A 55,754-nucleotide genomic window follows, 5' to 3' on the forward strand; every position below is an offset into this window, starting at 1 on the left:
TCCGGCGTTTTTCCGGGGCGAGGGTGAAACCGGCGCTGGAGATGGTCTCGCCCGCCAACTGGATCTCACCCTCGTGCACCGGTTCGAAACCGGCAATGGCCCGCAGAGTGGTGGTTTTGCCGCAGCCCGAAGAGCCCAGCAGGCAACCGATATCGCCGGCATTCAAATGCAGGTTGAGGTTCTGCACAACCCGCTGGTTTTGATAACCACAGGCCAGATTGCGCAGGTTCAGCAGTAATGGCTGGCTCATGCGTGATGGTACGAAGGTGGGACGAGAAACTCGAGCAGGGCCTTTTGTGCATGCAGACGGTTTTCGGCTTGATCCCAGGCCACCGAGCGCGGGTCGTCGAGCAGGTCGAGGCTGATTTCCTCGCCACGGTGGGCCGGCAGGCAATGCATGAACAGCACGTCCGGTGCGGCCAGGTCGAGCAGGGCACGGTTGACCTGGAACGGTGCGAACAGCTTCAGGCGCTTGGCGGTTTCCTCTTCCTGGCCCATGGAGGTCCAGACGTCGGTGCTCACCAGATGCGCGCCGCGCACGGCTTCCTGAGGATCGCGGACGATGCTTACCCGATCGCCGGCCTTGGCCACGAATTCAGGGTTGGGTTCGTAACCCTCCGGGCAGGCGATGCGCAGCTGGAAGTCGAACTGGATCGCCGCTTCTATATAGCTGTTGCACATGTTGTTGCCGTCGCCGATCCAGGCCACGGTCTTGCCTTGGATCGAACCGCGGTGTTCGAGGAAGGTTTGCATGTCGGCCAGCAACTGGCACGGGTGCAGATCATCGGACAGGCCGTTGATCAGCGGGACTCGCGAATTGGCGGCGAATTCGGTCAGGGTGCTGTGCGAAAACGTACGGATCATCACTGCATCGAGCATGCTCGACATGACAATGGCGGCGTCGCCGATCGGTTCGCCACGGCCCAGCTGAGTGTCGCGCGGCGACAGGAAGATCGCCTGGCCACCGAGCTGAATCATGCCGGCTTCGAACGAAATACGGGTACGGGTCGAGGACTTCTCGAAAATCATCCCCAGGACGCGGTTTTTCAAAGGCTCGAACAGTACGCCGCGGTTACGCAGGTCCTTGAGCTCAACGCCTCGACGGATCACGCTGACCAGCTCTTCGGGCGTGCAATCCATCAGGGAGAGAAAGTGCCTTGCGCTCATCATTGACTACCTTTTTGCAACAGACCGCAGATACTCAAAGCCTTGTTTAACTGAAAAACGGGCGAGACCTGCGGCGTAAGCCGCACGGGGCGACGAAATAGGGGAAGGCGCGATATTGACATTAAATGTCGCGTTTTTCCAATAGGCTACGGTGTTTAGAGGATTTCAGAGAGGCTACGGGGTGACTGAGGTAGCGCTTTTGAAGCCTGTTTCCTGACAGCAGCTGAGCATTTGTACACTGGGCTCGCCGGGCTTGGCAATCAGACAGGGCGCGGGCGACATATTGGCAGTCGGTTTTTGACCTGTCATTCGAGCCTTTGGCGGGCAATGTGTCTGCTCTGAAACATTTGCTAATGCAAAGTGCTGGGTTATAACTAAAGCACGAGCGACGCAGGAAGCCTCAGGAATGGAATCGAAAGAACAGTTATTGATGGAGCTACTCGGCCTCACGGCTCGCTCTCTGACCCACCTCACTGCTTCCATGACCTCGATGTCTTTCGAGTTGTTACGCAGTGAAGACGAAGTTACCAAGGCGGCTGGCCGTCGCATGATCGACCGCATGGCCACCATCAGTGCCGGGCTCGACGAGCATTGGCGGCTGATCGGCGAGCTCACCGGCGTGCATGTCGCCCACGAGCAGATCGAAACCATCGAGGAAATCCAGCTGCAGGCGCCGCCGAGTCAGCCGCCGAACTGATCCCCTTGCTACCATCGGCCGGCCTGATGGTCGTCGATTCACAAGACGAACGTCGCTGGCGCGGTGGCAAGTCACGCGCCATAGTTTTGTTCCCGCGGCCGACATTGCCCGCCCAGAACAAAACAGAGACTGGCCATGACCAAGACTCTCCATCACCGTGCGTGCCACCTGTGTGAAGCCATCTGCGGCCTGACCATCGAAACCACCGAGGTCGAAGGCAGCGGCGTGCAGATCACCTCGATCAAGGGCGACCCTCAGGACAGCTTCAGCCGTGGGCATATCTGCCCCAAGGCGGTGGCTCTGCAAGACATTCAGAACGACCCGGATCGCCTGCGTCAGCCGATGCAGCGAGTGGGTAGCGAGTGGCAGCCTATCGAGTGGGAAGATGCGTTCGGTCTTGTAGCCGAACGCCTGGCGGCGATTCAGGAGCGTCATGGGCAGAACGCGGTGGCGGTCTATCAGGGCAACCCCAGCGTGCACAACTACGGGTTGATGACCCACAGCAATTACTTCCTCGGTCTGTTGAAAACCCGTAACCGGTTTTCCGCGACGTCGGTCGATCAGTTGCCCCATCACCTGACCAGTCATTTGATGTACGGCCACGGCTTGCTGTTGCCGATCCCGGACATCGATCACACCGATTTCATGTTGATCCTGGGCGGTAATCCGCTGGCCTCCAACGGCAGCATCATGACCGTGCCGGATGTGGAGAAGCGCCTCAAGGCGATCCAGGCCCGGGGTGGCAAAGTGGTAGTGGTGGATCCGCGCCGCAGCGAAACGGCGGCGATTGCCGACCAGCATCTGTTCGTGCGCCCTGGTGGCGATGCGGCGCTGCTGTTCGGGTTGCTCAACACGTTATTCGCTGAAGGCCTGACCCGCGACAGTCATTTGCCGGTCGATGGTCTGGATGAAGTGCGTAAGGCGATCGCAGGTTTCACTGCCGAGGCCATGAGCCCGCTGTGCGCAGTACCCGCCGAACAGATCCGTCAACTGGCGCGGGACTTCGCGGCAGCCCCGACGGCGGTCTGCTATGGCCGCATGGGCGTCTCGACCCAGGCCTTCGGCACCTTGTGCCATTGGCTGGTGCAATTGATCAATCTGGTGACCGGCAACCTTGATCGTGTCGGCGGTGCGTTGTGCACCGAACCGGCGGTGGACCTGGTGGCGTCCACGTCGGGCGGCCATTTCAATCTGTGGCAAAGCCGCGTGTCCGGGCGTCCTGAATACGGCGGCGAGTTGCCGGTGTCGGCGCTGGCCGAGGAGATGCTCACCGAAGGGGAAGGGCAGGTCCGTGCGCTGATTACCGTGGCGGGTAATCCGGTGCTGTCCACGCCCAATGGCCGACAGCTGGAGCAGGCGCTGGACGGACTGGAGTTCATGGTCAGCGTCGACCTGTACATCAATGAAACCACGCGTTATGCCGACCTGATCCTGCCGTCGACTTCGGCGCTGGAAAACGATCATTACGACACCACGTTCAATATGTTCGCGGTGCGCAACGTCACCCGTTTCAACCGGGCGATTCTCGCCAAACCGCAAGGCGCGCTGCATGACTGGGAGATCTTCGTGGGGCTGGCCAAGGCCTTTGCGGTGAAGACCGGCAAGGAGCTGAAACCGACCATTGCGCCGGCGCAGATGATCGACCGAGGGCTGCGGATGGGCCTGTATGGCGATGCTTCAGAGCACAAACTGTCGCTGGCAACCTTGTTCGATCACCCTCACGGTGTCGATCTCGGCGCGCTCAAGCCCAATTTGACGCCTCGTCTGAAGACGGCCAATCAGCGCGTCCAGGCGGCGCCTGTGGAGATCCTCGCCGATCTGGCGCGCTTTGCGGCGTTGCAAGCACCAGCCGCCGATGAGTTGCTGATGATCGGTCGCCGCCATGTGCGCAGCAACAACTCGTGGATGCACAACTATCACCGCCTGGTGAAGGGCAAGCCGCGCCATCAACTGCTGATGCACCCGGACGACCTGGCCAGCCGCGGGCTCAGCGATGGGCAGCGGGTGCGCGTCAGTTCGCGGGTCGGCGTGATCGAGGTTGAAGTGGTCGCCAGCCTCGATATGATGAAAGGAGTGGTCAGCCTGCCCCACGGTTGGGGCCATGCGCGACCGGGCGTGCAGATGACGATTGCCAGTGGCCAGCCAGGTTCCAGCGCCAATGACCTGACTGACGAATGTCAGCTCGATGAGTTGTCGGGCAATGCGGCATTGAACGGCGTGCCGGTGACCGTGGCGGCGGCGTGAACATGTCTGTCGGGGAGGCCGAGCATGGCGCTCGGGTTTCCGTTACAATGCGCCACCGTGCCGACCACTGAGTCGGAAAGTTCAGCCGAGGTGCTCCATGGATATCATCGAAACGATTAAAGAGCAGATTGCCAACAACACCATTCTGCTTTACATGAAAGGCTCGCCGAATGCCCCGCAGTGTGGGTTCTCCGCGAAAGCCGCCCAAGCCGTCATGGCCTGTGGTGAAAAGTTTGCCTATGTGGATATCCTGCAGAACCCGGAAATCCGCGCCAACCTGCCAAAGTACGCCAACTGGCCAACCTTCCCACAACTGTGGGTTGCCGGTGAGCTGGTTGGTGGTAGCGACATCATGACTGAAATGTCTGCCGACGGTTCGTTGCAGGCACTGATCAAAGACGCCGCCGCCAAAGCCGCCGCTGCCAAGACCGAAGCCTGATTCGGTTCCCGCAGGAGCTGCCGCAGGCTGCGATCTTTTGATCTTCAGCATGTAAAAAGCCCCGCCTCTATAAAGAGAGCGGGGCTTTTTATTGCGTCGGGGTTAGCGGCGTAGAGCTTACTCTTCGCCCATCTGCGATTGCAGATAGTTCTCAAGACCGACTTTATCGATCAGGCCCAGTTGGGTTTCCAGCCAGTCGATATGTTCTTCTTCGGATTCAAGAATGTCTTCGAGCAGTTCACGGCTGCCGAAGTCGCCGACAGTTTCGCAATGAGCGATAGCGACTTTCAGGTCGGCATGGCCGTCGCGCTCAATCTTCAAGTCACACTCAAGCATTTCCTTGGTGTGTTCGCCGATGTGCAGCTTGCCCAGGTCCTGGACGTTCGGCAGGCCTTCAAGAAACAGGATGCGCTTGATCAGCTTGTCAGCGTGCTTCATCTCATCGATGGATTCGTGGTACTCGTGCTTGCCGAGCTTGTTCAGGCCCCAATCTTCATACATGCGCGCATGCAGGAAGTACTGATTGATCGCGACCAGTTCATTGGCAAGGATTTTGTTGAGATGCTGGATGACTGTAACGTCGCCTTTCATGGTGGGAGTCCTGCCCTGTATTAGCTGTATATAAGGCAGAGTTTGAGCCGCGTAATTAACAGTGTCAAACCTAAGTTATTGAAACTTAAATGAAAATTAATCGGAATAAGAATGTTTGTGTTCCGCGTCTAGGCCCTAAGCGATTGATTTTCAGACATAAAAAAACCGGACATCAAGTCCGGTTCTTCGAAATTCGGTAGTTACGCGGCTGTAAATTCTACAGGGTAGGGGATCGCCGCCTGGGCCGTTTGCAGTTTGCCCAGTGTTTCACGCACTACTTCCTTGGCCAGGCAAGCGCATTTACCGCATTGGCTGGCTACGCCGGTAGCTTGACGGACTTCTTTGTAGCTGCAGCAACCTTCATAGATTGCATCGCGGATTTGACCGTCGGTGACGCCAGTGCAGAGGCAGACATACATAAGTGAGAACCGTCGCTGGTTGTGACTCAATTGCGATGGATCTTAATGTTAACGAGAATGATTGTCAAAGTGGTTTCTGAAGGCTTTTCGTCATAAGGGCCAGTGACTGACGAACGGTTTCCTCTCACGTCGTGTGAAAAAATCTGGCAACGGCCATTTTGCCCGTCAGAAAAAAACCGCTAAGGACAGGCGAAAAACGCGGTGTATGATGGTCGGCCTTTTGCGAAGGAGGTTCGTGTCACAGGGCTGTCGCCTGAGGGTGACAGGCTGGCATGAGCCCTGTTCTTCAACGTTATTACACCAGGAGATATCCAATGAGCGTACTCGTAGGCAAACAAGCCCCTGACTTCACCGTACCGGCCGTACTCGGCAATGGCGAAATCGTAGACAGCTTCACCCTGTCCTCGGCCATCAAAGGCAAATACGGCCTGGTGTTCTTCTACCCACTGGACTTCACCTTCGTTTGCCCGTCCGAGCTGATCGCTCTGGACAACCGCATGGCTGACTTCAAGGCACGCAACGTTGAAGTGGTCGCCGTTTCGATCGACTCGCACTTCACCCACAACGCGTGGCGCAACACCCCGGTGAACAATGGCGGTATCGGCCAGGTTCGTTACACCATGGCTGCTGACATCAAGCAGGAAATCATGAAGGCTTACGACGTTCAGTCCGCTGACGGCGTGGCTTTCCGTGGTGCGTTCCTGATCGACGACAAAGGCGTTGTCCGCTCGCAGATCATCAACGACCTGCCGCTGGGCCGTAACATGGAAGAGCTGATCCGTCTGGTTGACGCTCTGCAATTCCACGAAGAGCACGGCGAAGTTTGCCCTGCCAACTGGAAAAAAGGCGACAAAGGCATGAACGCTTCGCCAGAAGGCGTTGCGGCTTACCTGACCGAGCACGCTGCTGCGCTGTAAGCCAGGCGTCCGGCAATAAAAAACCGGCCTCACTGAGGCCGGTTTTTTTATGGGCGGGATAAGCCGGCGACCAGCATCAGTCGTTGTAGTCTTCCCAGCCGCCCATCTGTTTCCAGCGATTGACGATGCCGCAGAACAGCTCAGCGGTCTTCTCGGTGTCGTAGCGAGCCGAATGAGCCTCGCGACCGTCGAAGTCGATGTCCGCTGCCTGACAGGCCTTGGCCAGTACGGTTTGGCCATAGGCCAGACCGGCAAGGGTCGCGGTGTCGAAGCTGGAGAACGGATGAAACGGGTTACGTTTCATGTCCAGGCGCGCGACTGCCGCGTTGAGGAAACCCAGGTCGAAGCTGCTGTTGTGGCCGACCAGAATCGCCCGTTTGCAACCGTTGGCCTTCAGGGCCTTGCGAATGCCACGGAAGATATCGGTCAGCGCCGCTTCTTCACTCACTGCCATGCGCAACGGGTGATCGAGCTTGATCCCGGTGAACTCCAGGGCTGCTGCTTCGATGTTGGCGCCTTCGAATGGCTCGACCCGGAAGAAGTAGGTGTGATCGGGGTACACAAACCCTTTTTCATCCATGGCGATGGTGGTTGCAGCAATTTCCAGCAGGGCGTCGGTGGCCGAGTTGAAGCCACCGGTTTCTACGTCGACGACAACCGGCAGGTAACCACGGAATCTGGCAGCCATTGGATGACGAGGACCACCTCCACCGCCTTGACCGTCCTGTTCGTCGTCGAAATGGTCTTCACTCACGCGTGTTCCTCCAGCAGGCGCCAGCGCAGTTTTTCACCGGCGCGCAGCGGGATAACGGTCAGCTCGCCAAATGGCAGGCTGGTTGGAGCGGTCCACTCTTCGCGGACCAGGGTGATGCGATCGGTGTTCGCCGGCAGACCGTAGAAACGCGGGCCATTGAGGCTGGCGAAGGCTTCGAGCTTGTCCTGCGCATTACGCTGTTCGAAGGCTTCGGCATACATCTCGATCGCGGCATAAGCGGTGTAGCAACCGGCACAACCGCAAGCCGCTTCTTTGGCGTGCTGGGCATGGGGAGCCGAGTCGGTGCCGAGGAAGAACTTGTCGCTGCCGCTGGTGGCGGCGTCGAGCAGGGCTTCCTGGTGGGTATTGCGCTTGAGGATCGGCAGGCAGTAGAAGTGCGGCCGAATCCCGCCCACCAGCATGTGGTTGCGGTTGTACAGCAGGTGATGCGCGGTGATGGTGGCGCCAACGTTGGCCGAAGCCGCGTTGACGAACTGCACGGCATCGGCGGTAGTGATGTGTTCGAACACCACTTTGAGCGTCGGGAAACGCTCGACCACGCGACGCATGTGCTCATCGATGAAGATTTTTTCCCGATCGAAAACGTCGACATCGCCACGGGTGACTTCACCGTGAACCAGCAAGGGCATCCCGACTTCGGCCATGGCCTCCAGAGCAGGGAAAATCTTGTCGATGCTGGTGACGCCAGAGTCCGAGTTGGTGGTCGCGCCGGCCGGGTACAGCTTGGCGGCGTGAATGAAACCGCTGGCCTTGGCCTCACGAATTTCTTCGGGCTGGGTGCGGTCGGTCAGGTACAGAACCATCAGCGGTTCGAAACGGCTGCCGGCCGGACGTGCGGCGAGAATCCGCTGGCGATAGCCATCGGCTTCAACAGCGTTGCGCACCGGAGGTACCAGGTTGGGCATGATGATGGCGCGACCAAAGGTGCGCGCGACATCCGCGACGGTATTGGTCAACACGGCACCATCGCGAAGATGAATGTGCCAGTCGTCGGGACGCAGCAGGGTCAGGCGGTCGGACATGAGGGAATTCCAGGCGGGTCAAACTCAGGGGAATGCTACCGGAAAAGACTCTTCCAGGCACTCGCTATCAAGTTTTACGACAAGCTTCCGATACCCAACAGGCAGGCCGTGAATATGTGTGTCGGTCTTTTTGTCGTAGAAGCCAGTGGAGCCTCCCGTGCGCCAGCGTTATTTAGCCTTGCTCAGTGTGTTTGCCAGCCTTCCCGCGATGGCGCTCACTTTCCAGACTCGCCTGGAGAGCATCGAGTGGACGGTCGAAGGTGACAAATTCGAATGCCGCCTGACTCAACCGATCACCGATTTCGGTTCGGGTGAGTTTGTGCGGCGCGCCGGAGAGCAGGCGACATTTCGTCTGAAGGCCTACAACTCAATGATTGGTGGGGGTTCTGCGACATTGCTGGCGGCAGCCGCGCCATGGCAGCCGGGGCGTGGCGACATAAACCTGGGGTCGGTGAGAATCGGTAGTGGCAACGTGCTGTTCAACAGCTCGCAAGTGCAGGCCGGGCGCCTGATCAGCGGGTTGATGGAGGGGCGCAGCCCGGTCGTTCGACACTCATCGGGCGACGGTCGGGTGTCTGAAGTGCGTCTGCTACCGGTCAAGTTCAGCAAGGCCTACGGTGACTATCAGGGCTGCGTGGCCAAGTTGTTGCCACAGAATTTCGAGCAAGTGAAGCAATCCGAGGTCGGCTTTCCGGGGGAGGGTATCGATCTCGATGCCAGGGCCAAGGCCCAGTTGCAGGTCATGCTGGAGTTCATGAAGGCCGATCCGACGGTCAACCACATTGAACTCGACGGCCATTCCGACAACAGTGGCAACCGCCTGACCAACCGTGAACTGTCACGACGCCGGGCGCTGGCGGTGATGGATTTCTTCAAGGCCAATGGTGTGCAGGAATCGCAGATCACCCTGCGTTTTCACGGTGAGCGCTATCCGCTGGCGCCCAACAACAATGCCGCCAACCGGGCTAAGAATCGCCGGGTTGCCGTACGCCTCGAACGGGTCGCACCGACCGAGAAACCGGCGCCTCAAGCCACCGCCGCCGCGAGCAGCGCGACGACCTCCTGAACCTGCTGAATTCGTCGCTCGCTCGACATAATCTGTCGCTTCGTCGTCATAAGCTGTCGCGCCTCTGTAAATTATCCTGCATGAGCGGTAGACTTGACAGCTTTCCGTAGAACCCCGTGGAGTGATGGCATGGCGGACGTAAACAAGGTCGTTCTGGCGTATTCCGGCGGCCTGGACACTTCGGTGATCCTCAAGTGGCTGCAGGATACATATAACTGTGAAGTAGTGACCTTCACCGCTGACCTGGGTCAGGGCGAAGAGGTCGAACCGGCCCGCGCCAAGGCACAGGCCATGGGCGTAAAAGAAATCTATATCGACGATCTGCGCGAAGAATTCGTGCGTGATTTCGTATTCCCGATGTTCCGCGCCAACACCGTTTACGAAGGCGAGTACCTGCTGGGTACTTCCATCGCTCGTCCGTTGATCGCCAAACGCCTGATCGAAATCGCCAACGAAACCGGTGCTGACGCCATTTCCCACGGCGCGACCGGCAAGGGCAACGACCAGGTTCGTTTCGAACTGGGCGCCTACGCCTTGAAGCCAGGTGTGAAAGTGATCGCTCCATGGCGCGAATGGGACCTGCTGTCCCGTGAGAAGCTGATGGACTACGCCGAGAAGCACGCGATTCCGATCGAGCGTCACGGCAAGAAAAAATCCCCGTACTCGATGGATGCCAACCTGCTGCACATCTCCTATGAAGGCGGCGTGCTGGAAGACACCTGGACCGAGCACGAAGAAGACATGTGGCGCTGGACCGTCTCCCCGGAGAACGCTCCCGACAAACCGCAGTACCTGGAACTGACCTACCGCAACGGCGACATCGTTGCACTGGACGGCGTCGAAATGACCCCGGCCACCGTGCTGGCGACCTTGAACCGTATCGGTGGCGAACACGGTATCGGCCGTCTGGACATCGTCGAAAACCGCTATGTGGGCATGAAGTCCCGTGGCTGCTACGAGACGCCTGGCGGCACCATCATGCTGCGCGCTCACCGTGCGATCGAATCGATCACCCTGGACCGCGAAGTGGCTCACCTCAAAGACGAGCTGATGCCTAAATACGCCAGCCTGATCTACACCGGTTACTGGTGGAGCCCAGAGCGTCTGATGCTGCAACAGATGATCGATGCTTCCCAGGCCCACGTGAACGGCGTAGTGCGCCTGAAACTGTACAAGGGCAACGTGATCGTCACCGGACGCAAGTCCGACGAGTCGTTGTTCGACGCCAACATCGCGACCTTCGAGGAAGATGGCGGCGCCTACAACCAGGCCGATGCGGCGGGCTTCATCAAGCTCAATGCCTTGCGCATGCGTATCGCGGCGAACAAAGGCCGCAAGCTGTTCTGAGACCTTTGATGCGGTAATGGAGCTGTGGCCTTGTCGATGACAAGGCCACAGTTCTGAAAAAGGGCTGCTGCATATTACGTTTCGCTTTCTGCTTGTTTCTTCCAACCGTTCCTTCTGCTGCCTGCCTTTGATCTCACTTCAAGGGCTGCCTTGCTCTGTGCGACGGGTCAAAACCTAGCCCATGATCGTCACGTCATGTGAGCTCAAATTGTAAGAAATACAGAACGTTGCGTTGCTGCGTTTCTTTAGTTGTTTCCAGTGTTTGGGGGCGCTGTCCTTCAGCACTACCTCCGAATCGGTGCATGTGAGAAATACGATCACTTGTGCAGGATTATCCGGAGCGTGCTGGATACTCTCCATCAGGGCGCTGAACGCCATATTTTTGGTTATCCAGCGTGCATCAATGATGTGCAGATCCTTTAGCGGTGCGGGCAGCTGCACATGGTGTTGGGCCGAGCGTTCAGGCGATACTCTGGAAGTGCTGTTTCCCGACTGATCAGCGTTGTCCAGGACTTTTATAAAATGCTTTCCCTTCTCGAAATCGGAGGGCGCGTAAAGCGACCGATAATTGAAGTTAAGTGTGGCGAAGAAAAGAAAAAGCAAATAAAAGGGAAAGCTGATTAGAAACCAGACATAGAGCTCTCTCTCCTTGTTGTCAAGAAAGGGTAGTGATACAGCGGCTGATGTTTCGGACAGTGCTGCAAATATTGCAATTATTGTCATGGGGTTGGTGATTCTTTTTTTGAGTTTTATCATGTTTTTTACTCATTGGATATTATCTTTTTCTCTGTTGGTTTATAGAGCGTGTTTTGCTGGTGTATGTATGAGTGTTTTTTTTGTTTTTATTATTTTAAGTTTCTTTCTGTTGTGTGGTTGAGATTGATATAGTAACTGCATTGTTCTGGGGCTGTGTATGGCTGTTTATTTGTTTTTAAGTTGTGTGGGTTTGTTTTGCTTGTGAAGTGTTGCTGTGTGTAAGGATTTTTCCAATAGTTTGGATCGGGCTATGTAAGACTCTGCAAGATACTCGTTACCTTTAAGGGTAGCTTAATAGTCGCGGTCTGTCGGGCCAAGGGCGTTGAACCCTGTTTTTTTGGGTGTGAATTGTTACAAAGAAACTGTCGAAGCGTTTAGCAGTGTTCGGCCAATAAAGTCTCTGGCTCATCGTGTGCAATGATTTCTTGTAGGAATAATCCGTGTTGTTTGTAGGTGATGTCTCTCGGTGCGAGTGGTCGAGGGGGACGGCATGCCATGGGTGAAACGACTAGGCTATGGTGCGGGCTCTAAAAATTCGAACAGCGAAAATTGGACTTGCCCATGAATAAAGTGCTGATCGTGGATGATCACCCCGTCATTCGTCTTGCGGTACGTATGCTAATGGAGCGTCATGGCTACGAAGTCATTGCAGAAACAGATAATGGCGTGGATGCGTTACAAATTGCCCGTGAACTTATGCCGGATATTGTCATCCTGGATATTGGAATACCAAAACTGGATGGGCTGGAAGTTATCGCACGCCTGACCTCGGCGGCGATGCCTCTTAAAGTGCTGATATTGACGTCCCAGGCTCCAGGGCATTTTTCCATGCGTTGTATGCAATCGGGTGCCGCCGGATATGTCTGTAAACAACAGGACCTTACTGAGTTGCTCAGTGCAATAAAGGCCGTACTGTCAGGTTATAGCTACTTTCCTAATCAGGCGCTGCATACTGTGCGCTCCAGTCTTGGGAATGCCAGTGAAGCCGACATGGTAGATCGGTTGTCCGGGCGGGAAATGATGGTCCTGCAGCAGTTGGCCCGAGGAAAGACAAACAAGGAAATCGCCGATGGAATGTTCCTCAGCAATAAAACCGTCAGTACTTACAAGACTCGCCTGTTGCTGAAGCTCAATGCTCGCTCACTGGTCGATCTTATTGAATTGGCTCAACGTAATGGCCTGGTATGAGTACGCCAGCGTTTGACGAGGGGCGATGAGCGGGCGTTTGTCGGGGATGGGCACTTAGTAAAAAGCCTCCGTTTCGGGAGGCTTTTAGGTGTCATAGGTCAAAATCGTAATCGGCCAATTGCTTTTGCAGTCGGCGCTCCTCCAGCAGATTGTCGATGGTGCGGCGTTTGCTCAGGTTGGTCTTCGCTACTTCCACCACCGGTTCTGCGTCATCGGCCTCAACGGGGGTGAAGTCGTCTTCTACGTCCAATTGCTCTTTGCCAGTGCTCATAAGGTTAACTCCAGGCTAAGACTGCCTTTGGCGCTCCTTATATCGACAATTTCCCGGCGGGTAAAAAAGATTTTTTCAATCGGCTAATCAAGAAAACTAATAGAGCCTCAATCGTCCGAGGTCTTTTGCTTGTATTCGCATAAGTCCTCGATCCGGCAGCTGCCACAACGTGGCTTGCGGGACAGGCAAACGTAGCGTCCATGGAGAATCAGCCAGTGATGGGCGTCGAGCAGATACTCCTTCGGCACGAATTTCATCAGTTTCTGCTCCACCTCGACCACATTCTTGCCCGGAGCAATGCCGGTACGGTTGCTGACCCGGAAAATGTGGGTGTCCACGGCCATGGTCAACTGACGAAAGGCGGTATTGAGCACCACATTGGCGGTCTTGCGGCCGACGCCGGGCAACGCTTCCAGCGCTTCGCGGGTCTGCGGTACTTCACCGCCATGGCGCTCTACCAGCAAGCGACAGGTTTCGATCACGTTTTTTGCTTTGCTGTTATACAGGCCGATGGTCTTGATGTACTCCGATAATCCTTCGACGCCCAAGGCATGAATCGCCGCCGGCGTATTGGCCACCGGAAACAGTTTAGCGGTGGCCTTGTTGACGCCGACATCGGTCGATTGCGCCGAGAGAATCACGGCAATCAGCAGTTCGAACGGCGAGGAATAGGCCAGCTCGGTCTTCGGTTCAGGATTGTCTTCGTGAAACCTGCGGAAAATTTCCAGACGTTTTGCGGCATTCATGGGCGATGCGTTTCCTCGAAGGAGGTCAATGTGGGGGAGGGGCGGGTCCAGGCCTGACGTGCGGCGATCAGCAGCCCCAGCAGAATAAACCCGCCGGGGGCCAGCGTGGCCAAGCGCAAGCCACCGTCAGCGGTGAGCACCCAACCTTGCCAGTCCGGTTGCATGGCACCGGTCAGCCAAGGCAGATGGCTACCCAGTGTCCCGTTGCCGATGAGCTCGCGCAGCAGGCCCAGGCCAATCATCAAGGCGCCGAACAGGCCGCACAGGCGCAGGCGGTCACGCCTTGTGCCCTGGAAAAAACCGTTATGTTCCAGCACCACGCATTGCAAGGCGATCAATCCGGTATAGAACCCCAGATGCTGGTGCCATTGAAGCGACCAGGCTTGCGTGGCGAGTTCTACACAACTGGTCAGTGTGGCAGCCAGCAGGAGGCAGGCCAGTAAATGGGTTGCCGGAATCAGTCGTGAGCGCAAGATACCCATGCTCACGTCATAAACACTGAGCACCAGAGCGAACGTCAGCCACAGGCCCAGGGCCGTTACCAACGAATCAGTGACGCCGATCAGAGGAGCAAGCATCAGCGAGTTCTGCAGGGTCGATGACTTATTCATGGGCGCTGCTCCCGATCAGCGGTTGCCGGTGTTCATCGAAGTAGCGCAATGCATCGTGAGTGGCATTGATCACCGCTCTTGAGGTGATGGTCGCGCCGGCGATCTGATCGAATTGCCCTTGGTCCTTTTTCAAGGCCCAGCCCGTGTCGCCTGGTTCGCCTGGAGACTTGCCGGTAAACACTTGCAGCCAGGCATTGGGCCAGTCGGCGAGCTTGCCGCCCAGCCCCGGGGTTTCCGATTGCTTGAGGGTTTTGACCCCCAGCAACGTGCCATGGGGGTCGATGGCGATCAGCAAATCGATGGCGCCGGCGTAGCCCAGTGTCTGGCTGCGCAGCAACACGGCGCTCGGTTGGCCGGCCTTGGACGCCAGATAGCCATTCAGCAGCGTGCTATTGGGCAGGCGAGTGTTTTCGACGCTGAGGGGGTGTTCCAGTGGCTGATTGTCGTAGCTGTCGGGCGCTAGCAGGTCCAGCAAATTGCGACTGTCGATCAGGCGTTGTTCGGCGGCAATGCGTGCGGCGCTGGTGTGCTGCACGAAGTAAGTCGCGCCTGTCCCCAGGCCTGCCAGTAATACCAGGACCACAACGCTTGTCGCTCGGTTCATGGGCTAACCTGCGCTTGCCTGGAGGCGGCAAACCGCTCCAGCGCCGGTACACAGAGGTTCATCAGCAGGACGGCAAAGGCCACCCCGTCGGGATAGCCGCCCCACGTGCGGATCAGGTAAGTCAGCAGCCCCACTCCGGCGCCGAACAGCAACCGGGCCGTGGGGTTTTTCGCGCCGGATACCGGTTCCGTCACGATGAAGAAGGCACCCAGCATGCTCGCGCCGGTGAGCAGATGGAAGAGTGGCGAGCCATGGGAATCGGAGCCCGAACCGTTCCAGCACAGCAGGCTGATGACGAATAGGCTGGCGAGCATGCCGACCGGCGCATGCCAGCTGAACACCCGCCGTTGCAGCAGAAACGCGCCGCCGGCCAGGAAGGCCAGGTTGACCCATTCCACGCCCCGGCCGCCGAAATGGCCGAATGCCGGGTTGCCGGCAAACAGTTCGTCCATGGTCAGGCTTTTGTTGATTCGCAGGCTGTCCAGCGCGGTGGCCTGGGCCCACGCGTCTGGCGTCTGGCCGAGGCTGAAGCCGAACACTTGTTGCAGGCCTGCGAGCAAATCCATGCCATGGGACGACGGCCAATGGGTCATTTGCTGGGGAAATGTCACTAAAGCCAGGGCGAAACCGAGCATCGCCGGGTTGAACGGATTCCTGCCGACGCCGCCGTACAGGTGCTTACCGAAAAAAAGTCCGAATGCCGCCGCGCTGACGGTCAGCCACCACGGGCAATAAGGCGGCAAGGCCAGGGCCAACAGGGTCGCGCTGACCAGCGCACTGCCATCGCTCACTGTCGGTTTTACAGGTTGCTTGCGCAGCTGCAACACCGCTGCTTCAACGGCCAGTGCGGTAGCTGCCGTCAGAATCAGGTTGATCAACACGCCCCAACCGTACAGCCAGAACAACATCAGCATTCCCGGCAGGGTGGCCAGCAACACCAGCTTCATGGCCTGCTGAAGGCGTTCGTCCACCGATTCAAGGGGCGGCATAGGCATCCACCTGCCGCTCGGCTTCGCTGAGCGCATGTTGCAACGCTGCGATCTGTTCGGCCGACGCTTCGCTTGTTTGAGCCTTCTTCAGTTCGGCGCGGCGCATGGCCAACTGGATTTTCGCCCGTTTCAGCTCGGCATCGTTCGCCGGAGCCGGTGGTGCCGCGACTTGCGGCGCACCGCGTTCCAACTGCGCCAGCGCCTGTTCAGCAGCTTCGAATTGCTGTTGCAGCACGATCAGTTGCGACTGCTGTTCGAAGGTCGGTGGATGCCCGAAGGCCTTGAGCGATTTGTTCAACTGCGCCCGACTCATCGCCAGGTCGACCTTGGCCTTTTTCAGTGCCGCATCGGCATTGGCGGCCTTCTGTGCGCGCACGCGTTCCAGCGCGGCCTGAACCGGGTCGAGGGTCACTTCACTGTGCTGCACGGCGCGTTGGGCGCGGGCCTGGCGTTCGGCGAGTTTCTGTTGCTCTTCGCGGTGTAAGCGGGCATTGCGCTGTTCGAACCGACGTCGCGCGCGGTTGCGCTTGGCGGCCCGGGCCTGTTGCTCCTCCAGGCTGAACGCCAGGCCACCGACAATCGGCAGCGTGGCCAGCGGTAGCGGATGCATCTCGATGCAATCCACCGGGCAGGGCGCCACGCAGAGGTCGCAACCGGTGCATTCGTCGACGATGACCGTGTGCATGAATTTCGCCGCGCCGACAATCGCGTCGACCGGGCAGGCCTGAATGCATTTGGTGCAGCCGATGCATTCGGCTTCGCGGATGTACGCGATTTGCGCCGGTGCCGAACCGCGACTGACGTCCAGTTCCAGCACCGGCACTTTCAGCAGCTCGGCGAGGGCCGCGATGGTTTCGCTGCCGCCCGGTGGGCACTTATTGATCGGCTCGCCGCTGGCGATGCCTTCGGCGTACGGTTTGCATCCGGGGTGGCCACACTTGCCGCATTGAGTCTGCGGCAGGAGGGCATCGATGCGTTGAATCAGACTCATGTTTTGATCAGTCCGCTGAATCCGAGAAAAACCACTGCGATCAATCCGGCGCCGATCAATTCGATCGGCAGGCCGCGAAAGGGCAGGGGGATATCGTTATCGAGTGTGCGTTGGCGCAAGTCGCTGAACAGGCTCAGCACCAGCCAGAAACCCAGCCCGGCACCGAGGCTCAAGGCTATGGCGTGGAAAAGTCCCTTGTCATCCTGGGCGTTGAGCAAGGTCAGCCCAAGCACGCCGGCATTGCCCAGCAGCAGGGGCCAGAGCCCCTCGAATGAAAGCTTGGCGAATAACCGTGGAAGCAGCTTCAGCAGTGGGCCGATCAGCAGAACGCTCAGCGGCAGGAATGCGAACAGTCGCAGCGACGTCAGCCCCAGCGGCACCAGCAGCCAGTAGTAGAGCGCATGGCCGAGCGTGCCGACGATCAGCATCAGGCACGTCGTCGCGATGCCCAATGCATGCACCTGTCGCCGCTCGCTGTCCAGCACCGGATCGACGCCCAGCGGCCAGTGCAACACGAGGTTGTTGATCAGGGCAGCGCTGATAAGCGTAAGAAGCAGTTCGGTCATGATCGTGCCGGCAAGAACAGGGCTTTCTTAAGGGACTCTCTAGAAAGGGCTCTCTAAAAAGAACTCTCTAAAAAGAGATTAGGCATTATCCGGCAAGGAAGGAGGGTGGGCCAGATATGAAAATCCCACAGTCGCGCCGGGCACGACTGTGGGATCGGTTTAGCGCAGGACCTTACTTGATGCGCTGACCTGGCTTGGCGCCGCTGTCGGGGCTCAGCAGGTAGATTTCTTCACCGCCAGGGCCGGCTGCCATCACCATGCCTTCGGAGATCCCGAATTTCATTTTGCGCGGCTTGAGGTTGGCAATCATCATGGTCAGGCGACCTTCAAGCTTGGCCGGGTCCGGGTAGGCGCTCTTGATGCCGGAGAGCACGTTGCGTTGCTCGTCACCGATGTCCAGGGTCAGGCGCAGCAGTTTGTCGGCCCCTTCGACGGCTTCGGCCTTGAGGATCAGGGCGACGCGCAGGTCGACCGCGGCAAAGGTATCGAATTCGATCTCCGGCGACAGCGGATCCTTGGCCAGTTCGCCGTTACCTTGAGGTGCGGCAGCTTCGCCGGTGTCGGTCTGGCTGGCGGTCAGGTCTTCTTTCGAGGCGTCGGTCATGGCTTGCACTTTTACCGGGTCGATGCGGGTCATCAACGGTTTGAACTCGTTCAGCTGATGGTTGCTGAGCAAGGTGGCGTGGTCGTTCCAGGTCAGCGGTGCGACGTTCAGGAACGCCTCGGCATCGGCGGCCAGCAGTGGCAGCACCGGCTTGAGGAAAATCACCAGTTGGCGGAACAGGTTGATGCCCAGGGCGCAAATGGCCTGGACTTCATCCTGCTTGCCTTCCTGTTTGTTCAGCGACCACGGTGCCTTGTCGGCGATCCAGGCGTTGGCACGGTCGGCCAGGCCCATGATTTCGCGCATGGCCCGGGCGAAGTCACGCGCCTCGTAGGCTTCGGCGATGCTCGGTGCTGCGGCCAGGAACGCTTCGGTCAGCTCCGGTGCGGCGTTGCCGGCCACCAGCACGCCAGCGTTGCCTTTGTTGATGAAACCGGCGCAACGGCTGGCGATGTTGACGACTTTGCCGACCAGGTCGGAGTTGACCTTCTGCACGAAGTCTTCGAGGTTCAGGTCCAGGTCATCGACGCCACGGCTCAGCTTGGCCGCATAGTAGTAGCGCAGGTATTCCGGCGACAGGTGATCCAGATAGGTTCGGGCCTTGATGAAGGTGCCACGGGACTTGGACATCTTCTGGCCGTTGACGGTCAGGTAGCCGTGCACGTTGATGCCGGTCGGTTTACGGAAACCGGCACCTTCGAGCATCGCTGGCCAGAACAGGGCGTGGAAGTTGACGATGTCCTTGCCGATGAAGTGGTACAGCTCGGCGGTGGAGTCCTTGCCCCAGAACGCGTCGAAATCAAGTGCAGGCGTACGGTTGCACAGGTTCTTGAAGCTGGCCATGTAGCCGATCGGCGCGTCCAGCCACACGTAGAAGTACTTGCCCGGCTCATCGGGAATTTCGAAGCCGAAGTACGGCGCATCGCGGGAGATGTCCCACTGTTGCAGGCCGGCGTCCAGCCATTCGGCGATCTTGTTGGCCACGGCATCTTGCAAGGTGCCGCTGCGGGTCCAGGCTTGCAGCATTTCCTGGAAGTCCGGCAGCTTGAAGAAGAAGTGCTGGGAATCCTTGAGCACCGGCGTGGCGCCGGAGATTGCCGACTTCGGATCCTTGAGGTCGGTCGGCGCGTAGGTTGCACCGCATTTTTCGCAGTTGTCGCCGTACTGGTCTTCGGTGCCGCATTTCGGGCAGGTGCCCTTGATGAAGCGGTCGGCCAGGAACATTTTCTTTTCCGGGTCGAAGTACTGCGTGATCGAGCGCGTGGCGATGTGCCCGGCGTCGCGCAGCTTCAGGTAGATCTGGCTCGACAGCTCACGGTTTTCTTCGGCGTGAGTGGAGTGGAAGTTGTCGAAGTCCACCAGGAACTCGGCAAAGTCGGCGCTGTGTTCAGCCTGGACGTTGGCGATCAGTTGTTCCGGGGTGATGCCTTCCTTTTCTGCGCGCAGCATGATGGCCGAACCGTGGGCGTCGTCGGCGCAGACATAAATGCAGTGGTTACCGCGATGCTTCTGGAAGCGCACCCACATATCGGTCTGGATGTATTCCAGCATATGGCCGAGGTGGATCGAACCATTGGCATAGGGCAGGGCGCTGGTGACGAGGATCTTGCGTGGCTCGGACATGGGGCTCGGCTACTTGATGAAACGGAGGTCGGCCACTATAAAGCGCCGGCGCATATTTTTCACCCTTCGGGCCTGTTTCCGGATGCATCGACTGCCATAACCTGTGGCGAGGGGGCTTGCCCCCGTTCGGCGGCGCAGCCGTCGTAAAGCAAGTCAGCATGGTATTCCAGGCAAAAAACACTTAGGGCCGCTTCGCGCCCCAACGGGGGCAAGCCCCCTCGCCACAGGTAAGCTATCTCGCTGCGGTATTCTGTTCGCCACAAATGTGTGTCCGGCGTAGGATACCCGCCTGATTTTCCAGTCTTGCTATCGGAGTTGCCCATGAGCGCCGTCAATCGCGCAGCGGTGGAAGCCGTCCTTCGCCAATATACCGACCCTTACCTGAACCAGGACCCGGTCAGCGCCGGGTGCGTGCGCAGCATCGATATTCAGGGCGATCGCGTCAGCGTCCAGCTGGAGCTGGGTTACGCCGCCGGTCTGTTCAAGAGTGGCTGGGCGCAGTTGTTGCAGATGGCCATCGAGGGCCTGGATGGCGTGGTCACTGCCCGTGTCGAGATCACCAGCGTGATTGCCGCGCACAAGGCCCAGGCACAGATTCCGGGGTTGGCCAACGTCAAAAACGTGGTGGCCGTGGCGTCTGGAAAGGGAGGCGTGGGCAAATCCACCACGGCCGCCAACCTGGCGCTGGCGTTGGCTCGTGAAGGTGCCAAAGTGGGGATTCTCGACGCGGACATCTACGGTCCGAGCCAGGGCATCATGTTCGGCATCCCTGAAGGCACCCGTCCTCAGGTCAAGGATCAGAAATGGTTCATTCCGATCGAGTCCCATGGCGTCGAAGTGATGTCCATGGCCTTCCTGACCGACGACAACACGCCGATGGTCTGGCGTGGGCCGATGGTGTCCGGCGCCTTGTTGCAACTGGTCACGCAAACGGCCTGGGGCGACCTGGATTACCTGGTCATCGACATGCCGCCAGGCACCGGCGACATCCAGTTGACCCTGGCGCAAAAAGTCCCGGTGGCCGGTGCGGTGATCGTGACCACCCCGCAGGATCTGGCATTGCTGGATGCGCGCAAGGGCGTGGAAATGTTCCGCAAGGTCAACATCCCGGTGCTGGGCGTGGTCGAAAACATGGCCGTGCACATCTGCTCCAACTGCGGGCATGCCGAGCATTTGTTCGGTGAGGGCGGGGGTGTGAAGCTGGCCAACCAGTACGGCGTCGAACTGTTGGCTTCGTTGCCGCTGTCGATGCTGATCCGCGAACAGGCCGATGGCGGCAAGCCAACGGTGATCGCCGAGCCTGACAGCCAGATTGCGATGGTTTACCAGGAACTGGCCCGCCATGTCGGCGCGCGGATTGTGTTGCAGGAAGCTGCGACGCCGGCGATGCCGAACATTACCGTCAGCGACGATTAAATCGCTGAAAAGAGATCGCAGCCTCGCTTCGCTCGACAGCTCCTACAGGTGTAAGCCAATCCATTTGTAGGAGCTGTCGAGCGAAGCGAGGCTGCGATCTTTTGATCTTGCTTTAGATACGCAACCCGCCATCCAGCTCCAGAATCCGACCGGTGTAGTAGTCATTCTCGAAAATGTAGGCCGCCGACTGGGCGATCTCTTCGGGTTTGCCCATGCGCTTGAGCGGAATCCCGGAAGTCATTTTTTCCAGCGCTTCAGGTTTCATGCTCAGGGTCATTTCAGTTTCGATGAAGCCCGGCGCAATGCCCGCCACGCGAATCCCGTAGCGCGCCAGTTCCTTGGCCCAGGTCACGGTCGCCGCAGCGACACCGGCCTTGGCGGCGGAGTAGTTGGTCTGGCCGATATTGCCGGCGCGTGAGATCGACGAGATATTGATGATCGCGCCGCTGTTGTTCAGCTCGACCATTTTTGCCGCGACTTCACGGGTGCACAGGAACACGCCGGTCAGGTTGACGTCGATTACCGCCTGCCATTGGGCCAGGCTCATCTTGGTCATTTCGCCGTCCTTGACCTTCAGCAACAGGCCGTCGCGCAAAATGCCGGCGTTGTTGATCAGGCCATGGATCGCGCCGAAATCGTCGGCCACCTGGCTGACCATGTGGGTCACTTGCTCTTCATCGGCGACGTTGCACAAGTAGGCACGGGCCTCGACACCCTTGGCCTTGCAAGCGGCGACGGCGGCGTCGAGTTTTTCCTGGTTCAGGTCCACCAGGGCCAGCTTCGCGCCACGACCTGCAAGATACTCGGCCATGGAACGGCCTAAACCCTGGCAACCGCCGGTGATAATGATTACTTTGTCAGTGAGTTGCATTCGCATGCCCCCGTTAGCTGGTCAGAGTGGATTTCTTGTAGGCCTCTCTTGCGCGGGCCGGCCGCACATGAGAACTGCCCGATGGCGTCCTGGGAACTTTAGCCCAGTTGTCCGTCCGTTTTCGACGGATTCTACATAAGGAGTCATAAATTGAGCATTAAAGTTGCTAAGAACGCCCGAGAGTTGCTTCTCAAGGAATACCGTGGAGTGCTCTCTACGCACTCCAAAGCGATGCCCGGTTTCCCGTTTGGCTCCGTGGTTCCGTACTGTCTGGACGAACAGGGCCGGCCGCTGATCCTTATCAGCCGCATCGCTCAGCACACTCACAACCTGCTGAAGGATCCGAAATGTTCGCTGCTGGTGGGTGAACGCGAGGCCGAAGACGTGCAAGCCGTTGGTCGGCTGACCTACCTGGCCGAAGGGGAAAAACTCGAGGACACCGCAGCCATCGAAGCGGCAGCCGAGCGTTACTACCGCTATTTCCCGGAATCGCAGAACTATCACAAGGCCCACGATTTCGATTTCTGGGTGCTCAAACCGGTACGCCACCGTTACATCGGCGGCTTCGGCGCGATTCACTGGGTCGACCAACTGACCCTCGCCAACCCGTTCGCCGGCAAGGCCGAAGTGAGCATGGTCGAGCACATGAATGCCGATCACGCCAAAGCCATCGCCCACTATGTCGACTTGGCGGGCCTGCCGAAAACCGTGCCGGCGCAATTGGTCGGCATCGACAGCGAAGGCATGCACTTGCGCATCGGCCAGGGGCTCCACTGGCTGCCGTTTCAAGCGCCTTGTAATACGCCGACACAAGTCCGGGAAGCCTTGGTTTTCCTGGCTCACGCCGAGCATTGGCCGAAAAATCAAGTGGTCGATGCTTGAATTCACGAAACGGCGACGTCATCTAAGGAACACTGGCAAGGCTTACTTGCGTTGAGGAACCATTTGATGCGCCCTTTTTTGTTGCTCTTTGTACTGTTTCCGGTGTTGGAGCTGTTCGTATTCGTCAAGGTCAGCGGGGCGATCGGGTTTTTCCCGGCCCTGCTACTGATCATTCTCGGCTCGATGCTCGGCGTATTCGTGCTGCGTATCGCCGGTCTGGCTACTGCGCTGCGCGCTCGTGAAAGCCTGAGCCGCGGCGAGTTGCCGGCCCAGACCATGCTCGAAGGCCTGATGCTGGCCCTGGCGGGTGGTCTGTTGATTCTGCCGGGCTTCGTCACCGACGTGCTGGGTCTGATTATGTTGCTGCCGATCTCTCGTCGACTGCTGGCCAATAAAATGCGCCAGCGCGCCGAGGAACAAGCGATGCGCCAGCGTGCGTTTGCCGATGACCTTCAGCCGCGGGGCGGTCCTGCCCCACGTCAGCCGTTGGGCCGTGAGCCTAACGTGATCGAAGGCGAGTTCGAACACCGCGACTCCAAGTAACATGTCCATCGACACGGCACCTTTGGGTGCCGTGTTCATTTTCAGGGTATCGACGTAAAAATTTCGCTCACGGCCCTTGAAATAGGCTCGCGCGCCCTTATGTAACGGTCACCGCAAGGTTTCTGGCAATTGCGCCAGACAGACTTCCGCGGTTCGCTCGACGAACCGCACCCGGCGCCGCCGGATTTGTTAAACCCGCCGGGACTACACCGGCCGATGAAAACCACAATTAGGAGAGATCGACAATGAAGCTTCGTCCTCTGCATGACCGCGTCGTTATCCGTCGCAGCGAAGAAGAAAAGAAAACCGCTGGCGGTATCGTCCTGCCAGGTTCGGCTGCTGAGAAGCCAAACCAGGGTGAAGTCCTAGCTGTAGGCCCAGGCAAAGTGCTGGACAACGGCGAAGTGCGTGCACTGTCCGTGAAAGTGGGTGACAAGGTGGTGTTCGGCCCGTACTCCGGCAGCAACACAGTGAAAGTCGATGGCGAAGACCTGGTGATCATGGCTGAGAACGAGATTCTCGCTGTTGTCGAAGGCTGATTCCCCGCTCATTTTCCCGCTACTACAAAGTATTTAAGGAATATCGATCATGGCTGCTAAAGAAGTTAAATTCGGCGACTCCGCCCGCAAGAAGATGCTCACCGGTGTCAACGTTCTGGCTGACGCAGTAAAAGCGACCCTGGGCCCGAAAGGCCGTAACGTGATCATCGAGAAGAGCTTCGGCGCTCCGACCATCACCAAGGACGGCGTTTCCGTAGCCAAAGAAATCGAACTCGAAGACCGCTTCGAAAACATGGGCGCGCAGCTGGTCAAAGACGTTGCCTCCCGTGCCAACGATGACGCAGGCGATGGCACCACCACCGCTACCGTTCTGGCTCAGTCGATCGTCAACGAAGGCCTGAAAGCCGTCGCTGCCGGCATGAACCCGATGGACCTGAAGCGCGGTATCGACAAAGCGACCATCGCTATCGTCAAAGAGCTGAAGAACCTGTCCAAGCCTTGCGCTGACACCAAGGCAATCGCTCAGGTAGGTACCATCTCGGCCAACTCCGACAACTCCATCGGCGACATCATTGCCGAAGCCATGGAAAAAGTCGGTAAAGAAGGCGTGATCACCGTTGAAGAAGGCTCGGGCCTGGAAAACGAACTGTCGGTTGTTGAAGGCATGCAGTTCGACCGTGGCTACCTGTCCCCGTACTTCGTCAACAAGCCAGAGACCATGACTGCCGAGCTGGACGGTCCGCTGATCCTGCTGGTCGACAAAAAGATCTCGAACATCCGCGAAATGCTGCCAGTACTGGAAGCCGTTGCCAAAGCCGGCCGTCCACTGCTGATCGTGGCCGAAGACGTTGAAGGCGAAGCCTTGGCGACTCTGGTTGTGAACAACATGCGTGGCATCGTTAAAGTCGCAGCCGTCAAGGCTCCAGGCTTCGGCGACCGTCGCAAGGCCATGCTGCAGGACATCGCTGTTCTGACCGGCGGTACCGTGATCTCCGAAGAGATCGGTCTGAGCCTGGAAAGCACTACCCTGGAACACCTGGGTAATGCCAAGCGCGTGATCCTGTCCAAAGAAAACACCACCGTGATCGACGGCGCCGGCGTTGAGGCTGACATCCAGGCTCGCGTGACCCAGATCCGTCAACAAGTGGCCGACACTTCGTCCGACTACGACCGTGAAAAACTGCAAGAGCGCCTGGCCAAACTGTCCGGCGGCGTTGCAGTGATCAAGGTTGGCGCTGGCTCCGAAGTTGAAATGAAAGAGAAGAAAGCCCGCGTTGAAGACGCCCTGCACGCTACCCGTGCAGCCGTTGAAGAAGGCGTGGTACCTGGCGGCGGCGTGGCACTGATCCGTGCCCTGCAAGCCATCAGCGAACTGAAAGGCGACAACGCCGATCAGGACGTCGGTATCGCAGTTCTGCGTCGTGCGGTCGAAGCGCCACTGCGTCAGATCGTTGCCAACTCCGGCGACGAGCCAAGCGTGGTTGTCGACAAGGTCAAGCAGGGTGCAGGTAACTTCGGTTACAACGCTGCCACCAGCGAATACGGCGACATGATCGAAATGGGCATCCTGGACCCAACCAAGGTAACCCGTTCGGCTCTGCAAGCTGCATCCTCGATTGGCGGTCTGATCCTGACCACCGAGGCCGCTGTTGCCGAAGCACCGAAGAAAGACGGCGCAGCTGGCGGCGGTATGCCAGACATGGGCGGTATGGGCGGCATGGGCGGCATGATGTAAGCCAGCCTTACCCCTATAAAAAAGCCCCGCCTGCGTTGAGCAGGCGGGGCTTTTTATTGCCTTCATTTTGGTAGGTCCGCAGATCGCGTCGCGGCCATCCATCGCGGGCAAGCCACGATCCCACAGTGGATTGCGTAAACCTGTGGGCGCGGGGCTTGCCCGCGATGGCGTCGGTTCAGGCGCTGACCGGTTTTGCCTCGTTTGCCTGTTCAATCTTGGAGGCTGGCCGGTACAGGATGTAGTAGTACGCCCCCAGGCAAAACAGCCAGCAGAAAACCGCCGTCCACACGTTGTGCGAGAAGAAGTGCGCGCCCTGCATCATCCGGCCGATGGAAAACACCGAGCCCAACGTGAAAGCGAAGATAAACGCATAGCGTGCCAGCCGTGGGCGTCGGTCACGCAACACAAAGAACAACGCAAACAGGGTGAAACCGGTCGCCGCATGACCACCTGGCCAGCAGCGGCCTGGCTTGTCGGTATGCGGGCGAGGGCTCAGCAGTTCGCTGTAGGTTTCGTGCCCGCCGAATTGTTCCAGGCTCCATGGGCATTGCACCGCCGTTGCCGCTTTGAGCGGAGTGACAAAGGAGGTTGACAGCGCCAGAGACAACACCAGGCAACCCATTTCACGTTTGAACGGTTTGAGCCTTTCAATGAAAAAGGAGCCGACAAAGCCCAGGATCGAGAACACCGAAAAGGCAATGACCACTTGCTTTGCCCGGTCATGCAGGATGTCTTCCAGGAAATAACTGTGGCGCCCGATGAATGCACCGGCGACCGGATCATAGAACAGCTTGGCAAGGTCCATGTCCAGGGACGTCAATTCGAGCAGCAGCAGGGTGATCGCCGCAATGGCGGGCACTCCCAGATACAGCCAGAAGTTGAGCGGGCGGGAGATGGGACGGACAGCGGTTGATGACATGGTGGATCCTGATGAATGGAAAAACCCCGGGGCATCAGCCCGGGGCCATTCGGTTAACGGTCGCTGACTTGGCGGCTGCCCTCCGTGGGCGCTTTCCAGCCGAGCAGCTGTTGCTTGAAGCCATGACTGGCAGTTTGGTAATAAGTGATTGCGCGGGTGATCAACGGATCAACGGTGGTGGCCCGTGATTCGCGACTGTCGGTCAGTGCATCGTCGTGGCGACGCAGACCCTCACGCGGGCTCAGGATCGCTAAATCCTTGCCGTCGAACAAGCCCAGATGTTGATAGTTGCCAACCACCACTCGCGGCGGCAGTGGATTGTCCTGCAACAGGTTGCGACCGAAGAACGTCGACTGGTAATCCAGGTTCAGCAGCCCGAGCAACGTTGGCGCAAGGTCGATCTGACTGGCCAGCTGTGCGGTTTCCCGAGCGTCGATCAGCTTCGGTGCATAGATGAACAGCGGAATCTGATAGTTGCTGATCGGCAAGTCTTCTTTGCCAGCGCTGCCAGCCGTGTGATCGGCAACGAAGACGAAGATTGTATTATCGAACCAGGGTTTTTTGCGCGCCTGATCAAGGAACTGACCAATGGCGAAGTCGGTGTACTTCACCGCACCGTCGCGTCCGTTACCGGATTTGATATCGATCCGGTTATCCGGGTAGGTATAGGGGCGATGGTTGGAGGTGGTCATCAGCTGCAGCAGAAACGGCTGTTGTTTGGCATAGTCGGCGTCGGCCAGTTTCAGGGTCTGGTTATAGAGGTCTTCGTCAGCCATTCCCCAGGCGTTCTTGAAGTGAATCTCTGATTCATCGACGCTGCTCTGGTCGACGACGCGATAGCCGTTGCCGCTGAAGAACGCGTTCATGTTGTCGAAGTAACCGCGCCCGCCATACACGAATACGCTGTCGTAACCCACGGCGCTGAGTTGCTGGCCGAGGCTGGCGAAACCGCTTTCACGACCCACGCGCTTGACGATCGAGCGCCCCGGCGTCGGTGGAATGGCCAGGGTGATGGCCTCCAGGCCGCGATCGGTGCGGGTGCCGGTGGCGTAGAAATTACTGAAGTACAGGCTTTGTTTGCGCAAGGCATCGAGGTTTGGTGTCAGGTTGCGATCGTCGCCATTGCTGCCCATGTACTTGGCACTGAAGCTTTCGATGGTGACCAGCACAATGTTGGGTTTTCGTTCGGTGCCGGGATTATCGATCATCCGGCGGATGTCCTGTGGATCCTCGCCGATGAAGCGAGCATTGGGCTCGGTCAGTTCAGCGCGAATCTGTTGCGCGACGACGGAGGTCGGCAGGGTGCTGTAGAACTGCGGGTAATCCAGTTCGTTATTGCGAAAGGCGGCGAAGAACTGGTACGGGCCATTGCTCGCCAGTTCGTTCTGATAGGCATTGCCGCCCTGAGCGCGTGGCGCATCCTGGCTGAGCAGTTGCGCGCTCAGGCCCGCGACGATCAGCAGGCCGAGCGCATTCAGCAGACGCCCGCGCATGGCAGGCAATGGTGCATCCAGCGCAGCGTTGAAGGATTTGCGCAGCGCAAAGCTCAGGACTACGGCCAGCACCGCGAGCAGGCTCAGCAGCTTGCCGATCGGGTACGACTCCAGCAGGTTATTCAGCACCTCATCGGAGTAGACCAGGTAATCGACGGCGATGAAGTTGAAACGCACACCGAACTCATCCCAGAACAGCCATTCGGCCGCCGACGTGAACAGCATGGCGAACAGGCTGACGGTCAGCAGGCCCTGAAGGAACCAGCGATGGCCACGGCGGCGCCACAAGGCCGGCGGGCATAGCAGCAGATAGAGGCCCATGGGCAGCGCCGCGTAGGCAATGAAACCCAGGTCATAAAGCAGGCCGATGCCAAACACGGACAGGAGCCCGCTGCCTGCCTCATCCAGGTGAGTGAGGAGGAGAACGCTTCGGGTCAGGAGAAAAATGACCAGCCAGGAACCGGTTACCAGTAGCAGAAAGCGCATTGGCGCCGTCTTCAAACAATCCATTATCTACATTCCCTATATCAATCGCGCGAAAGTTTCTCTTGAACGCTGTAGTCGGGTTGTGAACCGACAGTGAAAAACTTGTTAGCACCATTATTTGGTTGAGCGCATCGATTCTACGACCGGCCGCCCTAGCCCTGAGTCACACTTGGCCTTAAGCTGCGCGGGCCAAGACGGCCGTTACTGTATACGGAGGAGGTGCCGATGCGAATTCTATTGGTTGAAGACAACCGCGATATCCTGGCCAACCTGGCCGATTATCTGGGGCTCAAAGGTTACACCGTGGATTGCGCGCAGGACGGTTTATCTGGCTTGCACCTGGCGGCCACCGAGCATTACGACTTGATCGTACTCGATATCATGCTGCCCGGTATCGATGGCTACACCCTGTGCAAACGCCTGCGCGAAGACGCCCGCCGTGATACGCCGGTGATCATGCTCACTGCGCGCGATCAACTGGACGACCGTCTGCAAGGCTTCAAATCCGGCGCCGACGATTACTTGATCAAACCCTTTGCCCTGTCAGAACTGGCGGCGCGCATCGAGGCGGTCATGCGCCGTGCCCAGGGTGGCGGTCGCCGTGCCTTGCAGGTCGGCGATCTGAGCTACGACCTCGATACCCTGGAGGTGACGCGCGAAGGCCGTCTGTTGAAACTCAACCCGGTGGGCCTGAAGCTGCTGGCGGTATTGATGCAGAAAAGCCCGCACGTGCTGCGTCGGGAAATTCTCGAAGAGGCCCTGTGGGGCGACGACTGCCCGGACAGCGACAGCCTGCGCAGCCACGTCCATCAATTGCGCCAGGTGATCGACAAGCCGTTCGCCAAACCCTTGCTGCACACGGTGCACGGCGTCGGTTATCGCTTGGCCGAGGGCCGTGATGGAGTTTAAGCAGAGCCTTTCGCAACGGATCATCATCGCCTTTGCATTGATGAGCGCATTGGTCGCGGGAGCCTTCGCGATAGGCATCATCGCGACCGTGCACCTGGTGGAGGAGAAACTGATTTCGTCAGGCCTGGGTGGCGATTTGCAACGCCTGTTGCTGATGGACAGCGTGACAGACTGGAGCCACCGCCCCGAGCCGGATCAGTTGTTCTATTTCAGCGGCGGGCCGGGCGACTTTGAGTTACCCAAGGATTTGCGGCACCTGGACTCGGGTTTTCATGAAGTCTTTCGCGACCATCTGTCGTATCACGCCATGGTCGAAATCGTCGACGGACGGCGCTACGTGCTGTTGCAGGACCAGAGCGATTTCGAAGAGCGTGAACGGGTGCTGTTTGCCGTAGTGCTGGTGGGGTTCGTGCTGAGCCTGGCGCTGGCGGTATTTCTGGGCTGGGTGCTGGCGCGCAAGGTGATGGCGCCGGTGGTACGACTGGCCCGCCAGGTGCGCCATCGCGATCAGCTGTTGGGCCTGGCACCGCCACTGGCGCCGGATTATGCCGCCGATGAAGTGGGCGAGCTGGCCGTGGCCTTCGACGCCACCCTCGGGCGCTTGCGTCAGGCGTTGACCCGTGAGCGATTGTTCACCAGTGACGTCAGCCACGAACTGCGCACGCCATTGATGGTGTTGGCCAGTTCCTGTGAATTGTTGCTGGAAAACCCCGGCATCGATCAGCGCGGGCGTGCCCAGGTCGAGCGGATCGCCCGGGCTTGCGCAGAGATGCGCGAGTTGGTGCAGACCTTCCTCATGCTGGCCCGCGCTCAGCATGAAGACGCCAGCATGGGCCCCCAGCAAAGCCTCAGTCAGGTGGCCGACGGGCTGCTTTGCCAATGGCGCGAACCGATCGAAGCCAAGGGCCTGACGTTGAATGTCGAGTTGGGCAACCCGCCGGACACTCGCTATAACGCGACGCTTCTGCACGCGGTGATGGGCAACCTGTTGCGCAATGCGCTGCATTACACCGAGCATGGGTTTATCCGCCTGGCCCTGACGGATACGGGGTTCGTGGTCGAGGACAGTGGTGTAGGCATTCCCGAAGAAAAACGCGAGGCGATGTTCGAGCCTTTCGTGCGCGGCAGCGAAAAGCGTGGCGAGGGCTTGGGGCTGGGGCTGTCGCTGGTGCAACGGATCTGCGAGAACCAGGGCTGGAGTGTCAGCCTGACGAACATGGAGCCCAACGGTTGTCGCTTCCAGGTGGAGTTGAGTCAGAGAAAGCGATGAATGGGTTGAAAAATAAATCGGCTCCGTAAAACCCTGAAATGATTCCGGGTTTTACCTGACGAAATTTTCACCAAGGCATGACCTGACGCTGACACCCCGCAACTTAAGGTGGTTGTCATCAGAAGCTCAGGAGATTGCAGTCATGGCTGGCCCGATAAAGCTCGGCTTCTCCGAAAAATACGACGATCAACCCGCACAGAAAAATGTGCGCAAGCACCAGGTGGGGCTCGGTCGCCGGCTGTCCCAATGGCGCGATGAACACCTGGCGCGAAAGGCCCTGGCGTTGGCCGGTGAACCTGGCCTGGTCCTCGATTTGCCCTGCGGTGCCGGGCGTTTCTGGCCGTTGCTCGCGGAAAAGCACAACCGTGTCATCATCGGGGCCGACAACTCGGTGTCCATGCTCAAGACTGCCATGCGCACGCAACCCGCCGATGTGGTCAAAAGGGTACAACCCTTGCACACGTCTGCATTCGACATTGCTTTGCCCGATAACGCGGTCGACAGCATTTTCTGCATGCGTCTGCTCCATCACATCGGTGAAGCCGAGCAACGACTGACCATCCTGCGTGAATTCGAGCGTGTCACCCGCGACAGCGTGATTGTTTCGTTGTGGGTAGACGGCAATTTCAAGGCCTGGAAACGCAAGCGCGCCGAGAGGCTGCGTGGGCAGGAAGGTTACCAGACTCGATTTGTGTTACCGGCTGCTACGATTGAAAAGGAGTTCGAGCAGGCGGGTTTCCATATTCAGGGGCAAATGGATTTTTTACCGCTCTATGCCATGTGGCGGGTCTATGTATTACGCAAGAGGTAACAGAATGACAGTGCACTATGCAGCTGCGCCCCATGACCTGAAGCAAGGGCGTCGCCACTCGTCGTTCAGCGATACAGACTGGAAAAAACTCGTCTACTTTTATAACAAGGCGTTTGGCAGCGCTATCAAAGGCTTATTGCAATGAAACTCGAAATTGCACGAGGTTTGTTTTTAGCCGGAGCCTTGGCAGTTGCTTCTTTGGCGGTGGCTGCCTGGGAGCAGCCCCGCACGCAGGTCCTCAGTTCCGTGCACGGCGACGCACATTGTCCGTTGCCCCGGGTAGCCAAAGCACCCGTGGCCACTCAACCCGATCATGACTTGTTACTGTTCATGTTCGGACTTTCTCAGGGACTGAGGCCACAGAGTTGAACAGATTGAAGCCCAAATAAAAGGCCTCGCAGTTGCGAGGCCTTTTGCTTTTTGACGTTAAGGTTTATCGGGTTTGGCCAGCAATGTGTAAATACACGGCAGCACAAACAAGGTGAACAGCGTCCCGATCGACATCCCCGTTGCGATCACCGTGCCGATGTCGAACCGGCTGACGGCCCCCGCGCCCGTGGCGATGATCAACGGCACCATGCCGAACACCATTGCCGCCGTGGTCATCAATACCGGGCGCAGGCGAATGGCCGCCGCTTCCTCCACCGCTTCGCGAGGTGTCAGGCCTTTCTCCTTGCGTAACTGGTTGGCGAACTCGACGATCAGGATCCCATGCTTGCTGATCAGTCCGATCAACGTCACCAGCCCCACCTGGGTATAGATGTTCATGCTCGACCAGCCGAGGAACAACGGGATCAATGCGCCACAGATCGACAGCGGCACAGTCACCAGGATCACCAGCGGATCGCGGAAGCTTTCGAACTGGGCCGCCAGCACCAGGAAGATGATAGCCAAGGCCAGGGCGAAGGTGACCCACAGCGCGCTGCCTTCTTGAACGTATTGCCGTGAGACACCGGCATAGTCGACGGCGTAACCCGTCGGTGCCTCTTCCCGGGCGATTTGGCGCACGGTGTCGATGGCTTCCCCCATGCTGACCAGCGGAACCCCGGAAAGAATCGCCGAGTTGAGTTGCTGGAACTGGTTCAACTGACGCGGCCGCGCGCGGTCGGTCACGGTGATCAGGGTCGACAGGGGCAGCAGTTCGCCCTTGGTGTTCCTGACGTAATAATGGTTCAGCCAGTCAGGGTTATCGCGGTAGGGCCGTTCCACCTGAGCGATGACTTTGTAGCTGCGACCTTCGATGGTGAACCGGTTGATTTCCGCCTCACCCAGCAACGTCGCCAGCGTCCCGCCCAGGTCCTGCATGGACACACCCATCTGCGCGGCCTTGGCGCGATCGATATCCACCACCACTTCGGGTTTGTCGAAAGCCAGGTCGACGTCGACGAAAGCGAATTTGCCGGATTCCATCGCCCTTTTTTTCACCCGGTCCGTCACCTCCAACAACGATTCGTAGGTATTGGCCGAGTTGATCACGAATTGAAACGGCAAGCCTTCGCCGGTGCCCGGCAGGGACGGCAGGTTGAAGCCGAAGATTTGCAGCCCGGGAATGCTTTCCAGCTTGCTCTGGACCTCGGGCAGGATCTGCATCTGGGTCCGGTGGCGTTCGTTCCAGGGTTTGAGCAGGAAGCCGCCGATCCCTGATTGCACGCCGTTGAAGCCGTTGATCTGGAACGAGGAGTAGTACTCGGGGAACGCCTTGAATATCGCGACGAACTCGTCTGTGTAGGCGTTCAGGTAGTCGAGGTTGGCCGTCTGCGGGGAGTTGGCCATCATGAAGATCACGCCCTGGTCTTCGTCCGGCGCCAGTTCCGACTTGGTGAACTTGAGCAACACCGGAATCAGGCACAGCACGATCACCGCAAACACCAGCACTACCGGCCGGGTGTTGAGGGTGCCGTGAAGCACGCTCTGGTAGCGGCGCTTGAGGCCTTCGAAGATCACGTCCAGGCGATGGGCCAGGCCGCTGGGGTTTTCATCGTGGCGCAGCAACAAGGCGCACATCATCGGCGACAGGGTCAGGGCGACAATGCCGGAGATCACTACCGCCCCGGCCAGGGTCAGGGCGAACTCCTTGAACAGCGCCCCCGTCAGGCCGGTCAGGAAACCGATCGGCGCATAAACCGCCGCCAGAGTAATGGTCATCGACACCACCGGCATGGCGATTTCCCGGGCACCCTCGATGGCCGCATCTAGTGGCGTCTTGCCTTCTTCGATGTGGCGGTGGATGTTTTCCACCACCACAATGGCGTCGTCCACCACCAGCCCGATGGCCAATACCATCGCCAGCAAGGTCAGCAGGTTGATCGAGTAGCCCATCATCTGCATGAAGAACATCACGCCGATCATCGACAGCGGAATGGTGACCACCGGGATCACCACCGAACGCAGGGCGCCGAGGAACAGGAACACCACCACGATCACGATCAGCACTGCTTCAAACAGGGTTTTCAACACTTCATCGATGGAGGCCTGGATGAACAGCGTGGCGTCGTAGGCGATTTCGCCTTTGAGGTTCGGCGGCAGCTGGGCCTCCAGGTCCGGCATGATCTTGCGCACTTCCTTGATCACGTCCAGCGGGTTGGCGCCAGGTGTGGCCTTGATGCCGATGTACACCGAGGGCGTGCCGCCGAAGGAACTGACGGAGTTGTAGTTTTCCGCGCCCATCTCGACCCGTGCCACGTCCCGCAGCAGCACACGACTGTCGCCGCTGACCTTGAGCGGGATCGCGCCAAAGGCCTCGGCGGATTTGAGTTCGGTGTTGGCGTTGATGCTGGTGACCACGTACTCGCCTTTCACTTCGCCGGCGGCGGAGAGGAAGTTGTACTGGCGCACGGCGTTGGTCACATCGCTGGCGCTCAGGCCGAAACCGGCGAGCTTCACCGGGTCCAGCCACAGGCGCATGGCGAACACCTGGTTGCCGAGAATCTCGGCTTCGGCCATGCCCGGCAGGGTCGCCAGTTTCGGCTGGATAACCCGGGACAGGTAGTCGGTGATCTGCGGGTTACTCAGCTCGTTGCTGAAGAAACTGATGTACATCAGCGCCGAGGCGCCGGCGGCTTCCTTGCTCAGCACCGGGTCCTCGGCGTCCTGGGGCAGCTGGTTCTTGACCTCGTTGGCCTTGGCCAGCAGTTCGGTGAACAGGCGGTCGGTGTTGGAGCCAATGCGCGCGTAGATCGAGATCACCGAGAAGTTCTGGCGACTGACCGAGGTCATGTAGTCGATGCCCTCGGCGCTGGCCAGGCTCTGCTGCATCGGTTGGGTGATGTAACCCTGAATGGTTTCGGCGTTGGCCCCGGGATAAGCGGTGGTCACCGTGATCAGAGCGTTTTCCATTTGCGGGTATTGGCGCAGCGGCAACTTGCTCCAGGCCTGGAAGCCCAGCAGTACAATCAACAGGCTGACCACGGTGGCGAGCACCGGACGGCGGATGAACGGATCGGTAAAAGCCATGGGGATTCCTTGATCAGTCAGCGCGCGGCTGACTGCTCTTCTCGGCTAGGGTCTTGTCGTCGCTGATGGCGATGTGCGCGCCGTGGTCCAGTTTCATCTGGCCGCCGGTGACCACTTTTTCGCCGTTCTGCAAGCCTTTGATGATCATGACCATCCCGTCGCGGCGCTCGCCGGTTTCGACAAAGCGTCGTTCGGCGATCAGAACCGGCTCGCCCTTGTCGTCTTTTTCGAGGCTGCCGTCTTCGGCCTTTTTCTGCGCGACGACGTACAGCGAGTTGCCATAAAGGGTGTAGGTGATCGCGCTCTCAGGCACGACGATGTGCGGCTGCGGGTCGGGCAACATTACTTGCAGGCTGGCGAACATCCCCGGCAGGAGTTTGCCATCGGGGTTGGCCAGGGTCGCGCGCACCAGCACGTTGCGGGTGCTGCTTTCTACCTTCGGGTTGATGGCGCTGACGGTGCCGGGGAAAGTCTCCGTCGGGTAGGCCGAGACAATGACCTGTACCGATTGGCCGAGGGTGATCTTCGGCACGTCCTGCTCGGGTACAAAGAAGTCAACGTAGAGGCTGCTGAGGTCTTGCAGGGTGGCGATCATCGTGCCGCTGGCCACGTAGTCGCCGACGTCTACCCGACGAATACCGATGGTCCCGCTGAACGGTGCGAGGATTCGTTTTTTCTCCAGCGCCGCCTTGAGCTGATTGACCGTGGCCCGGCTCTTTTGCAATACCGCCGAGAGTCGGTCGAACTCGCCTTTGGAAATAGCCCGGCTGCCCACCAGTTGGCTACCGCGACCGTAATCCAGTTGCGCCAGTCCCAGGTCGGCCTGGGCGGTTGCCAACAGGGCGGTTTCCACGGCGCTGTCGAGTTGCAGCAGCGGCTGACCGACCTTGACCTTCTGTCCCGACTCGAACTGAACTTCCTTGACGGTGCCGTCGACCTCCAGGCTCAGATCGACCCCTTGCAGCGCCGTAACGGTGCCGACCGTTGGCAAACGGCTTTGCCACGGACGTTCGGTGGCGGTGGCCACGGCGACACTGATCGGTGGTTTCGGCACAGAGAAGCCCTTCATCATCGTATAGATGGAGAAGGCTTTGTAACCGGCCAAGACCAGCACGATTAGCAGGACAACACCCAACATGATCAGCATGCGGCGGCGCAGCATATTTCCATTTCCTTGGAGAAAATCAGGTGAGACAGGCGCAAACATTACTCCCACTGCGAAGGGGATTCCAACTGTAGCAGCTGCCGAAGGCTGCGTTCGGCTGCGCAGCAGTCGTAATCCAGACACCGCGGTTTGTCTGATACAACTCGGTGTCTGATTTCACGACTGCTGCGCAGTCGAACGCAGGCTGCGCCAGCTGCTACAGGTTGCGTGTTCAGATCAGGTGAAGGTGGTTGTCCCAGAGCCCCGCAGGCAATTCCAGAGGTTTTGCAACAAGGTTTGTCTGGCGGCAATCGTAGAACCGGCAACGGCCTTGACCCGAGGTCACGACAAAACCGTCGGCCACGGCCCCGACACCGGCGCAATCGGGAAGCGGTGCATCCAGGCGTACTTCACCGCTGTCCAGGTCCCAGATAAAAAAGCGGTTGCCCCGCGGCGCGGTCAGGGCGACGAGGCGCAGTTCGCTGTGCACGGCCACGCTGGCGGTGTAATGCCCCATAGCCTGCAACTGATGCTCGGGCACCGGGAACGCCACGAACGGTTGGCCGGGACGCTTGATCGCCAGTAGCTCCGAGGACTCGTGAGCATCGCCCATGAACTGCTGACCGGCGACGATGGTGCCGTCACTGGCGATACCCAAATGCCGCACGCTGTTCATCTGTTGAGCCAGTGTTTCCTTGCTCAACAGTGTGCCGTCGCGCTTCATCAGCACCAGGCTCGGTTCCATGGCATTGAGGTTCATCTCGACCCGGCTTTCGGCCTCGGTACGAATGCCGCCGTTGGCCACCACCAGCGTCTCGCCATCGGGCATCCACGACACCTGATGCGGGCCGACGCCGTGGGTGGAAATTTCGCCGCTGTGCACCAGTCGCTCACCTTCGAATTTATACACACCGAGCAGACCTCGGCCCGGATCGGAGGTGTCGTTTTCGGTGGCGTACAACCAGTCGCCGCTCCGGTGAATCACTGCGTGACCGTAGAAGTGCCGATTCGGCTGCGACACCACGGTTTGCAATAGCGTGCCGTCGCGCAGGTCGATCAGGTAGCTCTCGGTGCCCGGACGCCGAGCGACGAATAGCGCAATCGGCAATGTCGGGTGGTTGATGATGTCATGGCAGCGCTGACCGACCTGGGTCGCAAACACCCGAGTGCCGTCCAGCCGATAACCGACGGCATAGTGCTTGCCGTCACCATCGTCCCGCGCCGAGAGCAGCAGCGGGCTTTTGTCCTTTTGCTTGAACAGCGTCCAGCCGCCCAGTGTCACCGCACCCAGCAGCAAACTCCCTAACGTCAGAGCCTGGCGTCGCAGCATGGCACTTGCCCTCATCAGTCGCCGTCGTTGGCGTTGAAGCCCAATTGGATGCCCAGCGCCTTGGCCAGTTCGCCTTCGTGCAAGCGGTGGACAACGTTGAGGCTGTCATAGATGTCGTTGAGCTGCTGGCGACCGGCATCGTCGGTGAGCATGTCGGTCAGCGAGCGCTGGTTGCCGGCAAGCAGTTTCAGAGATGCTGCGTAGGCCGCGTCGATCTTGTCGGCCAACGGTTTTTGCTCGCTCGGCAACAGACCGCGCAGGCCTTTGTTGTCGACACCCACCCAGACGGTTTGCGCAGCAGTCAGGCTTGCTTCCATGCCTTTGAGCGACGATTGGCTGCGCCAGGCATCGGCCTGGAATGGCTGTGGCGTACCCTTGCTCTGACGGCCCATCGGCGTGCCGAGTTTTTTCTTCAGGGTGTCCAGCGCAGTCACTTGCACACGCAGCAGATCGGCGATCGCTTCGTGGGAGTCGGCGTAGCGCTGGTTGGGGAATTTGCTCATCTGCGCGAGCATGCCGTCGTTGGTGTTCCAGCGCGACAGGATCTCTTCGGCCAGTTGCTTCTGACGCTCGCCAATGGCGGTCAGCAGCGGGCAGTATTTGGCTTTCTGAGCGCTGTCAGCCATGTCGATCTTGCTGTCGAACAGGATGTATTCATAGGCCGACAGCCCTTGCACCACGACACTGGACTTGGCCAGGGCGGCGGCATCGATCTGCGGCTGCGCAGTGACCAGTTGCTCGACCTGACGACCCACGAGGTTTTTCTTGTCCGGCCAGAACTGCACCTGCCACGAACGGTTGCCCTCGGCCAGCGGCCCGATCAACAGCGGTTGCAACTCGGCCCAGGCTTTCTGCGCGTGCAGGAAGTCGGAGCGGGCGGTGTCCAGGGTTTCCTTGCCTTGGCAGAACGCCAGGGCGCTGACCGCCAATTGCCGGTCGGCTTCCACCCAACGACTGTAGCTCGGCAGGATCACTTGCTTGGCGATGGCCGCCGAGGTGACCGCTTGCGGATCCTGGGGCGAACAGGCGCCCAGGGCGAGGGCGGCAAGGCTGGTGAACAACAATTTGGGACGGAACATGTCGGGCTCCCGCTGAAGGAATACGTATTAAAGGGAATTCAAAAACGCCAGCAACGCCGCGCGCTGCTCGGCGTTGAAAGACAAAACCTGTTGCTGCGCCGCTTTTGCCTCGCCGCCATGCCAGAGCACGGCTTCGAGCAGGTTGCGGGCGCGGCCGTCATGCAAGAACTGGGTGTGGCCGCTGACCGTCTGCGTCAGGCCGATGCCCCACAACGGCGGCGTCCGCCAGTCGCGGCCACTGGCCTGGAACTCGGTACGGTTGTCGGCCAGACCGTCGCCCATGTCGTGCAGCAGCAGATCGCTGTAAGGGCGAATCACTTGATTGGCCAATTCAGGTTCCGCGGCGTTGGCGGCGGTGGTGTATTGAGGGGTGTGACAGGACTGGCATCCGGCCTGGAAAAACAGATTCTTGCCGGCCAGCACCTCAGGTGCGCCAACATCGCGACGGGCCGGCACGGCGAGGTTACGGCTGTAGAACAGCACCAGGCGCAAAATGTTGTCGCTGACTTCCGGCTCGCCATCGGGGCCATTGCCGTTGGGTGCCTGCTTGCAAGCGATTTGTGCGTCAGTGCAGTCATCAACGGGTTTCAGGCTGGTCGTGAGGCCCATGTCACCAGAGAACGCGTGAGCATTCTGTTGATTGAGGTTCGGTTGCCCGGCTTTCCAGCCAAATCGTCCGAGAACAGTCTTCTGCTGCGCGTCGTCCCAGACCCGGTTCGGTCGCCCGGCGATGCCGTTTTTCTCCCGGGCCTGGGCCTCGGCATTGGCCAGGATAGCTTCGTCGGGAATCGCTTCAAGCAAGCCCAGGCCAATCATCGGCGGTGCAATGCGTGCCGAGAAACGCGTGTCGGGGTGCATCGGGCCGTAGCCGAGTTGGGTCATCTGCAAGGTCGGCTTGCGCAACTCGATTTCGCTGCCGTCCTTGAAGCGTACCGGGACCGGCGTGTAATCGACGCGCACTTTGCCTTCCGGGGCAACGCCGGGCACCGACATGTCCTGGAACTGGCCGCCGTAGACCGGCTCTGGCACCACGCCCATTTGCTCGATGACTTTGGCGTAGGCCGGCGCATTGGGAATCGACAGGCGTACCAGCATCGACACCGCATTCGGCGCATCGGGCGTCGGTGGGTGACCGCGCCCGTCCTTGATGTGGCAGTTCTGGCAGCCGTTGGTGTTGAACAGCGGGCCGAGGCCATCGCGGGCGGTGGTGGTTGACGGCGCGATCACCCAGGGGCTGCGAAAGAAGCTATTACCGACGCTGAAGTCGACGCGCCGTGACGGCGGCAGATTGGCGGAGGGCAGGGAGAATGCGTTCTGATCGGTCTTGCGTACTGTCGCGCTGCCACCGGACCGGGCTTCACCGGGTTCGGCCTGGGTAAAACGCGGGGCGTCATCGCAGGCACTCAGGCCCAGGGCCAGCAACAGTGCAGACAAGCGAAGAGGCAGCGAGGGCATCGGACATCCTGCAAGACGAGCAAAACAAGGGCGCAAAGTCTAACAGGGCAGGGGAGTTTGAATAAGAGGAATTATCGTTTGCTTGATGTGAGGCAGGGTTTGACGTCAGACCGCGTCGCCCCCATCGCGGGCAAGCCACGCTCCCACAGGGTTTTGCGCTGACCCCGTGGGAGCGTGGCTTGCCCGCGATGAGGCCATCAGCATCACCCAAAAGACAGGCATGAAAAAGGCGACCCGAAAGTCGCCTTTGTATTCGCTCAGCCAGCGTTGATCAGAACTCGTGATCAGCGTTGTCCGGGTTCAGGTCGCTGATGCCCAGTTTGCCGGCAGCGGCTTCGATCGAACCGGTCTGCTTGACCAGCGAGGCGATGGCGTCGCGCACGATCTGATTGCCAGCGGTGTTGCCGGCAGCGATCAGTTGGTCGTAGTGCTCACCCTTGTTGGCGTGATCGACCATGATCTGGATCTTGGCTTCGGTCGCAGCCAGGTCGGCTTTCAGCGCGGCATCGGCAGCCGGGTCGGCCTTGGCCACCAGGGACGACAGGCTGGCGCCGGTCATTTTGGTGCCGTCGACACGGGTGTATTCGCCCAGGTACACGTTACGAATGCCTTTGGCATCGTAGAAGTGCGAGTTGTGGGTGTTGTCGCTGAAGCAATCCTGTTCGTCTTCCGGGGAGTTGGCTTCCAGGGAAACCTTCATGCGCTCGCCCGCCAGTTCGCCCAAGGACAGGCTGCCCATGCCGAACAGCATTTTGCGCAGGCCGGATTCAGCCGGTTCCGCTTCCAGGGTGGCGCGGTAGTTGTCGGCCACGTTCGGCTTCCAGTTACCGACCATTTCTTCCAGGTCGTTGACCAGCAGCTGAGTCACGGATTTCAGGTAAGCGCGACGACGATCGTTGTGACCGCCGGTAGCGCCTTTGCCTTCCAGGTAGTCGGAGGCTGGACGGTTGCCGGCGCCAGGGCCGGTGCCGTTCAGGTCCTGGCCCCAGAGCAGGAATTCGATGGCGTGGTAACCGGTGGCGACGTTGGCCTCGGAACCGCCCAGCTCGTTCAGGCTGGCGAGTTTTTCCGGGGTGATGTCTTTCACGTCGACCTTGTCTTCGCCAATCTGAATCTGGGTGTTGGCGATGATGTTGGCGGTGGCGCCCGGGTTACCCAGTGCGTGTTCGTAGGATTTGTCGACGTAGTCGATCAGGCCTTCGTCCAGTGGCCAGGAGTTCACCTGGCCTTCCCAGTCGTCGATGATGGTGTTGCCGAAGCGGAACACTTCGCTCTGCAGGTAAGGCACGCGGGCCGCGACCCAGGCAGCCCTGGCGGCTTTGAGGGTGTCGGCGTCCGGCTTGGCGAGGAACGCGTCGACGGCGGTTTGCAGGGTTTTCGCGGTGGATTCGGCATCGCTGTAAACGGCAAAGACCATGTCGGCGTAGTGCGCGACCACAGCCTTGGCGGCGGCTTCGTCGACTTTAGCTGTGGCAGCAGGTGCAGCCGGGGCAGTGGTGCTGGCAGCCGGGGTCGGCGCTTGTGGAGCGGCAGCCTTGTCTTTGCCTTCGCCGCAACCAGCGAGGGAAATAGCGATGGCCAGCAGACTGGCGGTGGCCAGAGGCATACGAATCATGGCGAACATCCTGCTTCGGTGATGGAGTGGGCGCGCACGGGCGGCGCGCAAAAGTGCGACATAATGCAAATCTTTCGCATTCTGTGTAAAGGGTTGTACCTGTAAATATTTCTTATTCACGCAAAGATGTGGGGCGCATCAAAAGATCGCAGCCTCGTTTCACTGTAGGAGCTGTCGAGTGAAACGAGGCTGCGATCTTTTTACAAAATGGCCGCGTTACTGCGCTGGGCCTGCTTGAGGTAGACGCTCAATTCCCGCGCCGGCAGCGGTTTGCTGTAGTGATAGCCCTGACCTTCGTGGCAGCCTTCGGAGATGATGTAGGCCTCTTGTTCGGCGGTTTCCACGCCTTCGGCAATCACCTGCATGCCCAGGCTTTTGCCCAGCTGGATGATGGCCCGGACGATGGTCGCGTCGTCGTCGTCATCGAGCAGGTCCTGAACGAAGCTCTTGTCGATCTTGATCTTGTCCAGCGGCAGGCTTTTCAGATAACTCAATGACGAATAACCGGTGCCGAAGTCGTCGATGGCGATCAGCGCGCCGGAGCGACGCAGGCTCAGCAAGTGCTGGGCGGCGGTGCTGATGTCTTCCATCAGGCCGGTTTCGGTGACTTCCAGCTCCAGGCTGCGCGGTGGCAGTCGGTAGATCTGCAGCAGGTTATTGACCACCCGCGGCAACTCGGCGTGGTGCAATTGCACAGTGGACAGGTTCACCGCCATGCGCAGGTCGACGAAGCCCTGATCGTGCCACTCGCGCAGTTGTTTGCAGGCCTGGTCCAGCACCCATTCGCCAATGGCGATGATGGTGCCGTTCTGCTCGGCCAGCGGGATGAACAGGTCCGGCGGCACCAGCCCATGCTCGGGATGCTGCCAGCGAATCAACGCCTCGACACCCACCACGCGATGATCGCGGTAGCTGATCTGCGGCTGGTAGACGAGGTAGAACTGGTCGCGGATCAAGGCGTCACGCAGGTCTTTTTCCAGCTCGCGGCGTCGACGCATTTCCGTGTCGACGCTGGCGATATAGAACTGGTAGCGGTTGCGCGAGCGCGTCTTGGCCAGGGTCATGGTCTGCTCGGCTTTTTGCAGCAGCTTCTCGGTGCTGTCACCGTCCTCGGGGAACAGGGTGATGCCGATGGTGGCGCGCAGGCGGATTTCCTGATGATCGAGGGCGAACGCCGCTTCCAGATCATCGAGAATGCTTTGGGCCAGTTCGGCGGCTTCGTAGGGTTGTTCGATGTCGGCCTGGACCAGCGCGAACTGGTCGCCACCCAAGCGGGCGAGGGCGCCGAGGCGGCCGCTGTGAGCCCGCAGGCGATCGGCCAGGGCCAGCAGCAGCTGGTCGCCGGTCTGGTAGCTGAACTGTTCGTTGACGCCTTTGAAGTCATCGAGCCCGACACACAACACCGCGACCCGACGCTGCAATTTGCCGGCGTCGACAAGGATCTTGTCCAGCTGTTGCTGCAATTGCTGGCGGTTCGGCAGACCGGTGAGAAAATCGTACTGGGCCATGCGCAGCAGGCTGTTTTCCGCTTCATGGCGCAGGTGAGTGTTGCGCTCGATGGATTCGAGCAGTTGGTTGGCGGTATTGATCCAGACCCCCAGCTCGTTTCTTTCATGACCCTTGAGCTGTGGGATCTTGTGGGCGCTGGGCCGGTCCGGGTTGATCTCAGTCAGATGTTCGATGATCCGCGACAATGGTTTGGTCAGCAGCCAGTGGTAAACCAGATACAACACCAGGCTCATGGCCAGGGCGCGCAAGACGCCAGAGATGAAGATGATCACCGAACTGACGATGAAGCTCTGGCCGTAGGTGGCGGTGTCGAGGGTAATGCTCAGGTCGCCGTAGTACTCGCTGTAGGGACCGCGACCCACCAGTTGGGTGGTGAACGTGCGTTCCTGGCCGAGGATCAGGTCAGTCAGCCAGCGGCTGTGGGACTGCTGAAGCTCGCGGGATTTTTGCGCGAGCATGGCTTCGTGGGGGTGGCCGATGGAGGCCATGCGCACGGCGTCATCCTGGAACAGGCCTTCGATCACCTGCATGCCCATTTCCCGATCCAGGCTGTAGACCGCCTGAGTGGAGGGATCGCGGAACATGTCGAGGATGCGCTGGGCATCGTTGGCAACCGCCTGACGTGTTTTATAGGCATCGAAAACAATCTGTGCGCAGCTCAAGACCACGCCGACGATCAATGCCGACAGGAGCACGACCCGGAGTAACTTCACCGACAAGCTGTTCTTGAGTTCCAGCTTCAAAGGGTTATTCCTTGTTCCGTGCGGGTAGCGTCAAGTTGCCATGAGTATTGGCAATCCCGTGATGGCAGTCAAAGGGACAATCCAGCCCGGGGGATATTGCCGGTAGCTTGGCCGATATGCTGCTGTTTGGAGTATTTGCCCTATTAACACTGTGTCGGTTGTCGAGGCCTTCAACTTGAGGAGGTTGAGGCAATTTTTCCTTGTGTTGATGTTAGACCGCTGTGCTGTGGGGGCAAGAGGGCGAATGCGGCTCGTGTTGTGGGAAAGCACACCACCCATGTACGGATTTTCGATGGCATAAAAAAACCCGGCATAAAAGCCGGGTTTCTTGACTGGCGCGAAGCTTAGGCGGTGAAGGTTTTGCCTTCGAACTGCTCAGCCACGAATTTCCAGTTGACCAGGTTCCAGAACGCTTCGACGTACTTCGGACGAAGGTTGCGGTAGTCGATGTAGTAAGCGTGTTCCCAGACGTCGCAGGTCAGCAGCGGGGTGTCGCCGCTGGTCAGCGGGTTGCCGGCGCCGATGGTGCTGGCCAGGGCCAGGGAACCGTCAGCCTTTTTCACCAGCCAGCCCCAACCGGAACCGAAGGTGCCGATGGACGTTTTGCTGAACTCTTCCTTGAACTTGTCGAACGAACCGAAAGCAGCGTTGATGGCATCAGCCAGAGCGCCGGTTGGTTGACCGCCGGCGTTTGGTGCCAGGCAGTTCCAGTAGAAAGTGTGGTTCCAGACCTGAGCGGCGTTGTTGAAGATACCGCCCGAGGAAGTCTTGACGATTTCTTCCAGGGTCTTGCCTTCGAACTCGGTGCCTGGCACCAGGTTGTTCAGGTTCACGACATAGGTGTTGTGGTGCTTGTCGTGGTGGTATTGCAGAGTTTCCTCTGAAATGTGCGGCTGCAGGGCATTGTGCGCGTAAGGCAGCGGCGGCAATTCGAAAGCCATGATAATTCTCCTAATCAGGTCAGTTGCGGTGAGCGCAAGGCCGATCACGGGCGGCCAGACATGCGCCGGGGAGTTTGTACTCTTTGCGGCGCAGGGATCGGATCATAGCACCGGGGGTGCGGCATAACCACGCAACAACTGTGTGGAATAGAGGTTCCAGAGCCATTTGGAATAAATCACCCGGCGATGACCAGTTGAATCGCTACGGTGAACATCATCACGGCGACCAACAGGTCAAGGATTCGCCAGGTACTGGGGCGTGCCAACCACGGTGCCAACCATGCTGCGCCGAGGGCCAGGGTAAAAAACCACAGCAACGATGCACTGGCCGCACCCACGACATAAGCACCGGGCTCGGTTTGTTGTGCGCCGAGGGAGCCGATCAGCAACACGGTGTCCAGGTAGACGTGCGGGTTGAGCAAGGTCACCGCCAAAGCGCTGAGCAGCACCGCCCGCAATGAGCGCACGGTCTGGTTCTCGCCGTATTGCAGGCTCTGTTTCGAGCACGCCCGCCGTAGCGCCAGGCTGCCATACCACAGCAGAAACGCCGCGCCACCCCAACGAGCGATGGCCAACAGAGTCGGGTTCTGCGCCAGCAACGTCGCCAGGCCGAACACCCCGGCGGCTACCAGCAACGCATCGCAGGTTACGCAGAGCGCCGCCACCGGCAGGTGATGTTCACGTCGAAGGCTCTGCGCCAACACAAACGCATTCTGAGTGCCGATCGCCATGATCAGCCCGGCGGCCACCAACAGGCCGTTCACATAGCTTTGCCACATAAGATTTTTACTCCGCGTTGGCCGCCAGATCCCGCAGTACCTGCAGGGCGCGTTCGGCATCGGCCTGGCCGACGAACAAATGGTCGTGGTAGTAGCCGGCAATCACGTTGCAACTGATGCCGACCCGGCCCAGTGCCGTGGCGAACGCGGCGGTCAGGCCGACGGCTTCAAGGGCTGAGTGCACGTTCAAGGTGATCCAGGCAGCGATGTAGTCGAAGCTGAAACCGGCCTTCTCGGCGTGGGAACGTTGCAGAATCACTGTCAGCCCTTCCTGTTCGCGGAAGCTGCCGACAATCTCAAGGCCTGCGGGCAGCTTGCCGTCGGGCAACGTGCAGAACACGTATTCGCCGTCGTTGAGTTGCGGGCTCATGCTGCGCAACAGGGTTGCCAATGAGGTTTCGCCAGCCATGTCGGTGATCCTTGTTCAAAGTTCTTGCTGGCCATTCTCCGGTGGGAAGTTGTATAAGAAAAACCAATAGTGCTGATCGCTCATTAGGAAAACTGATGTTCGACTACAAATTACTGTCCGCGCTCGCCGCCGTGATCGAGCAGGCCGGATTCGAACGCGCCGCGCAGGTCTTGGGCTTGTCCCAATCGGCCATCTCCCAGCGCATCAAACTGCTCGAGGCGCGGGTCGGCCAACCGGTGTTGGTGCGGGTCACGCCTCCGGCCCCGACGGAGATCGGCCGGCGATTGCTCAACCATGTGCAGCAGGTGCGGTTGCTGGAGCGCGATCTGCAAAGCCTGGTGCCGGCGCTGGACGAAGAAGGCCTGCCGGAACGCCTGCGTATCGCGCTGAACGCTGACAGCCTGGCCACCTGGTGGGCTGCGGCGGTGGGGGATTTTTGCGCGCAGGAGCATCTGTTGCTCGACCTGGTGGTGGAAGACCAGACCGTCGGCCTCAAACGCATGCGTGCAGGCGAAGTGGCGGGGTGTCTGTGCGCCAGTGAGCGGCCGGTGGCCGGTGCGCGCAGCGTGCTGTTGGGGGCGATGCGCTACCGTGCGTTGGCCAGCCCGGCATTCATTGCCCGGCATTTCCCTGAAGGCGTGCGCGCCGATCAGTTGGCCAAAACGCCAGCCCTGGTGTTTGGTCCGGACGATTTCCTGCAGCATCGATACCTTGCGTCAGTTGGCGTGAATGGCGGTTTCGAACACCATTTATGCCCGTCTTCTGAAGGGTTTCTTCGTCTCACGGAAGCAGGGCTTGGCTGGGGCCTGGTGCCTGAATTGCAGGTGCGCGAACAACTGGCGCGCGGCCAATTGGTGGAGCTTTTGCCAGATAAGCCGATCGATGTGCCGCTGTACTGGCATCATTGGCGTAATGGCGGTCAGCTGTTGGGGTTACTCACCGATCAATTGGTGCGCTCGTCGAAGCAATGGCTGGTGCCGTTGGACTGACGGCTGGCGTCAAGACCTCACGCCCTACGCAATATGCAAAACGCAAAACGAAATATTCGGAGCAATACATGAAGATTCTGGTCACCGGCGCAAGCGGCTTCATTGGCGGACGCTTTGCGCGTTTTGCCCTGGAGCAGGGCCTGGATGTGCGGGTCAACGGTCGCCGGGCCGAGAGCGTCGAGCATTTGGTGCGCCGTGGTGCCGAGTTCATCCAGGGCGACTTGAGCGACCCGCAACTGGCGCGCGACCTGTGTTCCGACGTCGAAGCCGTGGTCCATTGCGCCGGCGCTGTCGGTTTGTGGGGGCGCTATCAGGACTTCCATCAAGGCAACGTCGAGGTCACCGAGAACGTGGTCGAGGCCTGCCTGAAACAACGGGTGCGGCGCCTGGTGCACTTGTCGTCGCCATCGATTTACTTCGATGGTCGCGATCATCTGGGGTTGACCGAAGACCAGGTGCCCAAGCGCTTCAAGCATCCTTACGCCGCAACCAAATACCTGGCCGAGCAAAAAGTTTTCGGTGCGCAGGAGTTCGGCCTCGAAACCCTGGCCCTGCGCCCGCGTTTCGTGACGGGCGCAGGCGACATGAGCATTTTCCCCAGGTTGCTGAAGATGCAGCGCAAAGGGCGGTTGGCGATTATCGGCAATGGCCTGAACAAGGTTGACTTCACCAGTGTGCAAAATCTCAATGAGGCGTTGTTCAGCAGCTTGCTGGCCAGCGGTTCGGCCTTGGGCAAGGCCTACAACATCAGCAACGGAGCGCCGGTGCCGTTGTGGGATGTGGTCAATTACGTGATGCGCAAAATGGATGTCCCACAGGTGACCCGTTACCGTTCCTACGGCTTGGCCTACAGCCTTGCCGCGCTCAACGAGGGTGTTTGCAAGTTGTGGCCGGGGCGTCCGGAGCCGACCCTGTCGCGACTGGGCATGCAGGTAATGAACAAAAATTTCACCCTGGACATCAGTCGCGCCCGGCATTATCTGGACTACGATCCGAAAGTCAGCCTCTGGACCGCCCTCGATGAATTTTGCGCCTGGTGGAAGGCTCAGGACATTCGCTGACACATAAGGGCTGCCCCCTACTGAACCGAGTTCGGGGTTCAGGGTCAACCGGTGCGGCAGCGAGGGTTATACTTCGCCGCATCAAGCCATCACCGCGTTTTACAAAGGTTGACTCAATGTCCATGCGTAACGATGCCAACGACGACTTCGACGATGTACCGAGCCTGCGTGCCGACAGCCTCGACGACGATGATTTTCCGACCACCGCGCGCACTTCCGTGCATTCGCGCACCACACCGGTAGTCAAGGTCAAAAGCCCGAGCACCGGCCCGCTGTGGGCGTTGGTCGGCGCGTTGTTCTTTGCCTTCGCCGGCCTTGCCTGGTGGAGTTTTCAGCAGATTTCGCTGATGGAACAACAACTGGTGGCGACCCAGGAAAGTTTCGCGCGCATCAGTGAGGAAGCGGCGGGGCGCTTGCAGGACATTTCCGGCAAGGTCGTGGCCAGCCAGTCCACGGTCAACACCGGCAGTGAAGCGTTGAAGCTGCAAATAAAACAACTGGAAGGCAAGCTCCAGGACCAGAGCAAACAGCTGGAAAGCAAACTCCAGGATCAGAGCAAACAGCAGCAAGGCGTGCTCGGCCAGACCTCCGATCTGGACAAGCGCCTGGCGCAAATGACCACGCAGGCCAGCGAACAACAAGCCGCCAATGCCCAGTTGCAGGCCCAGGTCAAAGCCTTGAGCGGCGAACTGGCCGCGTTGAAGAGCGCACCGGCCGATACCAGCAAGGTCGACGCCCAACTCAAAAGCCTTGGCGCCGACATCGCTGCGCTGAAGCGGCAAGGTAACCCGAGCGCCGCCGTCGAGCGCCTGGAGCAAGACATGATCGTGCTCAAAAGCCAACAGGACAACCGCCCGGCCGCAGCGCAAGGTGGCAACAATACCGCCGAGTTCGATGCCTTCCGCGGCCAGGTCACCCGCAACATCAACACCTTGCAGGCGCAGATCCAGAACCTGCAACAACAGCTGCACGCCCGGACTCAATAGCCCGATGCAGTGATGTTGTGTGGAGTGGGCCTGTGGAGTGGGACTTTTGTGGCGAGGGAGCTTGCTTGTGGCGAGGGGGCTTGCCCCCGTTGGGTGGCGTAGCCGCCCCATATCCATTCACCACGGCTTTTCAGATAGTCCGTGGTGCCTGATTTGCGACTGCTGCGCAGCCGAACGGGGGCAAGCCCCCTCGCCACAGATAATCCGCCCACCACAGATAATCCCTCTCACTACACTGGCCACAGGGTTTGCTCGCGAATGCAGGCGACTCGGTCTTTCTACCGAACCTTGTCCTCCCGCCCGCGCAACACCCTGTTCGGCATGGCAATCGCCGCCGCGAGCCCCAGCAGCGACACCGTCGCGCTGACTATCAGCAAATGCCTGAAGGTCAGCAGCAACTCGGCGCGCAAGGCGTTTTGCGCATCCCCCGGCGCGGCGTTCAAACCATCGAGCAAGACATTCCCCGAACGGCCCTCGGCGATCAGCGACGAGCCGGCCAGGTGCGCGAAGCTGGAGTCCTGCAACAACGCCAGCAACAGCGCCGACATCAACGCCACGCCCACGGCACCGCCCAGCGCGCGGAACAGATTGGTGGTGCTGGTGGCAACGCCAATGTCCCGTTGCTCCACCGAGTTTTGCGTGCCCACCAACGACGTCGGGAACTGCATGCCGCTGGCGATGCCGCTGAGCAACATGAACAGGCTACTGAGCAGAAACGCCTGCGGCGCACTGAATGCCATCCCCAGAATCGAGAATGGCATGAGCAGGGCACCGGTCAAAATCATCGGTTTGTAACGACCGGTCACCGAGGTCCGGCGCCCGGCGAAATAGGCGCCTATCGGCAAGCCCATGGCCAGCGGCAACAGGTGCAGTGCCGCACTGTCGGCCCCGGCGCCGGTGACGCTCTGGAAGCGCAGCGGCATCAGCACGATCAGGGAAATCGCTTGGAAACTGGTGAAGAAAATCGTACACCAGCAAAGGATCGCATTGCGGTTGGCGAACAAATGCATCGGCAGCAACGGTTCCCTCGCCCGCCGTTCATGCCAGACGAACACCGCCAGCGCCACCACCGCACAACCGAGCAAACCCGCCACTTCGGGACTGCGCCACGAATGCCCCTGGCCAACCTGAGTGATGCCCAGCAACAACGCTGTCAGGCCAATGATCATCAGCAACGTACCAAGGTAGTCGATGATCGGCTTGCGCTGCGGTACCGGCAGCCCTACCAGCGTGCGATAAGCCACCCACCAGGCTCCCAGGCCCAACGGCAGGTTGATCAGGAATACCCAGCGCCAGGACAGGTATTCGGTCATGTAGCCACCGAGTACCGGGCCGGCCACGCTGGCCACCGCGTACATGCTGCTGAAGTAGCCCTGATAACGACCGCGTTCGCGCGGTGGAACGATGTCGCCGATGATCGCCTGGCTCACCGAAATCATTCCGCCGGCGCCGATGCCTTGAAAGATCCGCGCCAGTACCAATTGCTCCATGCTTTGCGCCATGCCACAGAACAATGAAGCCAGGGTGAACAAGCCCATGCCGAACAGCATCAACCGGCGGCGGCCATACAGATCGCCGAGCTTGCCGTAGATCGGCACCGCCACGGTCATCGCCACCATGTAGCCGGAAATGACCCAGGCCAGCAGGCTGACGTCCTTGAACTGCGCGGAAATCGCCGGCATCGACACAGCGACGATGGTCTGGTCCAGCGCACCCAGAAAGATCGCCAGCATCAGGGCGATCAGCACGCTGCGAATGGCCGGTTTGGGCGTTTCAGGCCGGTTGAGATTGGTCACGGTAAAACCTGCGGGCAGTGATGGACCCGCAAGAGGCAAGGCGAGCGGGAGTGCTCGCCAGTGTAAGTCGATAGGAGCCTATTCGATAGCCTCGTATGGAAGGCCGACGTAGTTTTCCGCGATGGTTTTTCGGCCCGCCTCGGAGTCAACGAAATAGGCCAGTTCCGATTCGCTGATGCGCTGACTGAACGCGTCGTGCTCGTCGAAGCGATGCAACATCGAGGTCATCCACCAGGAAAACCGTTCGGCTTTCCACACCCGCCGCAGGCAGATTTCGGAATACTTCTCCAGCAAATCAACACGGCCTTCGCGGTAAACCTTCAGCAGAATATTGAACAATGTACTGACATCACTGGCCGCCAGGTTCAAGCCTTTGGCCCCGGTGGGCGGGACGATGTGCGCGGCGTCGCCGACCAGGAACATCCGCCCGTACTGCATCGGCTCGACCACGAAACTGCGCAGCGGCGCAATGCTTTTCTCGATCGACGGGCCGGTCACCAGCACATCGGCGAGGGCGGCCGGCAGACGGGATTTGAGTTCGTCCCAGAAGCGTTGGTCGGACCAGTCATCGACCTGATCCTGGGCCGGTACCTGAAGGTAATAACGGGTGCGCGTCGGCGAACGCATGCTGCACAACGCAAAGCCCCGTTCATGCCGCGCGTAGACCAACTCCTCGTGAACCGGCGGGGTGTCGGCGAGAATCCCCAGCCAGCCGAACGGATACACCCGCTCGAACACCTTCAGGCAGTCGGCAGGGATCGACTGCCGCGCCACGCCATGGAAACCGTCGCAACCGGCGATGTAGTCACAATCGAGTCGATACGTTTCGCCGTCCTTGTCGAAGGTGACAAAGGGTTCAGCGGTTTTCATGCCGTGGGGGACGACGTTGCCGGCTGCATAAATGGTCTGCGCGCCAGCGTCCCGACGAGCGGCCATCAGGTCGCGAGTGACCTCGGTCTGGCCATACACCATCACGGTATTGCCGCCAGTGAGCGCCTGCAGATCGATGTGCACCCGGCGCCCGTCAAGGGCCAGTTCGAAGCCTGTGTGGACCAGCCCTTCGGCGTCCATGCGCTGGCCCACCCCGGCCTGACGCAACAGCTCTACCATGCCTTGTTCGAGCACACCGGCACGGATGCGCCCCAGCACATAATCCGGGGTCTGACGTTCGAGAATCAGGGTGTCGATGCCGGCGTTATGCAGCAATTGGCCGAGTAGTAAACCAGAGGGGCCGGCGCCGATGATGGCGACTTGGGTTTTTAATGTTTTCATTGTTTTTATGACTCGCAAGCTCCGCGCGACCAAGGCCGGTGGATGATTTTTATGGATCGAGTGCTTGCATTTTTCACTTGCGGGTCTGTCAATTGAAGGTGAAAACTGAGCCGATACCTGTACATTCTGCCAATCGGTGCGATTATCGCCCCGTTACCTTCGAGGCCTGGATTGAAGTGATGAACAAGCCCGCCCTGCCATCGATTCCGGTGTTCAAACTCTACGGTGAAAGCCTGGATTGGCCGACCCCCGATTTGCTTCACTGCGAAACCATTTCAAAACGCAGCCGCGAACATCAATGGGAAATAAAACCCCATCGCCACGCTGATTTGTGTCAGTTGCTCTTCGTCTTCAAAGGTCAGGCAGAGCTTGAGATCGAAGGGAAACGCTCACAATTGGCTGAGCCGGCAATCATCATTCTGCCGCCGTTATCGGTGCATGGTTATCGGTTTTCCGAGGACGTCGAAGGGTTCGTCGTCACCCTGGCCGCGCCGCTGGTCGCCCATCTTCAGGCGCAGTTGGGCAATTCGGTAAATGCCCTGGCCCAAGCCGAAAGCTACCCGGCGGGCAAGGACAGCGAGTACCTCAACAGCCTGTTTTCAGCGCTGCAAAGCGAATACACCGGCCATCAACCGGCGCGGGAAATGCTCATGCATTCGCTGGTCAGCGTGATCATGGTGTGGGTCAGCCGTCAGGTGATCCAGCGCCGTGCTGCCAATCAGCGTCCGCAGCGTGCCCGGGAATACCTCAACGGTTTTATCCAGCTGGTGGAGGAGACCTATCGCCAGCACGTCAAGGTCGAGGATCTGGCCCATCGGCTGGGGATTTCCGTGTCCCACCTCAACGGCACGTGCCGTGAACTGGCGGGGCAACCGGCGTTGCAGATCATGCACGAGCGTCAGTTGCTGGAGGCCAAGCGCTTGCTGACCTACACCAGCATGACCATTTATGAAATGTCCGATGTGCTGGGGTTTTCCGATCCGACCAACTTCACACGCTTGTTCCGACGTCGGGTGGGGATCTCGCCAAAGGCCTTCCGCGACCGTTTGAAGGCCGATCAGGACAACGAGGCCTGAACCCTGTGGCGAGGGGGCTTGCCCCCGTTGGGTCGCGAAGCGGCCCCAACATTTCAATGAGAACACCGCATTCACCGAATTACGACTGCTGCGCAGCCGAACGGGGGCAAGCCCCCTCGCCACAGGGTGTTCGTCAGCGGAGGGCGTTGAGGCTTGCGCTGTGGGGGATGCAGCGCTCGAAGTTGCAGCTCGCGAAGTCACGGGGCACTTTTCGCAACTGTTCGACACGCCAGGCGGCCGTGCCATACAGCGCCAGCGTCGCCGCGCAAGTGATGAAAATAGCGAGGTATCTTCTTGTTTTGATGTTCATGGCGTTGACCTCTGAACGAATACCCTTGGGTACTGTTTTGAGCATAGGTCAGCGCCGGTGAGTTGCCATCAAAACCGCCCCACATTCGCTCCGGTTAAAGGCCCACATCCCACGCCGGTTCTTCGGGGAATCTGAGCACCAGAAAATCCAGCATGCTGCGCAACGCCACCGGCATGTGCTTGCGTGAGGCATACACCGCATAGATGTTCATCTGCCGGGGCTCGGCCTGGGGCAGCAGGCGGATCAGTTCGCCGCTGTGGATATGCACGCCGGCCTGGTAACTGGGCAGCATCGCCACGCCGGCCCCGGCCATCGCCGCGCGCAACAGCGTGCTGGCTTCGTTGGCGCTGATGTTGCCCTGCACCGGCACCGAGACCGGTTCGCCATCCTGCTCGAAATGCCAGAGGCTTTTGCCAAAGTAAGAGTGAGTCAGGCAATTGTGCAGGCTCAGGTCTTCGACCCGTTGCGGCGCCGGGTGCTCGCGCAGGTAAGCGGGGGAGGCGCAGATCACCGAGCGGCAGACCGTCAGCCGCCGGGCGATCAGGTTCGGGTCCAGGTCGTTGCTGGTGCGGATGGCCAGGTCGATGCGCTCATCCACCAGGTTCACCGTGCGGTCGAGCATTTGCAGATCGATACTTACACCGGGGTAACGTTTGACGTAGGCGGCCATGGCATCGGCCAGTTGCGCCTGGCCGAACGAGGTGCTGACGCTGATTCGCAGCAGGCCGCGCGGTGCGTCGTCCGGCTCGCTGACGGCGGCTTGCATGTCGCTGGATAAATCGAGCATCTGCCGGCACCGGGGCAGGATTTCACTGCCGGCAGCGGTCAGGCTCAATTTGCGCGTGGTGCGGTGCATCAGACGTGCGCCGACCCAATCTTCCAGCTCCGCCAGATACCGTGAAACCACCGGCCGCGACAGGTCAAGGTGATCGGCGGCGGCCGATTGGCTGCCCAGATCCACCACCGTAACGAACACTCGCATTGCTTGTAGACGATCCATGATTTGCCCGCTTTCAGAAACAAACTATGTTCAAGCATCGCATTTTTTGTATCGAACCAGGCAACTAAGCTCTGTCCTATCGCCAAGCACGGCATTCGGACAACGGAGCAACAGATGATCGGCTTCACTTCAATCAAACGCATTCTTCTGGCAACCGCCACACTGGGCTTCGCGGCCCACGCCGCTGCGGCGTCGACCCTGACCCTGGACGTCTACAACCCTGGCACCAACGCGATTTTCCCGGTGACCTCGGTACTGGTCAGCGGCGAGAAAGAAGCGATTCTGGTGGACGCGCAATTCGGCAAATCCCAGGCCGAACAGGTGGTGGAAAAAATCCGCGCCAGCGGCAAACAACTGACCACCATCTACATCAGCCACGGTGACCCGGATTACTACTTCGGCCTCGACACCATCACCCAAGCGTTCCCGAAGGCCAAAGTATTGGCCTCGCGACCGACCGTTGATCACATCAAGAAAACTGTCGACGGCAAACTGGCGTTCTGGGGTCCGAAAATGGGCGCCGATGTGCCGAACAAAACCATCGTGCCGCACGTGCTCAAGGGCGATAGCCTGATGCTGGAAGGGCAGAAACTGCAGGTGCTCGGCCTGGATGGCAAGCAGCCGGATCGCAGCTTTGTGTGGATTCCGTCGATCAAGGCAGTGGTCGGTGGCGTGGTTGTCGCCGAAAACATTCATGTGTGGATGGCTGACACCCAAACTGCGCAGTCCCATGCCGATTGGCTGACGACGTTGCACACGATCGAAGCCTTGAAGCCGAACACCATCGTGCCGGGTCACTACCTGGGCGAGAGCGCTCGCTCTCTGGCGGCTGTGCAGTTCACCGCCGATTACATCAAGGCTTTCGACGAAGAAACCGCCAAGGCGAAAGATTCAGCCGAACTGATCGGCGCGATGAAAAAACGCTACCCGACCCTGGGCGAAGAAAGCTCGCTCGAGCTGAGCGCCAAAGTCGCCAAGGGCGAGATGAAGTGGTAATCCGCTGAGTACAACTTTTGTGGCGAGGGGGGGCTTTTTGTGGCGAGGGGGCTTGCCCCCGTTGGAGTGCGAAGCACTCCCCTACATTCTTTCAGCCGCACCGTATGCACAGGTTTTACGACTGCTTCGCAGCCGAACGGGGGCAAGCCCCCTCGCCACAAAAAAACTGAGTCACACCTGTACAGATTCACCCAAGCCAACTGGAGAACGTCATGAGCAAAATCGCAATCATCGGTGCCACCGGTCGTGCCGGTAGCCAACTGTTGGAAGAAGCCCTGCGTCGCGGTCACAGCGTCACCGCCATCGCCCGCGATACCTCGAAAATCGGCCAGCGTGCAGGAGT

The 55,754-nt window shown here is 59.4% G+C and carries 55 protein-coding genes (2 of these 55 only partly in view); 23 read left to right on the forward strand and 32 right to left on the reverse strand.

Features of this window, described 5'->3' with window-relative positions:
- Both ACEN9A_RS04985 and argF read right to left on the reverse strand, forming a co-directional pair.
- Positions 1–250 carry the start of an ABC transporter ATP-binding protein gene (locus tag ACEN9A_RS04985; RefSeq protein WP_258672507.1) on the reverse strand. It extends 860 nt beyond the left edge of the window, so only the first 250 of its 1,110 coding nucleotides appear in the window; the start codon lies at positions 248–250; its stop codon lies beyond the left edge, outside the window.
- Positions 247–1,167 carry an ornithine carbamoyltransferase gene (argF, locus tag ACEN9A_RS04990; protein WP_019581556.1) on the reverse strand — a complete coding sequence of 307 codons (921 nt, stop codon included), beginning with the start codon at positions 1,165–1,167 and terminating at the stop codon, positions 247–249. The genes ACEN9A_RS04985 and argF overlap by 4 nt, the downstream gene beginning before the upstream one ends.
- A gap of 406 nt (positions 1,168–1,573) precedes the next feature.
- Here argF and plzR point away from each other — a divergent pair, with 406 nt between their 5' ends.
- The 3 genes from plzR to grxD all read left to right on the forward strand — a co-directional run bounded on the left by plzR (position 1,574) and on the right by grxD (position 4,547).
- On the forward strand, positions 1,574–1,864 hold the full coding sequence (gene plzR / locus ACEN9A_RS04995; protein WP_019651357.1) for a PlzR type 4 pili assembly inhibitor: 291 nt from the start codon (positions 1,574–1,576) through the stop codon (positions 1,862–1,864).
- 135 nt (positions 1,865–1,999) lie between these two features.
- Positions 2,000–4,108 carry a molybdopterin oxidoreductase family protein gene (locus tag ACEN9A_RS05000; RefSeq protein ID WP_258672508.1) on the forward strand — a complete coding sequence of 703 codons (2,109 nt, stop codon included), beginning with the start codon at positions 2,000–2,002 and terminating at the stop codon, positions 4,106–4,108.
- 97 nt (positions 4,109–4,205) lie between these two features.
- The gene (gene grxD / locus ACEN9A_RS05005; protein ID WP_007938922.1) at positions 4,206–4,547 is read left to right on the forward strand and encodes a Grx4 family monothiol glutaredoxin; all 342 of its coding nucleotides are present in this window, start codon (positions 4,206–4,208) and stop codon (positions 4,545–4,547) included.
- A 117-nt stretch (positions 4,548–4,664) separates the two neighbouring features.
- Here grxD and bfr read toward each other — a convergent pair whose 3' ends face one another.
- Together bfr and ACEN9A_RS05015 are read right to left on the reverse strand one after the other, a co-directional pair.
- A complete protein-coding gene (gene bfr, locus ACEN9A_RS05010) occupies positions 4,665–5,138 on the reverse strand; it encodes a bacterioferritin (RefSeq protein ID WP_007898512.1) in 474 nt (157 codons plus the stop codon).
- A 200-nt stretch (positions 5,139–5,338) separates the two neighbouring features.
- Positions 5,339–5,557 (reverse strand): bacterioferritin-associated ferredoxin, encoded by a 219-nt coding sequence (locus tag ACEN9A_RS05015; protein WP_007938921.1) that lies wholly within the window; start codon positions 5,555–5,557, stop codon positions 5,339–5,341.
- A gap of 314 nt (positions 5,558–5,871) precedes the next feature.
- On the opposite strand from ACEN9A_RS05015, the gene ACEN9A_RS05020 reads away from it, so the two are divergent.
- On the forward strand, positions 5,872–6,474 hold the full coding sequence (locus ACEN9A_RS05020) for a peroxiredoxin (RefSeq protein ID WP_007938920.1): 603 nt from the start codon (positions 5,872–5,874) through the stop codon (positions 6,472–6,474).
- Positions 6,475–6,550: 76 nt separating this feature from the next.
- On the opposite strand, the gene rnt is transcribed toward ACEN9A_RS05020, so the two are convergent.
- A complete protein-coding gene (gene rnt / locus ACEN9A_RS05025; RefSeq protein ID WP_007938919.1) occupies positions 6,551–7,228 on the reverse strand; it encodes a ribonuclease T in 678 nt (225 codons plus the stop codon).
- The gene (gene pyrC, locus ACEN9A_RS05030; protein WP_258672513.1) at positions 7,225–8,271 is read right to left on the reverse strand and encodes a dihydroorotase; all 1,047 of its coding nucleotides are present in this window, start codon (positions 8,269–8,271) and stop codon (positions 7,225–7,227) included. The genes rnt and pyrC overlap by 4 nt, the downstream gene beginning before the upstream one ends.
- Positions 8,272–8,428: 157 nt before the next feature.
- Here pyrC and ACEN9A_RS05035 point away from each other — a divergent pair, with 157 nt between their 5' ends.
- Together ACEN9A_RS05035 and ACEN9A_RS05040 are read left to right on the forward strand one after the other, a co-directional pair.
- Entirely contained in the window at positions 8,429–9,337 is a 909-nt protein-coding gene (locus ACEN9A_RS05035) for a flagellar protein MotY (protein WP_018926605.1), read from the forward strand.
- Positions 9,338–9,466: 129 nt separating this feature from the next.
- The gene (locus ACEN9A_RS05040; RefSeq protein ID WP_007938916.1) at positions 9,467–10,684 is read left to right on the forward strand and encodes an argininosuccinate synthase; all 1,218 of its coding nucleotides are present in this window, start codon (positions 9,467–9,469) and stop codon (positions 10,682–10,684) included.
- Between the two features lie 174 nt (positions 10,685–10,858).
- On the opposite strand, the gene ACEN9A_RS05045 is transcribed toward ACEN9A_RS05040, so the two are convergent.
- Positions 10,859–11,440, reverse strand: coding sequence for a hypothetical protein (locus ACEN9A_RS05045; protein WP_258672515.1), 582 nt, complete (start codon positions 11,438–11,440; stop codon positions 10,859–10,861).
- Positions 11,441–12,001: 561 nt separating this feature from the next.
- Here ACEN9A_RS05045 and ACEN9A_RS05050 point away from each other — a divergent pair.
- Positions 12,002–12,628, forward strand: coding sequence for a response regulator transcription factor (locus ACEN9A_RS05050; protein ID WP_007938913.1), 627 nt, complete (start codon positions 12,002–12,004; stop codon positions 12,626–12,628).
- Positions 12,629–12,719: 91 nt separating this feature from the next.
- On the opposite strand, the gene ACEN9A_RS05055 is transcribed toward ACEN9A_RS05050, so the two are convergent.
- From ACEN9A_RS05055 to metG, 8 genes are all read right to left on the reverse strand, one after another.
- Complete coding sequence (locus tag ACEN9A_RS05055) at positions 12,720–12,899, reverse strand: PA3496 family putative envelope integrity protein (RefSeq protein WP_007898493.1); 180 nt, start codon at positions 12,897–12,899, stop codon at positions 12,720–12,722.
- A 107-nt stretch (positions 12,900–13,006) separates the two neighbouring features.
- Positions 13,007–13,645, reverse strand: coding sequence for an endonuclease III (nth, locus tag ACEN9A_RS05060; protein WP_258672517.1), 639 nt, complete (start codon positions 13,643–13,645; stop codon positions 13,007–13,009).
- Positions 13,642–14,256: an Rnf-Nqr domain containing protein gene (locus ACEN9A_RS05065; RefSeq protein ID WP_258672518.1), complete on the reverse strand. Its 615-nt coding sequence runs from the start codon at positions 14,254–14,256 to the stop codon at positions 13,642–13,644. Before ACEN9A_RS05065 ends, nth begins: the two co-directional genes overlap by 4 nt.
- Positions 14,249–14,860, reverse strand: a complete 612-nt coding sequence (locus ACEN9A_RS05070) for an RnfABCDGE type electron transport complex subunit G (protein ID WP_258672519.1) — start codon at positions 14,858–14,860, stop codon at positions 14,249–14,251. The genes ACEN9A_RS05065 and ACEN9A_RS05070 overlap by 8 nt, the downstream gene beginning before the upstream one ends.
- Positions 14,857–15,849 (reverse strand): RnfABCDGE type electron transport complex subunit D, encoded by a 993-nt coding sequence (locus tag ACEN9A_RS05075; RefSeq protein ID WP_258672521.1) that lies wholly within the window; start codon positions 15,847–15,849, stop codon positions 14,857–14,859. Before ACEN9A_RS05075 ends, ACEN9A_RS05070 begins: the two co-directional genes overlap by 4 nt.
- Positions 15,836–16,840 (reverse strand): electron transport complex subunit RsxB, encoded by a 1,005-nt coding sequence (rsxB, locus tag ACEN9A_RS05080; RefSeq protein WP_258672522.1) that lies wholly within the window; start codon positions 16,838–16,840, stop codon positions 15,836–15,838. The genes ACEN9A_RS05075 and rsxB overlap by 14 nt, the downstream gene beginning before the upstream one ends.
- The gene (locus tag ACEN9A_RS05085; protein WP_258672523.1) at positions 16,837–17,406 is read right to left on the reverse strand and encodes an Rnf-Nqr domain containing protein; all 570 of its coding nucleotides are present in this window, start codon (positions 17,404–17,406) and stop codon (positions 16,837–16,839) included. The genes rsxB and ACEN9A_RS05085 overlap by 4 nt, the downstream gene beginning before the upstream one ends.
- Before the next feature lie 172 nt (positions 17,407–17,578).
- Positions 17,579–19,633 (reverse strand): methionine--tRNA ligase, encoded by a 2,055-nt coding sequence (gene metG / locus ACEN9A_RS05090; protein ID WP_258672524.1) that lies wholly within the window; start codon positions 19,631–19,633, stop codon positions 17,579–17,581.
- A gap of 321 nt (positions 19,634–19,954) precedes the next feature.
- Between metG and apbC the strand changes: the two genes are divergently transcribed.
- Entirely contained in the window at positions 19,955–21,049 is a 1,095-nt protein-coding gene (gene apbC, locus ACEN9A_RS05095; RefSeq protein ID WP_018926592.1) for an iron-sulfur cluster carrier protein ApbC, read from the forward strand.
- Between the two features lie 112 nt (positions 21,050–21,161).
- Here apbC and ACEN9A_RS05100 read toward each other — a convergent pair whose 3' ends face one another.
- Positions 21,162–21,920 carry an SDR family oxidoreductase gene (locus ACEN9A_RS05100; RefSeq protein ID WP_018926591.1) on the reverse strand — a complete coding sequence of 253 codons (759 nt, stop codon included), beginning with the start codon at positions 21,918–21,920 and terminating at the stop codon, positions 21,162–21,164.
- 150 nt (positions 21,921–22,070) lie between these two features.
- Here ACEN9A_RS05100 and ACEN9A_RS05105 point away from each other — a divergent pair, with 150 nt between their 5' ends.
- From ACEN9A_RS05105 to groL, 4 genes are all read left to right on the forward strand, one after another.
- Positions 22,071–22,802 carry a HugZ family pyridoxamine 5'-phosphate oxidase gene (locus ACEN9A_RS05105; protein ID WP_258672526.1) on the forward strand — a complete coding sequence of 244 codons (732 nt, stop codon included), beginning with the start codon at positions 22,071–22,073 and terminating at the stop codon, positions 22,800–22,802.
- A gap of 66 nt (positions 22,803–22,868) precedes the next feature.
- The gene (locus ACEN9A_RS05110; RefSeq protein WP_019651370.1) at positions 22,869–23,345 is read left to right on the forward strand and encodes an FxsA family protein; all 477 of its coding nucleotides are present in this window, start codon (positions 22,869–22,871) and stop codon (positions 23,343–23,345) included.
- Positions 23,346–23,590: 245 nt separating this feature from the next.
- Entirely contained in the window at positions 23,591–23,884 is a 294-nt protein-coding gene (locus ACEN9A_RS05115) for a co-chaperone GroES (RefSeq protein WP_018926588.1), read from the forward strand.
- Between the two features lie 49 nt (positions 23,885–23,933).
- Positions 23,934–25,580, forward strand: coding sequence for a chaperonin GroEL (gene groL, locus ACEN9A_RS05120; protein WP_019651371.1), 1,647 nt, complete (start codon positions 23,934–23,936; stop codon positions 25,578–25,580).
- 175 nt (positions 25,581–25,755) lie between these two features.
- Here groL and ACEN9A_RS05125 read toward each other — a convergent pair whose 3' ends face one another.
- Both ACEN9A_RS05125 and ACEN9A_RS05130 read right to left on the reverse strand, forming a co-directional pair.
- Positions 25,756–26,499: a phosphatase PAP2 family protein gene (locus ACEN9A_RS05125; RefSeq protein ID WP_019651372.1), complete on the reverse strand. Its 744-nt coding sequence runs from the start codon at positions 26,497–26,499 to the stop codon at positions 25,756–25,758.
- Positions 26,500–26,552: 53 nt separating this feature from the next.
- Positions 26,553–28,502: an LTA synthase family protein gene (locus ACEN9A_RS05130; RefSeq protein WP_258672531.1), complete on the reverse strand. Its 1,950-nt coding sequence runs from the start codon at positions 28,500–28,502 to the stop codon at positions 26,553–26,555.
- Between the two features lie 201 nt (positions 28,503–28,703).
- Here ACEN9A_RS05130 and colR point away from each other — a divergent pair, with 201 nt between their 5' ends.
- From colR to ACEN9A_RS05155, 5 genes are all read left to right on the forward strand, one after another.
- On the forward strand, positions 28,704–29,387 hold the full coding sequence (gene colR, locus ACEN9A_RS05135; RefSeq protein WP_007938890.1) for a two-component system response regulator ColR: 684 nt from the start codon (positions 28,704–28,706) through the stop codon (positions 29,385–29,387).
- Positions 29,377–30,657: a sensor histidine kinase gene (locus ACEN9A_RS05140; RefSeq protein ID WP_019651374.1), complete on the forward strand. Its 1,281-nt coding sequence runs from the start codon at positions 29,377–29,379 to the stop codon at positions 30,655–30,657. The genes colR and ACEN9A_RS05140 overlap by 11 nt, the downstream gene beginning before the upstream one ends.
- A gap of 142 nt (positions 30,658–30,799) precedes the next feature.
- The gene (locus tag ACEN9A_RS05145) at positions 30,800–31,468 is read left to right on the forward strand and encodes a class I SAM-dependent methyltransferase (RefSeq protein ID WP_018926583.1); all 669 of its coding nucleotides are present in this window, start codon (positions 30,800–30,802) and stop codon (positions 31,466–31,468) included.
- 4 nt (positions 31,469–31,472) lie between these two features.
- A complete protein-coding gene (locus ACEN9A_RS05150; protein ID WP_408981132.1) occupies positions 31,473–31,613 on the forward strand; it encodes a hypothetical protein in 141 nt (46 codons plus the stop codon).
- Positions 31,610–31,837, forward strand: a complete 228-nt coding sequence (locus ACEN9A_RS05155; RefSeq protein WP_026331876.1) for a hypothetical protein — start codon at positions 31,610–31,612, stop codon at positions 31,835–31,837. The genes ACEN9A_RS05150 and ACEN9A_RS05155 overlap by 4 nt, the downstream gene beginning before the upstream one ends.
- Before the next feature lie 57 nt (positions 31,838–31,894).
- On the opposite strand, the gene ACEN9A_RS05160 is transcribed toward ACEN9A_RS05155, so the two are convergent.
- The 10 genes from ACEN9A_RS05160 to ACEN9A_RS05205 form a co-directional block, all read right to left on the reverse strand.
- Complete coding sequence (locus tag ACEN9A_RS05160; RefSeq protein ID WP_258672533.1) at positions 31,895–34,921, reverse strand: multidrug efflux RND transporter permease subunit; 3,027 nt, start codon at positions 34,919–34,921, stop codon at positions 31,895–31,897.
- A 13-nt stretch (positions 34,922–34,934) separates the two neighbouring features.
- The gene (locus tag ACEN9A_RS05165) at positions 34,935–36,083 is read right to left on the reverse strand and encodes an efflux RND transporter periplasmic adaptor subunit (RefSeq protein ID WP_258672534.1); all 1,149 of its coding nucleotides are present in this window, start codon (positions 36,081–36,083) and stop codon (positions 34,935–34,937) included.
- A 214-nt stretch (positions 36,084–36,297) separates the two neighbouring features.
- On the reverse strand, positions 36,298–37,395 hold the full coding sequence (locus ACEN9A_RS05170) for a DUF1513 domain-containing protein (RefSeq protein ID WP_258672535.1): 1,098 nt from the start codon (positions 37,393–37,395) through the stop codon (positions 36,298–36,300).
- 14 nt (positions 37,396–37,409) lie between these two features.
- On the reverse strand, positions 37,410–38,474 hold the full coding sequence (locus ACEN9A_RS05175) for an imelysin family protein (protein ID WP_258672538.1): 1,065 nt from the start codon (positions 38,472–38,474) through the stop codon (positions 37,410–37,412).
- Between the two features lie 27 nt (positions 38,475–38,501).
- Complete coding sequence (locus ACEN9A_RS05180) at positions 38,502–39,929, reverse strand: di-heme oxidoreductase family protein (RefSeq protein WP_258672539.1); 1,428 nt, start codon at positions 39,927–39,929, stop codon at positions 38,502–38,504.
- Positions 39,930–40,200: 271 nt separating this feature from the next.
- The gene (locus tag ACEN9A_RS05185; RefSeq protein ID WP_019651382.1) at positions 40,201–41,544 is read right to left on the reverse strand and encodes an imelysin family protein; all 1,344 of its coding nucleotides are present in this window, start codon (positions 41,542–41,544) and stop codon (positions 40,201–40,203) included.
- A gap of 200 nt (positions 41,545–41,744) precedes the next feature.
- Positions 41,745–43,796 (reverse strand): putative bifunctional diguanylate cyclase/phosphodiesterase, encoded by a 2,052-nt coding sequence (locus ACEN9A_RS05190; RefSeq protein ID WP_018926575.1) that lies wholly within the window; start codon positions 43,794–43,796, stop codon positions 41,745–41,747.
- A 344-nt stretch (positions 43,797–44,140) separates the two neighbouring features.
- Positions 44,141–44,737, reverse strand: a complete 597-nt coding sequence (locus tag ACEN9A_RS05195; protein ID WP_007938876.1) for a superoxide dismutase — start codon at positions 44,735–44,737, stop codon at positions 44,141–44,143.
- 176 nt (positions 44,738–44,913) lie between these two features.
- Positions 44,914–45,516, reverse strand: coding sequence for a LysE/ArgO family amino acid transporter (locus ACEN9A_RS05200; RefSeq protein WP_258672541.1), 603 nt, complete (start codon positions 45,514–45,516; stop codon positions 44,914–44,916).
- A gap of 7 nt (positions 45,517–45,523) precedes the next feature.
- On the reverse strand, positions 45,524–45,925 hold the full coding sequence (locus ACEN9A_RS05205) for an ACT domain-containing protein (protein ID WP_258672542.1): 402 nt from the start codon (positions 45,923–45,925) through the stop codon (positions 45,524–45,526).
- 95 nt (positions 45,926–46,020) lie between these two features.
- Here ACEN9A_RS05205 and ACEN9A_RS05210 point away from each other — a divergent pair, with 95 nt between their 5' ends.
- The 3 genes from ACEN9A_RS05210 to ACEN9A_RS05220 all read left to right on the forward strand — a co-directional run bounded on the left by ACEN9A_RS05210 (position 46,021) and on the right by ACEN9A_RS05220 (position 48,961).
- Positions 46,021–46,914: a LysR family transcriptional regulator ArgP gene (locus ACEN9A_RS05210; protein ID WP_258672543.1), complete on the forward strand. Its 894-nt coding sequence runs from the start codon at positions 46,021–46,023 to the stop codon at positions 46,912–46,914.
- Positions 46,915–46,982: 68 nt separating this feature from the next.
- On the forward strand, positions 46,983–47,975 hold the full coding sequence (locus ACEN9A_RS05215; RefSeq protein ID WP_230174919.1) for an NAD-dependent epimerase/dehydratase family protein: 993 nt from the start codon (positions 46,983–46,985) through the stop codon (positions 47,973–47,975).
- Between the two features lie 116 nt (positions 47,976–48,091).
- Positions 48,092–48,961 (forward strand): coiled-coil domain-containing protein, encoded by an 870-nt coding sequence (locus tag ACEN9A_RS05220; RefSeq protein ID WP_258672544.1) that lies wholly within the window; start codon positions 48,092–48,094, stop codon positions 48,959–48,961.
- Positions 48,962–49,239: 278 nt separating this feature from the next.
- Here ACEN9A_RS05220 and ACEN9A_RS05225 read toward each other — a convergent pair whose 3' ends face one another.
- Positions 49,240–50,757: an MDR family MFS transporter gene (locus ACEN9A_RS05225; RefSeq protein WP_258672545.1), complete on the reverse strand. Its 1,518-nt coding sequence runs from the start codon at positions 50,755–50,757 to the stop codon at positions 49,240–49,242.
- 78 nt (positions 50,758–50,835) lie between these two features.
- Positions 50,836–52,029: a 4-hydroxybenzoate 3-monooxygenase gene (gene pobA / locus ACEN9A_RS05230; protein WP_258672546.1), complete on the reverse strand. Its 1,194-nt coding sequence runs from the start codon at positions 52,027–52,029 to the stop codon at positions 50,836–50,838.
- Positions 52,030–52,208: 179 nt separating this feature from the next.
- Between pobA and ACEN9A_RS05235 the strand changes: the two genes are divergently transcribed.
- Complete coding sequence (locus ACEN9A_RS05235) at positions 52,209–53,105, forward strand: helix-turn-helix domain-containing protein (RefSeq protein WP_019651387.1); 897 nt, start codon at positions 52,209–52,211, stop codon at positions 53,103–53,105.
- Between the two features lie 133 nt (positions 53,106–53,238).
- Here ACEN9A_RS05235 and ACEN9A_RS05240 read toward each other — a convergent pair whose 3' ends face one another.
- Positions 53,239–53,415: a hypothetical protein gene (locus ACEN9A_RS05240; RefSeq protein ID WP_181150695.1), complete on the reverse strand. Its 177-nt coding sequence runs from the start codon at positions 53,413–53,415 to the stop codon at positions 53,239–53,241.
- A 94-nt stretch (positions 53,416–53,509) separates the two neighbouring features.
- Positions 53,510–54,415: a LysR family transcriptional regulator gene (locus ACEN9A_RS05245; RefSeq protein WP_258672547.1), complete on the reverse strand. Its 906-nt coding sequence runs from the start codon at positions 54,413–54,415 to the stop codon at positions 53,510–53,512.
- A 114-nt stretch (positions 54,416–54,529) separates the two neighbouring features.
- Here ACEN9A_RS05245 and ACEN9A_RS05250 point away from each other — a divergent pair, with 114 nt between their 5' ends.
- Together ACEN9A_RS05250 and ACEN9A_RS05255 are read left to right on the forward strand one after the other, a co-directional pair.
- The gene (locus tag ACEN9A_RS05250; protein WP_258672548.1) at positions 54,530–55,411 is read left to right on the forward strand and encodes an MBL fold metallo-hydrolase; all 882 of its coding nucleotides are present in this window, start codon (positions 54,530–54,532) and stop codon (positions 55,409–55,411) included.
- Positions 55,412–55,623: 212 nt separating this feature from the next.
- On the forward strand, positions 55,624–55,754 hold the 5' end (the start) of the coding sequence (locus tag ACEN9A_RS05255; RefSeq protein ID WP_258672549.1) for an NAD(P)-dependent oxidoreductase. It continues 484 nt past the right edge of the window; only the first 131 of its 615 coding nucleotides appear in the window; its start codon is at positions 55,624–55,626; its stop codon lies off the right edge, out of view.

It is taken from the genome of Pseudomonas sp. Pseusp18, assembly GCF_059506005.1.

Excerpts from the sequence above, each read along its gene's own strand:
- argF (WP_019581556.1), bottom strand. The coding sequence starts at position 1,167 with ATGAGCGCAAGGCACTTTCTCTCCCTGATGGATTGCACGCCCGAAGAG.
- plzR (WP_019651357.1), top strand. The coding sequence starts at position 1,574 with ATGGAATCGAAAGAACAGTTATTGATGGAGCTACTCGGCCTCACGGCT.
- ACEN9A_RS05000 (WP_258672508.1), top strand. The coding sequence starts at position 2,000 with ATGACCAAGACTCTCCATCACCGTGCGTGCCACCTGTGTGAAGCCATC.
- grxD (WP_007938922.1), top strand. The coding sequence starts at position 4,206 with ATGGATATCATCGAAACGATTAAAGAGCAGATTGCCAACAACACCATT.
- bfr (WP_007898512.1), bottom strand. The coding sequence starts at position 5,138 with ATGAAAGGCGACGTTACAGTCATCCAGCATCTCAACAAAATCCTTGCC.
- ACEN9A_RS05015 (WP_007938921.1), bottom strand. The coding sequence starts at position 5,557 with ATGTATGTCTGCCTCTGCACTGGCGTCACCGACGGTCAAATCCGCGAT.
- ACEN9A_RS05020 (WP_007938920.1), top strand. The coding sequence starts at position 5,872 with ATGAGCGTACTCGTAGGCAAACAAGCCCCTGACTTCACCGTACCGGCC.
- pyrC (WP_258672513.1), bottom strand. The coding sequence starts at position 8,271 with ATGTCCGACCGCCTGACCCTGCTGCGTCCCGACGACTGGCACATTCAT.
- ACEN9A_RS05040 (WP_007938916.1), top strand. The coding sequence starts at position 9,467 with ATGGCGGACGTAAACAAGGTCGTTCTGGCGTATTCCGGCGGCCTGGAC.
- ACEN9A_RS05045 (WP_258672515.1), bottom strand. The coding sequence starts at position 11,440 with ATGATAAAACTCAAAAAAAGAATCACCAACCCCATGACAATAATTGCA.
- ACEN9A_RS05050 (WP_007938913.1), top strand. The coding sequence starts at position 12,002 with ATGAATAAAGTGCTGATCGTGGATGATCACCCCGTCATTCGTCTTGCG.
- ACEN9A_RS05055 (WP_007898493.1), bottom strand. The coding sequence starts at position 12,899 with ATGAGCACTGGCAAAGAGCAATTGGACGTAGAAGACGACTTCACCCCC.
- nth (WP_258672517.1), bottom strand. The coding sequence starts at position 13,645 with ATGAATGCCGCAAAACGTCTGGAAATTTTCCGCAGGTTTCACGAAGAC.
- ACEN9A_RS05065 (WP_258672518.1), bottom strand. The coding sequence starts at position 14,256 with ATGAATAAGTCATCGACCCTGCAGAACTCGCTGATGCTTGCTCCTCTG.
- ACEN9A_RS05070 (WP_258672519.1), bottom strand. The coding sequence starts at position 14,860 with ATGAACCGAGCGACAAGCGTTGTGGTCCTGGTATTACTGGCAGGCCTG.
- ACEN9A_RS05075 (WP_258672521.1), bottom strand. The coding sequence starts at position 15,849 with ATGCCGCCCCTTGAATCGGTGGACGAACGCCTTCAGCAGGCCATGAAG.
- rsxB (WP_258672522.1), bottom strand. The coding sequence starts at position 16,840 with ATGAGTCTGATTCAACGCATCGATGCCCTCCTGCCGCAGACTCAATGC.
- ACEN9A_RS05085 (WP_258672523.1), bottom strand. The coding sequence starts at position 17,406 with ATGACCGAACTGCTTCTTACGCTTATCAGCGCTGCCCTGATCAACAAC.
- metG (WP_258672524.1), bottom strand. The coding sequence starts at position 19,633 with ATGTCCGAGCCACGCAAGATCCTCGTCACCAGCGCCCTGCCCTATGCC.
- apbC (WP_018926592.1), top strand. The coding sequence starts at position 19,955 with ATGAGCGCCGTCAATCGCGCAGCGGTGGAAGCCGTCCTTCGCCAATAT.
- ACEN9A_RS05100 (WP_018926591.1), bottom strand. The coding sequence starts at position 21,920 with ATGCAACTCACTGACAAAGTAATCATTATCACCGGCGGTTGCCAGGGT.
- ACEN9A_RS05110 (WP_019651370.1), top strand. The coding sequence starts at position 22,869 with ATGCGCCCTTTTTTGTTGCTCTTTGTACTGTTTCCGGTGTTGGAGCTG.
- ACEN9A_RS05115 (WP_018926588.1), top strand. The coding sequence starts at position 23,591 with ATGAAGCTTCGTCCTCTGCATGACCGCGTCGTTATCCGTCGCAGCGAA.
- groL (WP_019651371.1), top strand. The coding sequence starts at position 23,934 with ATGGCTGCTAAAGAAGTTAAATTCGGCGACTCCGCCCGCAAGAAGATG.
- ACEN9A_RS05125 (WP_019651372.1), bottom strand. The coding sequence starts at position 26,499 with ATGTCATCAACCGCTGTCCGTCCCATCTCCCGCCCGCTCAACTTCTGG.
- ACEN9A_RS05130 (WP_258672531.1), bottom strand. The coding sequence starts at position 28,502 with ATGGATTGTTTGAAGACGGCGCCAATGCGCTTTCTGCTACTGGTAACC.
- colR (WP_007938890.1), top strand. The coding sequence starts at position 28,704 with ATGCGAATTCTATTGGTTGAAGACAACCGCGATATCCTGGCCAACCTG.
- ACEN9A_RS05140 (WP_019651374.1), top strand. The coding sequence starts at position 29,377 with ATGGAGTTTAAGCAGAGCCTTTCGCAACGGATCATCATCGCCTTTGCA.
- ACEN9A_RS05145 (WP_018926583.1), top strand. The coding sequence starts at position 30,800 with ATGGCTGGCCCGATAAAGCTCGGCTTCTCCGAAAAATACGACGATCAA.
- ACEN9A_RS05150 (WP_408981132.1), top strand. The coding sequence starts at position 31,473 with ATGACAGTGCACTATGCAGCTGCGCCCCATGACCTGAAGCAAGGGCGT.
- ACEN9A_RS05155 (WP_026331876.1), top strand. The coding sequence starts at position 31,610 with ATGAAACTCGAAATTGCACGAGGTTTGTTTTTAGCCGGAGCCTTGGCA.
- ACEN9A_RS05160 (WP_258672533.1), bottom strand. The coding sequence starts at position 34,921 with ATGGCTTTTACCGATCCGTTCATCCGCCGTCCGGTGCTCGCCACCGTG.
- ACEN9A_RS05165 (WP_258672534.1), bottom strand. The coding sequence starts at position 36,083 with ATGCTGCGCCGCCGCATGCTGATCATGTTGGGTGTTGTCCTGCTAATC.
- ACEN9A_RS05170 (WP_258672535.1), bottom strand. The coding sequence starts at position 37,395 with ATGCTGCGACGCCAGGCTCTGACGTTAGGGAGTTTGCTGCTGGGTGCG.
- ACEN9A_RS05175 (WP_258672538.1), bottom strand. The coding sequence starts at position 38,474 with ATGTTCCGTCCCAAATTGTTGTTCACCAGCCTTGCCGCCCTCGCCCTG.
- ACEN9A_RS05180 (WP_258672539.1), bottom strand. The coding sequence starts at position 39,929 with ATGCCCTCGCTGCCTCTTCGCTTGTCTGCACTGTTGCTGGCCCTGGGC.
- ACEN9A_RS05185 (WP_019651382.1), bottom strand. The coding sequence starts at position 41,544 with ATGATTCGTATGCCTCTGGCCACCGCCAGTCTGCTGGCCATCGCTATT.
- ACEN9A_RS05195 (WP_007938876.1), bottom strand. The coding sequence starts at position 44,737 with ATGGCTTTCGAATTGCCGCCGCTGCCTTACGCGCACAATGCCCTGCAG.
- ACEN9A_RS05200 (WP_258672541.1), bottom strand. The coding sequence starts at position 45,516 with ATGTGGCAAAGCTATGTGAACGGCCTGTTGGTGGCCGCCGGGCTGATC.
- ACEN9A_RS05205 (WP_258672542.1), bottom strand. The coding sequence starts at position 45,925 with ATGGCTGGCGAAACCTCATTGGCAACCCTGTTGCGCAGCATGAGCCCG.
- ACEN9A_RS05210 (WP_258672543.1), top strand. The coding sequence starts at position 46,021 with ATGTTCGACTACAAATTACTGTCCGCGCTCGCCGCCGTGATCGAGCAG.
- ACEN9A_RS05215 (WP_230174919.1), top strand. The coding sequence starts at position 46,983 with ATGAAGATTCTGGTCACCGGCGCAAGCGGCTTCATTGGCGGACGCTTT.
- ACEN9A_RS05220 (WP_258672544.1), top strand. The coding sequence starts at position 48,092 with ATGTCCATGCGTAACGATGCCAACGACGACTTCGACGATGTACCGAGC.
- pobA (WP_258672546.1), bottom strand. The coding sequence starts at position 52,029 with ATGAAAACATTAAAAACCCAAGTCGCCATCATCGGCGCCGGCCCCTCT.
- ACEN9A_RS05235 (WP_019651387.1), top strand. The coding sequence starts at position 52,209 with ATGAACAAGCCCGCCCTGCCATCGATTCCGGTGTTCAAACTCTACGGT.
- ACEN9A_RS05240 (WP_181150695.1), bottom strand. The coding sequence starts at position 53,415 with ATGAACATCAAAACAAGAAGATACCTCGCTATTTTCATCACTTGCGCG.
- ACEN9A_RS05245 (WP_258672547.1), bottom strand. The coding sequence starts at position 54,415 with ATGGATCGTCTACAAGCAATGCGAGTGTTCGTTACGGTGGTGGATCTG.
- ACEN9A_RS05250 (WP_258672548.1), top strand. The coding sequence starts at position 54,530 with ATGATCGGCTTCACTTCAATCAAACGCATTCTTCTGGCAACCGCCACA.